Below are 57,671 nucleotides of genomic sequence, written 5' to 3' on the forward strand. Positions count from 1 at the left end.
GGCTCCCCGAAGTCCGGGGGCCCGGCGTCCGATCCGCCGACGACCGCCCCCTCCCAGACCCCGTCGGACAGCGGGGGCGGAGGCAACGTGGTGCCGTACGCCGAGGTCACCCCTGAGCCGGCGATCGGGATCCGGGAGACGGCCGACTTCGGGACGGGTCTGACGCTGCACATCACCTCGATGGAGGCGGTCCAGGGTGAGGCCCGCGGTCCGGGTGAGGTGGCCGGTCCGGCGGTCCAGTTCCGGCTGCAGGCGGAGAACGCCTCGCGGCAGCCCATCCCGCTGGACGGCATGACGATCACCGTCACCTACGGCGATGACAAGACGCCGGCGTCCGCTCTCTCGGAGCCGGACGGCGTCCCCTTCTCGGGCGAATTGGGCGCGGGCGAGTCAGCCGAGGCGTCCTACAACTTCGCCGTCCCGGTCGAGTCCCGTGACTCGGTGCAGGTGACGGCCAGCTACACCGGCGCGGCCCCGATGGTCGTCCTAGCCGGATCCGCGAGCTGAACCCCCCCGAGTCGAACATCGATGAGATCAGGACGGTATGTGATGAGTTGGAAGAAACTTGCCGCCGTACCGCTGGCGGTCACCCTGGCCGTCGCCGGGCTCGGCATCGCCAACGGTCCCGCCTCGGCGGACTGGTCACCGGAGGATCCCGCAGACCCAGGGAGCCCGGTCACCGTCACCGCCGATGCCCTGCCCACGGTGCAGATCGGCGACGGCGTGGTGTGGTCGCAGGCGGTGCGCGGCAACATCGTGTACGCGGGCGGTGAGTTCGCGACCGCCCAGGACCCCGGCGGTGCGGAGGAGACTCGGGCCAACATGCTCGCCTACGACATCACCACCGGGCTGATGACCGACTTCGCACCGACCTTCAACGGACCGGTCAACGCGGTGGCGGTCTCCCCGGACGGCACCCGCTTGTACGTCGGCGGCAACTTCACCCAGGTGAACGGCCAGGCCCATAACCGGCTGGCCGCCTTCGACCTGCCCAGCGGCGTCCTGGTCAACGCCAACATCCAGATCAGCGGGAACGTGCAGGCGCTCGCGGTCACCGACGACCTCGTGTACATCGGCGGTGGCTTCGGCAGCGTGGGGAACCAGACTCGGGGCAACCTGGCGGCGGTGAACGAGAACCTCGAGCTCCAACCCTGGGCGCCCATCGCCAACCTGGGCGGTGGCGGTGTCGAGTCGCTCGCGGTGAAGCCGGACGGCACCCGGATCGCGGTCGGCGGATCCTTCCTGAAGGCCATCGGTGAGCCGGACGTGGCCGAACCCGGGGACGGCCTCGCACTGTTCGACCAGAACGGCGTGGCGCAACCGCTGCCCGCCGGTGAGAACCTCTACAACGGCAACGGGGACGGCGACGCTGACGGCTCGATCGCTGCGCTCGCCGCGGACGACGACGGGTTCTACGGCGTCGGCTGGACCTACTCCAGCATCGATGCCGGCACCGTCGAGGGCACCTTCGCGGTGAACTGGGACGGCACTACCCAGTGGGTCGCGGACTGCCACGGCGACAGCTACTCCGTGTTCCCGAGCGACGAGCAGGTCTACGTGGCCGGCCACTCGCACTACTGCGAGAACATGGGCGGGGTGACGCAGGGTACCGGCGGCGTCGGGTCGTACCCCTACTACCGTGGTGTCGCCTACAGCAAGGCGACCACCGGGACGGCGACCTGGGAGCCGGACCAGGGCCGCTACTACAACTTCGAGGGTCTCCCGACCCCCTCGCTGCTCACCTGGTACCCCTCGATCAACGCCGGCACCTTCACCGGCCAGGACCAGGGCGCCTGGAGTGTCACCGGCACCGACGACTACGTCGTCATGGGCGGCGAGTTCAGCCGGGTCAACAACGCCGACCACCGAGGGCTGGTGCGCTTCGCCAGGAGTTCTCTGGCGGAGGCTGAACTCGATGAGGGGCTCGCGGAGGGGCCGAGCAAGTTCGCCGCGTCCTATCCGCTTCAGGTCCACTCGACCGAGCCCGGCATCGTCCGGGTGGGTTGGGCCACCAACGATGACATCGACAACGCCTACCTCCGGTACCGGCTGCAGCGTCGCGTCCCCGGCGGAAACAGTGAACTCCTCGACGAGTGGGACAGGCGCGCCGACTTCTGGAACCCGCTCGGCATGACCTACACCGACACCGACGTGGACGAGGGCGCCGCCTACGAGTACCGCATCCAAGCCAGGGACCCCGGCGGCCTGACCGCCAACTCCGCCTGGACGCCGGTGACCGTCGCCGCCTCGGGTGCGGTGAGTGCCTACACCGAAGCCGTGCACGGCGACGAGCCCACCCACTGGTGGCGCTTCGGCGAGGCCGCGGGCTCCGCCGATCCCGTGGCGGACTGGGTGAGCTCCGACTCGCTCACCGCCGGTGCGGGCGTGACCCGAGGTACCCAAGGTGCCATCGGTGATGACGCCGCCAACGTCGGCGCGACCTTCTCCGGCTCCGCGACGGGTGTGGCCACCACGACCGGCGAGGACAAGAGCCCGCCCGACCTGTTCACCCTCGAGGCATGGTTCCGCACCACCTCGACCACGGGTGGGCGGATCGTCGGCCGGGACAACGGTTCGACCCGGTCGGTCAGGGGTGACCGGGTGCTGTACATCGACGGCGCCGGCAAGGTCGGGTTCGGCGTCAAGCCGAACGCCACCATGGCGACCCTCAGCAGCCCGGGCGGCTTCAACGACGGCGCATGGCACCACGTGGCGGGCGTCCTCTCCGGGGACGGCATGAAGCTGTACGTCGATGGTGAGCTCGCTGGTCAGAACGGTGACGTCACCGTCGGGGAGCACCTGGCGGTGGGCTTCTGGAGGGTCGGCGGCAGCAGCACGACCACCGGGGTGGCGAGCGGGTTCACCGGCGACATCGACGAGGTGGCGCTGTACAAGCACGCGCTGTCCGGGGCCCAGATCACCGAGCACGCCGAGGCGGCCGGAGAGGTGGCGCCGAACCAGGCGCCGACCGCGGCGATCGCCGTGCCGACCGTGAAGGGGTTGGCGGCGACGTTCAACGGCGCCGGCTCGAAGGACCTCGACGGCAACGTGGCGAGGTACGTGTGGTCCTTCGGTGACGGGGAGACCCTGACGACCACGACTCCCACGGCGAGCCACACCTACCTCAACGGTGGCACCTACGAGGTCGGGCTGGTGGTCGTTGACAACGCCCAGCGGGCCAGCGCCCAGACCGTCCGGAGCGTGCAGGTCGTCGACCCGACGAACAAGGCGCCGAAGGCGGACTTCGCCGCCACCGTCGAGACCCGGCCGAGGCTCGACGCCTCGACCGCCTCGACCGACTCGGACGGCACGATCGTCAGCTGGTTGTGGGACTTCGGCAACGGAGAGGACAGTACGTCGAGCCGACCCCGCCCCGATTTCGCGCCGCTCACCAAGAACCGGGTCAAGCTCACGGTGACCGACAACGACGGTGCCACCGGGACCATCGTCCGTGATGTCACGGTGTCCGCCGACGGTGCCCTGGTCCTCTCCGCACCCGTCTTGCCGCCGCCGGCCAACCGGAAGCCGGTGGCAGCCTTCGGGCTGGCCCGCAGCGGCTTCAAGGTCACGCTGACCTCCCGGGCGAGTGACCCGGACGGCAAGGTGGCCTCGGTGCGGTGGTCCTTCGGTGACGGTGCCAGCGCCACCGGCAACAAGGTCACCCACAGCTACACCCGGGCCGGCACCTTCCAGGTGAGGATGACGGTCACCGACGACAAGGGAGCCACCGCGACCCGTACGCAGACGCTCAAGATCGCCAAGGTGGGCGTGCGGGCCGATCTGAAGGCGACACCCAAGCGGGTCCGCCGCGGCAAGCAGGTCACCCTGGTCGCCAACCTCCGGCCCTCCGCGTCGGTCGCCCTTCGCGGCACGGTCACGGTCAAGGACCGTGGCCGGGTCGTCCGGAAGATCCAGGTGCGCAGCCAGTCGGTCCGGCTCGTCGTACGACCCTCGTTGGGCACGCACCGCTACCAGGTCGTCTACAGCGGCTCTCCGACCACGATGTCCTCGGCCTCCAAGGTCGTGGTGGTCCGGGTCCGCCGCTGACCGACCCATGGGGTGTGGCCCTGCCCGGGGCAGGGCCACACCTCCACTTCGTGGGATGACCGCTCGGGTCGGCTCCCGATCGAATCACCGATTCGAATTCGTCGAACGCAGAGCGTCGATCCGGCGGTCCCGAGGACGGGGCGCCACACACCACCAGGGGTTCCAGATGAGGGCGATACTTCCAGTCAGGCGGAGCGGAAGAGTGGCCGGCAGGCGTCGTTCCAGGGTGGCGGTCCTGGCCGGGCTGGCGCTCGCGCTGGCGGCCCTCACCCCCGGGGTGGCCCGGGCGGACTCCCAGCCGGTCGACCCGAACAATCCGGAGACGCCGACCACGGTTGCGGCCGACGCCCTGCCGACGGTGCAGATCAACGGCGTGGTCTGGTCCCAGGCGATGGTCGGTGAGACCGTCTACGCCGGCGGCAGCTTCAGCACGGCACGTCCGGCCGGCGTGGCCTCGGGGGGGACCGGCAGCGTGACCCGCCAGAACCTGGTCGCCTACAACGTGCGCACCGGGGCGATGACCTCCTTCGCCCCCGCCTTCAACGGGCAGGTGCGGGCGGTCGCGGTCTCCCCGGACGGCTCCCGCCTCTACGTCGGCGGCGACTTCACCCAGGTCGGGACGACCACCCGGGCCAGGTTCGCCGTATTCAACACCGCGACGGGGGCGCTGCTCTCGAACTTCACTCCGCAGGTGAACGGGAGCGTCACCTCCATCGCAGCGACCCAGAACACGGTGTACGTCGGAGGCTCCTTCGGCAGCATCGGCAACCAGACGCGCACCGACCTGGCAGCGTTCAACGCCTCGTCGGGAGCTCTCCTGAGCTGGGCGCCGACCACCGGCGACGGCTTCGTCTGGGCGATCACGGCCAAGCCGGACGCGACCAGGGTCGCGGTGGGCGGCTCCTTCACCTCCGTGAACGGCTCCTCGAGCCCGGGCTACGGGCTGGCGATGGTGGACGGTACGACGGGGGCCAGCCTGCCGTTCGCGATGAACGGGCCGGTGCGGAACGGGACCGCCGACGGCGCCATCACCACCCTGGCCACCGACGGCCAGAAGGTGTACGGCGGCGGCTACACCTACGGCCGCACCGGCGGCACCTTCGAGGGGTTCTTCTCGGCGACCTGGGACGGTGGCATCGACTGGATCAACGACTGCCACGGCGACACCTACTCGGTGCACCCGCAGGGCGGCGTCCTCTACGCGGCCAGCCACACCCACTACTGCGAGAACGTCGGCGCCATCCCGCAGGGTGCCGGCAACGTGGGCGACTACCCCTACTACCGCGGCGTCGCGATGAGCACCAAGGCCACCCGGACCGCCACCTGGGAACCCGACCAGGGCCGCTACTACGACTACACCGGTCAGCCCGCCTCGGCGATGCTGACGTGGTACCCCTCGCTCAACACCGGCAGCTACACCGGCCAGTACCAGGGCCCGTGGAGCGTGACAGGCAACGCCGACTACGTCGCGATGGCAGGTGAGTTCACCCGGGTCAACGGGGTGGCCCAGCAGGGCCTGGTCCGGTTCGCGCGCACCGGCCTGGCCCCCAACGACCGGGGCCCCTCGCTGACCGGCACCGGATGGCCGCTCGAGGCCCGATCGAGCGCGGCGGGCTCGGTGCGGCTCACCTGGCCCTCCAACGACGACATGGACAACCACCAGTTGACCTACCGGGTCTACCGGGACAACCAGAACACCGCCGGCCTGGTCCACACCCGCACGGCTGGTGCGGAGTGGTGGGACGACTACGGCATGGGCTTCACCGACACCGGCGTCACCCCGGGCTCCCATCGGTACCGGGTCACCGCGACCGATGCCTTCGGCAACGTGGCCAGTTCGCCGTGGGTGACCCTCACGGTCGCCTCCGTCGGCACCGACAGCGCCTACGTGAAGGCCGTCGACGCCAGTGAGCCGACGTACTGGTGGCGGATGGGCGAGGAGGGGACGACGGAGGACTCCGCCGGGTCCCGCACCCTGACGACCACCACCGACGTCACCGCCGGTGCCACCGGAGCGATCCCCGCGGACCCGGAGAACCTCGCCATCACGATGCCGGGGGCCACCAGTGCCCGGGTCTACTCGACCCTCCAGGAGAGCATGCCGAACGTGTTCACCGTGGAGGCGTGGTTCCGTGCCACCCGAGGCGGCGGCAAGATCATCGGCTGGGGCAACCGCAACGACCGCAACTCCACGCGGGGCGATCGGACCATCTACCTGGACAACTCCGGCCGTGTCCTGTTCGGGGTGAAGCCGAACGCCACCCGCCAGGTGGTCACCAGTCCCGGGCAGTACGCCGACGGCCAGTGGCACCACGTCGCGGGGACGCTCTCGGCCCAGGGCATGCGGCTGTTCCTCGACGGTGACCAGGTCGCTCAGCGCACCGACGTGACCGTGCCCGAACACCTGGCGATCGGGTACTGGCGGATCGGCGGCGACAGCCTCTCCGGCTGGCCGTCGGCACCCTCCTCCACGGCTTTCGCCGGCGACCTGGACGAGGTGGCGGTCTACAAGCGGCAGCTGTCGCCGACCGAGATCGCTGCCCACCACGCGGCCGGCTCCGGCGCCCCGGCGCCCAACCTGCCGCCCGCGGCGTCGTTCAGCAGTTCGGTCTCCGACCTGAGCCTCACCCTCGACTCCACCTCCAGCGACCCCGACGGCACCCTCGTCTCACAGCAGTGGGACTTCGGCGACGGGACCACCGGGTCCGGTGGTTCGGTCTCGCACACCTACCAGGACCCGGGCACCTACCCGGTCACCCTGACCGTGACCGACGACGACGGGGCCACCGACGTCGAACGGCGCGATATCACCGTCACCGAACCGCCCGCCGGCCCCGTCGAGCTGGCGAGGGACACCTTCGGGCGAACCGTCACCGGCGGCTGGGGCAACGCAGAGGTGGGTGGTGCCTGGAACCGCAGCGGTACCGCAGCCAACTTCGCGGTGAACGGCGGGGTCGGCAGCATCCGGATGAGCCAGGGCGGCTCGGGCCCGGGGGTCAGCCTCGGCGGGATGAGCAGTGACGACGTCGACGCCCGGCTCCGGCTCGGCGCGGACACCGCGGCCACCGGCGGCGGCATCTACCTCACGGTGCAGCCCCGACTGCTCGCCAACGGCGACCGCTACTTCACCGACGTCCGCCTGCAGTCCACCGGTGCGGTCTCGGTGACCCTCGGCCGGGCGGTCGGTGGCGCCGAGAGCACGATCCAGAGCGCGACCGTTCCGGGTCTCACCGCCTCGGCCGGCACCATGCTCCGGGTCCGGGTCCAGGCCGTCGGCAGCTCGCCCACCACGGTGCGGGCCAAGGTGTGGGCCGACGGGCAGAGCGAGCCGAGCGCCTGGACGGTGTCGGCGACCGACTCGACCGCCGGACTCCAGCAGGCCGGGACCCTGGGGCTGCGGACCTACCTCTCCGGCTCGGCCACCGCCTTCCCGGTGCAGGGGCGCTTCGACGACCTGGTGGTGACGACGACCGACTGAGGTCCTCTCCACCCGGGGATCGAGTGGTGGGCCGGACCCTGGGTCAGGCTCACCACGCGCCGAGGTGCCGGGTACCGGCCGGGCGGTGGAGGGCCCGGGCCGGACCGCCGGCGAGGGGCACCGCCACCGCGCTCGTACGGCGGGTGATCGGGGGTCTGGCCCGAAGCCCGGGGGTGAGCGCTCGTACGCCGATCAGGTCCAGGTGCCTCCGCTCCCGGCCGGTCTCGGTCCGGAAGCGTCGCACGGTGCGGAACACGGCCGGGTCCCCGGCACCGCGGGACCAGACCACCGCCCACGCCGGGGCCGAGCGGCGCGGCCGCAGGTAGACGTTCCCGGAGGCCCGGATCCGCAACTGTTCGGCGCTGAACCGCCCCGAGTAGTCCTCGACGCACAGGACGCAGTTCCCGCCGTACCTCACTCCGCCCAGGATGTTGTTGTGCAGCGAGACCGACCGGCTCACCCACGACATGGTCGGGTCGGGCGAGGGCCGCCGGGGGTCGTGGCCGGGGGTGTCGAGGTCCTCCAGACGCCGGTCGTCCTGGACGATGTTCACCGCCCGGCCGTTGCGGACGATGGTGTTGTTCCACAGTCGCACCCGAGCGGTGTTGTTGACCTTGATCCCGTGCCCGCGGTTGCGGGCGATGACGGTGTCGGCCACCAGCGCTCGGGTGGAGAGTTCGAGCGCGAGTCCGTGCCGGGCGTTGCGGCGCATGATCGCGCCGACCACGGTGATCCGGTAGGACGACTCGTCGAACCACAGCCCGGTGCCGGCGTTGCCGGCGAAGCGCCCGCCGCGGACCAGCAGGTGGCGGGAGCGGCCGATCTTGACCCCGCCGGCCACCGGGGCGGTGTTGAAGCGCTCGGTGTTGTTGCGGCGCGCGAGGACGCCCAGCATCCGCAGTCGGTCCGCATAGGTCGCGCTCATCCCCAGCATCCCGTTCCCGACCAGCCGCACCCTGTGCACCGTCGCGCGCGGAGCGGTGACATGCAGTCCGGTGGTCGCGTTGTCCCGGATCCGCATCCTGCTCAGGACGACGCCTCGGGCCTCGACCACGACCGCGCCCATGTCCGGCACCGACGGTGCGAAGCGACGTACCCCCAGACCCCGCACCTGGGTGCCGGCCCCGAGCACCCGCAGCGCCCTGGGGAAGGTGCTCGCCCGGACCGTGCGCCCCCGCGGATCCGACCCCAGCTGCAGCCGGTTGCGCCGATCATCGACCAGGAACGTGCCGGGCCGCAGCTGCGCCAGTGAGCCCACCTGGCGTTGCTCACGCCCGGCGATCCACACCTGGTCCGGGTGCGCCGCCATCGGGTGGGCGGGGTTGACGAAGGTCCAACCTTGCTCGGTGCCGTCCGGCTCACCGCGGTGGTAGGTCGGGCTGGAGTCCAGCTCCACGAGCCACCGGGCCGAGGCGCCGTGCGCCGTGCGGTGCCAGCCGCGCACCACCCGGCTCCCGTCCAGCCACGCCCGCGCCCGGGGGGCCGTTCGGATCTGCAGCCGCTTCCCGCGGGGCACGGTCACGCTCTCGTGGTAGGTCCCGGTGTGCACCACGATCCGGTCCCCGGACCGGGCCCGGCGTACGGCGGTGCCGAGCCGACGCCACGGTGCTCCCGAACGGCCGGAGGCGGAGTCCGCGCCCCGGCCGGAGACATGCCAGGTCGTCGCCGGGCGCGGCGCGGTCCCGCCCTCCCTGGTGGCTGCGGCGGCAGGTCCTGGCCCCTCGGTCTCACCCGCCGCCTCTCCGCTCAGGACGGCCGCGAGCAATGCCCCCGAGACCAGGCCGACCAGTGGTCGGCCGACAGGCGGCATGAACGCCTCCTTCGCATCGCCGACCTCCACCTTCGGACCGTGCCTCGTGCGATGTCCATGCCTTCGGCGGCGGCCCACCCCCATCTGGTGTAAGCCCCTGTCGGTGGATCCCCGGTGGACGTCGATGGGTGGCCTCGGGTGGCCTCGGCCTGGTCGGCGGTGGGATACGCGCTCGGTCACTCACCCGGGTTCGGAGGAACGGGAGGGGAGCAGGCGACGCAGGGTGAGGTCGTGCCGGTCGCGGTAGGCGAGGGCCCGCTTGGCGACGCGGCGGGCGGCGGCGTTCTGGTCCGCGGCGACCTGGGCGACCCAGCCGCGCGGGGTGACTGCTCGGCGCGCCGAGTACATCGGTGTCAGGACGGCGCCGAAGTCGCTCTTGTAGGTGTCGTGACCGATGGTGAGGTCGTGTTCGCGGCGGCCCTGCATGATCGAGACGCCGACCAGGTCCTCGACCAGCAGGAGGCCCAGCGAGTAGTTGCGGTAGCGCTCGTAGTCGTAGCCGATCAGCAGGAACAGGTCCCGATCCGCATCGGTGAGGTCGAAGGAGACGCCGATGATCTCGTCGTCGACGGTGAGGACCCAGGTGCGTCCGGGCCCGTCCCCGACCGCGCCGCGGCGCGCCACCGACCGGTAGAACGCGTCGTAGCTCGGGTCCTGCATCAGGTCGACCGCGCGTCGTTCGGCGAACCGGGCGCGGCGGAACTCCCGCATCCGGTCGAAGGCCTCGTCGATCTCGGCCGGGTCGGTCACCTCGCGCACATCCACCACCCGCTTGTTGCTCCCGAGCCGCTTCCGCTTGCGCGCCAGGTGGCGGAGGAGACCGGGGTCCAGGTCAGCGCGCCAGTCCTCGACGGAGTCGCCGAGCGGGATCGCATGGGCGTCGTACTGGTGGCGGACCACCCGGCGCGCGCCCAGCAGGGCGGCGACGTCGCCGGCGTCCCCCCGGATCTTGTCGAAGCGCACCAGGTCGGCGCGGCCCAGCGCGCCCCGGATCCGCTGGAGGAGGGCAGGATCGCGCAGCAGGGCCGGCGCGAGCTCGGCGTCCAGGACCGGGGCGGCGTAGTCGCTGACCCCGAGGTCGGCGGGCTCGAGACGTCGGGCGAAGCGGCCACGCCGCACCATCGGCAGGACGCCGACCAGCCGCCCGTCGGTGGCCGTGCGCACCGTGACCACGACCGGCCGGGCCCCCACGGCGGGCGCCAGGTCCGCGTAGAGATGGTGCAGCCACACCGGGTGCTGGAACAGCGTCGCGGTCGAGCGGGCATGCAGGTCGGCGTAGCCGGGATCGAGGAAGTCGAAGCCGTCCTCGCGGGCGACCCGCACGGTCGGCGGCGCGCCGGTGGTGGGCAGCACGGACACGGATGCCGTCACGATCGACCCCGATCGGTGGAGGGACGCCGGAACCGGGGGGAGCGCGCCGACCCGTCGATGCACTCCAGTCGGCCGGCCCGGTTGAGGGTGTGCAGCCGGCTCCCGGGCCAGAGCGGGCCGGGACCCAGACGCGCCAGGACCCGCTGGTCGAAGCCGGTGTCGTCGAGCCGGGTCACCTCGGCGATCGCCAGTCCGCCGCCGTAGCCGGCCGAACCGTCCTGGACCGGCCTGAGCAGCCGGCCATCGCGGCGTACCGGCCGACCGGCCGGCCGGGCCGAGGTGATGTCGAGCAGCACCGGGTTGCCCGGATGCGGGCGCCACGGCCCGGTGAGTCGATCCGCGGACCACAGGTGCAGGGCATCGGACCACGAGCCCCCGTGACGGACGGTGGCGAACATCCACCAGCGTCCCTGGTCGTGCACCACACTCACGTCACTCGCGGTGAGGTCGCGCAACAGGATCGTCTCCCGCTGCCAGCGGTCCGGGAAGTCGAGCGCCCGGTAGAGCTCCACCGTGCCGGCCCCCGAGGTCTCGGGGATCATCCACCACTCGCCCTCGGCGCGCAGGACGAACGGGTAGGACAGATGGGTGTTGTGCCGGAGCACCGGGCGGGGGCGGCCGAGAGGTCCGTGGTCGCCGAACTCGACCGCGGAGATCACCCCTCGGCCCAGCCGATGGTCGAAGTCCTCGACGAAGAGCACGTGCTGGTCCCCGACGGCGACCGGGAACGGATCGGCATAGAAGTGCACGCCGTCATCGGGCAGCGTCGACCAGCCGGTCTCGGGGTGGTCGAGCAGATCGAGCACGTCGGGGCTCTGCTCGCTCCCGAGCAGCCGCCAGCCGACCCGCCAGTGCGGTGCCCGGTAGGCCATCCGGTAGGCGCGGTGCAGGCCCGCGAAGGCCACCGTGCGGCTCACCGACGGGCTCGGGGCCGCGGGCCGGGGCGAGGGCTCCGCCGCCGGCGGGATCGGCAGCCGGCCCGCGACCGCCTGCTCCACCAGCAGCAGGCTGCCCGCCAGCACGTCCTCCAGCGCGGCGGTCAGGACGCCGGGACGCTCGCTGCCGGGTCGGCCGGTGGCGAGCCGTTCCTCACCGCGGGTCAGCCGGGTCAGCGGGAAGCGTCCCTCAGCCAGCGCGGCCAGGGCGCCCGTCGTACCCGGGTGGCCGTCGAAGGTGAGCTGCCAGAGGTCGGACCCCTCGCCGGACTCGCCCGGCTCCTTGGAGTCGCTGCCCTCCGGTGCGATCACCAGGGTCGGGCGGTCCGTCCCGCCCAGCCACGGGGCCAGGTCGCCGTCAGAGGCCGCGGCGGCCAGACGGGGCCGGACGCCGTGCATCAGCCGTTCCGCGCCGAGCACGCGTTGATAGCTCGCCTCGACGCCGGTACGACGCGGCGCGGCGAGCGCGATCGAGACGCTCACCCCCGGCAGCGCGCTGAGCCGTTCGGCCAGGTCCAGGTGCCAGCGCCGGGCGGATCCCGCGGGCAGCCGCAGCTGGACGTGTCGGCTCCTGACATGCATGGAACCGAAGCTACGGACCGGTGCCCGGTGTCCTGGCCGACTCGCGGACCCATCCCGAGAACTCGGTACGTCATCCCGCATTTCGGGGCGGTGCGGGCTGGTGGGGGTTGGCTGGCCCCGGACGGTCCCGGGGCGTGGACCCTCCGTGTTCTGACGTAGGGGGCTTGTCGTGACGTTTGCGGAGTATTTCCAGATCCTGCACAAGCGCTGGCTGGTCTGGGCGAGCGGACTCGTGCTCGGACTGGCGGCCGCGGTCGGGATCTCGCTGGCGATGCCGGTGCAGTACACCGCCGAGGCGACCTCCTTCGTGACCGTCGCCGAACGCGTCGACGAGGGTCAGGGCGAGATCTTCCAGGGGTCCCAGTTCGCCGTCCAGCGGGTCAAATCGTATGCGCCGCTGGCCACCAGCCACCGGGTGCTCGACCCCGTCACCGAGGAACTCGGCCTGGACCTCGACCACGCCGACTTCGCCGACGCCGTCGAGGTCAGCAGTCCGCCCGAGACGGTGCTGCTGAAGGTCCAGGTGACCGATCCCGATCCGGAGCAGGCCGCCCGGATGGCCGACGCGGTCAGCGAACGGCTGGGTGAGGTGATCGAGGAGCTCGAGACTGCCGCCGGCTCGACGGTGCCCAATGTCGGCGTCTCGCTCGCCCAGCCGGCCGAGGTCCCCACCTCCCCGTCCTCCCCGCGGGTGCTGTTGAACCTCCTCCTGGGAGGCGCGCTCGGGCTCGCGCTCGGTCTGGTGGCGGCGGTGCTGCGACACCACCTCGACCGCCGGGTGAAGACCCCCGAGGACCTCCGCGACCTGACCGGGATCTCGCCGCTGGGCGTCACGCTGCGCGAGCCTTCGGCGTACCGCCGTCCGCTGGTCGCCCTGGACTACCGGTCGGTGAGCGCGGAGCGCTACCGCACCATCCGGACGGCGCTGAAGTTCGCCACCGTCGACCGGCGCCTGGAGCACTTCGTGGTCAGCTCCGCGATGGCCGGCGACGGCAAGACCTCGGTCTCGAGCAACCTGGCGATCAGCTGGGCCCAGGCCGGTGCCTCGGTCTGCCTGGTGGAGGCCGACCTCCGCCGGCCCGGCGCTGCCCGGTTCTTCGGCGTCGAGGGCAGCCTCGGCCTCTCCGATGTGCTGGTCGGGGAGGCGGACCTGGACGAGGTCCTGGTGAGCTGGAACCGCGACATGCTCACCGTGCTCCCGGCCGGGTCGCTGCCTCCGGACCCGGCCGCGCTGCTCGGCTCGGAGGCGATGCACGCCCTGGTCGAGTCGCTGCGTGAGCGGTACGACGTGGTCATCTACGACTCGCCGCCGGTGCTGTCGGTGACCGACGCGGTGGTGCTCGGCGAACAGGTCGACGGCGTGGTGCTGGTGGTGCCCGCCGGCTCGGCCCGCCGCGAGCAGACCTCGGCCGCCCTGGAGGCCTTCCGCCAGGCCCGGCTCACCCTGCTCGGCACGGTGCTGTCCGGCGAACGCCGGCGCGGCGGGACAAGCAAGTCTGCCTACGGCGCCGAGCCGTCGGTGCACCGGGCCGAACTCGCGCCCCTCGGCACTGACCGCAAGGCGACCGAGGCGATCCCGTCGGCCACTGCCCCCTCTGCCGCTGAACCGGTCGCCGAGTCGGTGGATGGGCCGGTAGGTGAGCCGGTGCGGGAGTCGACGGGAGAGCATGCGGGCGACCCGGTCGAGGAGTCGACCGGTGACGGGTCAGGGCCGGACCAGGGCGGCGACCCGGCGCTCGGGTCGGCCTCTCACTCCGGCTCGAGGTCGTAGAGGCCCCGCGCCACCGCGTCCACCGCGGGGACCAGCAGCCGACGCGACAGTCGGTGCGTCACCCCCCGCTCCACGTGGGCGTCCGGGACGTCGTGCTCATGGATCCGCACCGCGCGCCACCCGTGGGACGGCGGGTGGAAGACCTCGGTCTCGGGCAGGTCGGTCAGCCCCCGCGTCGCGTGCAGGTCGGCGATCAGGGTCGAACGCCGCCCGCCCTCCCGGCTCATCTGCCGGGCCCGTCGCTGCACCAGGGCCGCGGCCTCGCGCAGCGTGAACGTGCGCTCGTTCGCCGCCGGCGCCAGGCGTACGACGGCGGCCCGGGCGCGGCGGTCCAGGCCCAGGACCAGGTCGGCCGAGCCGATCAGGTCGAGGTCGAGACGGCGCGATCGGTGCTGGTCGAGCAGGTCGGTGTCGAACCCGCGGGAGCGGGCCCAGGCCCGGGTGTCCGGGCACGCCGGCCGTTCGGCGGCGGCCTCGTGCCCGCAGGTGAACGTCCGGACCCCGGTGACGCCCAGTTCGGTGAGCCGGGCCGAGAGCAGGGTCTGGGCGGCGGGTGAGCGGCACTCGTTGGCCGAGCAGACCAGCAGCAGGCTCAGTGGCAGGCTCAGGGGCAGCGTCATCGCGTCCTCCGTTCCGTGGGTGGTCGGCCGGACAGGGCGAAGCAGCAGAACGCGATGAACGTCACCGAGGTGTCGAACAGACCGCTCTCCATCACGCTGATCAGGGTGAGCATGCCCACCGAGGCCACCAGCAGGCCGCGCAGCGGCGGCGGCTCGGTGAGCAGCCGGGTGAGAGTCGTGAGGACGATGAGCGCGAGCACCGCGGTGCCCAGGAACCCTGCCTGGACGATCGCGGAGACCCAGGTGCTGTCCAGGATCTGCTCGTGCCGGTACATCGCGGAGACCGGGATGACCTTCTGCGCGAGCCCGGCTCCGAGCAGGCGCTCGGTGAGGTCGTCCGGATACTCCAGCGCGGCCCGCCAGGCGACGGTACGCGAGTTGAGGGTGACCAGGTCCGAGGCGCTGTCACCGCGGGTGAGGTAGCCGCTGAGCAGCGGTGTGAAGGAGAAGACCGCCAGCAGCGTCGGGACCGACACGACCGTGAGCGCCACGACCGGACCCGGCAGGCGGGGGGCCATCACCACCAGGATCAGCAGGGCCACCAGGACCGCGGCCAGGCCGGTACGGGTGCCGGTGAGCCACAGCAGGCCGAGCAGTGGTGCGATGGCGAGCAGCTCCACCGGCCGTACGACGTGCGCGGTCCACCGCCAGCACAGGCAGATCAGCGGAAGGCTGACCAGGAGCGCGATGGTGTTGGCGTTGAGCGGCGGGATGCCGCCGTACAACCGTCCCTCGGTGGCCAGCGACCCGACCCCGGTGACGCTGCCGACCAGGGCCAGGGCGAGCATCGCCGACAGCAGGGCACTGAGCACCTCCGCCCTCGGGTAGTGCCGGAAGAGGAGCACCAGGATGAGGGTGAGCAGACCCAGCCGGCCGGCGAGCACCGCCGAGGAGAACGCGTCCCCGTTGAGCAGCGCCCCGGTCGTGGCGAGGGCCGCGTAGAGGATCAGCCAGGGCACCGGGCCGGCCCGGAACCTTGCCCAGGGCAGACCACGCACGGGGGCGGTGAGGACCAGGAGGAGGGCGAGCAGGGTCAGCGCGGCCTTGGCCGCGACCACCGTGTCGAACCCGCCGGAGTAGAACTCGCCACGCCGCCAGGCCACGCTCGAGACCAGGAGGAGCAGGCAGATCGTGAAGAGCCGGAGCGGGGTACGCCGCAGCGGCGTGATGGTGAGCGACTCGGGAAGCTCATCCGCCTGCTCCGGGCTCGGTCTGCTCGCCGCGTGACGGGACGCGGCGGTGCTCGAGACCGTCATGGCAGGCTCCTCGCGGCCGACCTCGCCGGACTGCGGGTCGGGCCGGTGTGGCGTCCGACCGGGCGGTCGGCCAGCAGGAACTGCCGGCACACCAGACCGCCGAGGAACGACCCCAGGCCGAGCAGCCACGGCGTGATGGCCGGATCGGCGCCCAGCACGAGGACGGCGAGCGCGACCGCGCCGAGGGAAAGGGCCGAATCGACCACCCGCAGGATCAGCACCTGGGCCGCCTCTCCGCGGACGGCGGCCAGGCTGCCGTAGGGCAGGACGGCCGCGCAGGAGGCGGCGTACGCCGTCCACCCGAGCACGGCGAGGGGGGCGATCTCGAACCGGCCGCCGCTGATCAGCCCGCCCAGCAGGGGCGTCAGCGCCCAGGCGGCGGCTCCGATCGTGACCGCCCCGATGAGCAGCCCCGCGGCGGCGCGGTCGGCGCGCGCCCGCATCTCGGCGACCGGACGGTGCTGGTCGCTGGCGTAGGTGGCGAAGAGGAAGGAGCCGAGGCCCTGGATCAGGATCATCGCCGGGGCGACGAACACCCTCGCCGCCTCGAGTTCGCCGACGGCGGCGGTGCCGGCCGCGACCAGGACCAGCCAGCGTGCCGTGCTCAGCGAGGTCGGCCGGACGAACTGCTGCATCGCGCGCCAGCCCCCGAACCCGAGTACGGCACGCACCGCGCCGGTGCGAGGGCGGGCCCGGGTGCGCTCGGCCGGCGGGAGCAGCCGCCAGGCCACCAGGGCCGCCACGGCCTGACCGGCGGCGAGGGCGGCCAGCAGATGGGCGAGCTTCGGCTCGGTGAGGAGCCAGCTCACCGCGACCACGCCCACCGCCGCGGCCAGACCGGCGAGGTCGACCGCGACCAGCTGCCAGAACCGGTGCACGGCCATCAGCAGGCGCCGGGTCAGGTCGGCCAGGATGAAGGCGACGGTCGCCGCCGCGAACCAGGCCACCGCCCCTGCGGAGAGCTGGTCCCACCACAGCCCGAGCAGGAGGGCGAGCACGGCCGCAGCCCCGGTCATGACCCCGGCGAGCAGCACCAGCGCCGAGCGGATCCGGGGTTCGTGCCGGTCCAGCACGGTCAGGGAGTCGCCCACCAGGCCGGTCGAGACCGCGGTGAAGACCACGATGGCGCTGAACAGCAGGGCGTAGGTGCCGAGCCCTTCGGCGCCCAGCGCGCGGGCCGCCGCGACCTGGAGCAGCAGACTGCCCGCGGCCAGCGTGACCTGGCCGGCCAGGGCCCCCATCGCGGGGCCGGTCAGCCGCTGCGCCACCGCCGCGAGGCCGGGTGTGCGGCTCACGTGGTCAGGCCCGCTCGGCGCCGTCCGGTGAACCTGCCCCTCTGCGACTCGCCGGCGTCCAGACGCTTGAGCAGGTGTTCATAGCCGGCGGCCACCTCGTCCCACTGGTAGCGCCGCGCGGCGCGGGCGCGGAGCCGGGCCCCGAGGGTGACCTGGCGCTGCGGGTCCGCCTCGGCGGCCGCGAGCAGGCCGGGAAGTTCGCCGGGGTCGGTGAAGAAGTCCCCGTGCCGGCCCAGCACCTCACGGTTGAACACGACGTCGTAGGCGACCACCGCGGTGCCCGCTCCCATCGCGCGGAGCAGGGACGGATTGGTGCCGCCGACCGAGTGCCCGTGCAGGTAGGTGAGTGCGTTCGCGTAGAGCTGGTCGAGCTGCTCCTGGTCCCAGACGGCGCCGAGCATCCTGATCCGCGGGTCGCCCCCGGCGATGGCGCGAACCCGCTCGGTGTAGGCGTCGTTGTACGGCGCCGAGCCCACCACCACCAGCGGCCGGACGGCGGCGGAGCGGCGGTAGCCGGCGACGATGTCGGCCACATGGTTCTCCGGCTCGAAGCGGGCGACGACCAGGTGGTAGTCGTGGGCGGCCAGGCCGAGTTCCCCGATCCGCTCCGCGGCCGGGTCCGGCAGGATCGGCGCACCGTAGGCCAACATCTCCGTGGTCGCCCCGAACTCGGTGCGGTAGTACTCCGCGATGCCCTCCGCGTCGGCGATCAGGGCGTCGGCCCACCGCACCGCCAGGCTCTCGGCCGCCCGGTAGTAGTGCCGGCCGAGGCCGCCCCACTTCGCCCGCAGCCACTCGATGCCGTCCACGTGCAGGGCGGTGGGGATGCCGCGCATCCGCAGGGCGGGCAGGAACGGCACGTTGGCGGCGTTGAACACCACCGCCACGTCGTGCCCCCGACCACGGAGCAGATGGGCGACCGAGACCCCGGTGTGGCTCAGCGTCTCCACGGCCCGGCCGTGGACCGCGGGCAGGTGGACCAGGTCCATGCCCTTGTACGTCGACGGCCGTTCCTCCTCGCCGCGGCAGAACACCGTGACCTGGTGGCCGCGTTCGACCAGACGGGACCCGATCTCCTCCACAGCAGTCTCGAAGCCGCCGTAATGGGCCGGGACGCCACGCGTCCCCAGCATCGCGATGCGCACGATTCAGGCCTCCTGGCCGCCGGGAAGGGCACCCGGAGCCGACGGGCGGCCGTCGCCTCCGGTGTCGGGTGAGGGCCCCGAGGCCCGGTCGATGGCCGACAGTTCGCCGAACCACTTGCGAAGTGCGAGGACGAGGACCGCGGCGTTGACGGCGAAGAGCAGGCCGTAGCCCCCGAAGAACAGCGCCGGGAAGCCCAGCAGGACGAAGACCCAGCAGAAGATCCCGTAGTCGGTGGGGAGCAGCACCCAGGTGCGGAGCGGGTGCTCGTGGTGGTGCTCGCGCTGACCGGTCGCCGGTCGGGCGGCGGGGTGCGCGGTCCGGAGCAGGGGCATCACGATCAGCCCGAAGAAGCAGAGCACGTCCACGATCGCGAAGCCGATCGGCACCAGCAGGGCAGCCTCCGCGTCCACCGGGGGGTGCCGGAACCAAGCGATCAGGACGGCGAGATGGAAGGAGACCGTCTTGGCACAGTCCACGGTGTGGTCCAGCCACTCACCGGCGACCGAGGAGCTGCCGCGCAGCCGGGCCAGCTGCCCGTCGACGGAGTCCATCACGTAGCCGGCCGCCAACAACATGGAGACCGCCACGCCGACCCAGACCGCGGGAGAGGCGGCCGCGAGCAGGATCAGGCCGGCCGCGGTCAGCGTGGCACTGATCGCGGTGGCGACATTGGGGGTCATCCCGACCAGGGCGGCGGCCGCCGCGACCCGCCGGGCCAGCGGGCGGTTCACCCACCGGGAGTAGGCGGCGGTGCCGCGGCGCGGCTTCTGCGCGCTCGCCAGGGCGCGCAGGTTGAGTCGATAGCGGATGCGCGGGCCGACCCGGACATGTGCTGCCCCACGCAGCCATTCCTGTGTTTCAGCCTCTGTCATGGACCGACGCTAAGAACGGTGCGCCCCACTTTACCGCCGGTCCCGGACCGACTCCCACAAATTGGGGATCGTCCCGCGAGGACCCTCTCCAGCCTTCCGAGCGTTCCTAGGGTCGCTCGACATGAGCCGGATCGTGGGGTACGCGCCCGGGGTGTACGACCTGTTCCACGTCGGCCACCTCAACATCCTCAAGCACGCCCGGAAGCAGTGCGACCACCTGATCGCCGGGGTGGTCTCCGACGAGCACTGCCTCGCGGTCAAGGGACACCTGCCGGTGATCCCGCTCGCCGAGCGGATGGAGATCGTCCGGCACGTCGACCTGGTCGACGAGGTGTACGCCGAGGTGACCGCCGAGAAGACCGACGCCTGGCGGGAGCTGCGGTTCGACCGCATCTTCAAGGGCGATGACTGGCACCACACCCCGAAGGGGGACCAGTTGGAGCGGGACCTCGGGGCCTTCGGCGTCGAGGTCGTCTACCTGCCCTACACCGTGCACACCTCCAGCACCCAGCTGCGCCGGGCACTGAGCGAGATCACCGCAGCTCGTCGATGACCTCGCCGACGCGCTGTCGGTAGCGGTCCACACCGAAGTCGGCCAGCCCCCGCTCACGGCCGGTCCGGGCCAGCCGCTCGGCGAGCTCCCCGTCATCCATCAGCCGGGCCACCGCCCCGGCCAGCGCGGCCGGGTCCAGGGTCGGCACCAACAGCCCGGTGTGTCCGTCGCGCACCGTCTCCAGGTGGCCTTGGACGGCGGTCGCGATCACCGGCCGGCAGGCCAGCTGACCCTCGACCACCACGTTGCCGAACGACTCGCCGAGCGAGGTCGCCACCACGGCGTCCGCACGCTCCAGCGCCGGCCAGACCGGCGCCGTGTAGCCGGCGAACCGGATCGTTCCGCGGAGGTCCGGCCGCTCGGCGCGGGCGCGCAGCCGCGCGTCGTACTCCTCCTGGCCGGGCCCGGGGGTGCCGCACAGTTCGAGCTCGACCTCGCGTCCCTGCGCCCGCAGGAGGGCGGTCGCCGCCACGGCGACGTGCGGGGCCTTGCGAGCCGAGATCCGGCCCACCACGACCAGCCGGTACGGCGCTCCGGGACGGCGTACCGGCGGCGCGACCGGCCCCGGCGGTGGCTCCACGCCGTTGTGGATCAGCCGGGTCCGTCCGGCCAGGGCAGGAGCGACCTCGAGCAGGGTTTCGCGGGTGGTGCGGCTGTTGACCACCACCGTGTCGGCCAGCCGGAGCGGAGCGGCCAGCGCGCGGCGTACCCACCGGGCGTCCTGGGCCTCGGCCTCGTGCACGTGGCACAGCGAGGGGACCCCCATGGATCGGGCGGCGGCCAGCCAGCCGGGGACGGTCACCGTGTTGGCGCACACCACCCCTGCACCGGTCTCCCGGATGAGCCGGCGGGCCAATCGCAGGCCGGTGACGCTCCGGCCGCCCAGCCGCAGCAGCCCGGCCGGCGTGGCGTCGCCGCGGCGCAGGACCGGGGTGGGCAGGAGACGGACACTGACCCCCAGGGCCTCCAACCGCCCTCGCAGCGGGCCGTCCTCCGGTGCGACGACGACGACCGGGAGGCCGCGTTCGCGCAGACCGGCCACGGTCTGGAGCAGTTGGAGATCCGAGCCGTACACATCGCAGGACGGCGCGCCGATGAGCACCGGCGCCGTCGCCGGCGCGGGCTCTGCGGTCGGTTCGGGGCGCGGCGCGGCGAGGGACATGGCGGCGAGGCTAGAGCGACCCGGCCCGCCTCCCCGGTGTCCTCCGGGCCGCATACCCAACGCGGGGGAGGGCGGCGTGGTAGAGATGACCGCGTGCGCCCTGTGATCCACCTCACCCCCTCCTCTTCGATCCGGACCCTCGCCGTCGCGGCGGGCGCCCTGGTCCTGACCGCGTGCGGCGGATCCGGTCCGCACCCCGGACTCGGCGTCTCCGTGGCAGGCGAGGAGGTGGGTGATGAACAGATCGGTGAGCTCACCACGGACTACTGCACCGCCCTCGAGGAGCTCAACGGCGACCAGATGGGTCAGATCGCCCTGCGCGACCTGCGGATCGCCGTCGTCCGGGGGGTCGCCCTCGACCTGGCCGTCGACCGGTTCCTGACCGAGTACGCCGACGACCCGGCCGTCGACGTGGAGGCGGCGGAGGCTGCCTACGCCGCCGGGGTGGACGAGCTCCGCACCACACTCGCCCCGGTCGGCGAGGAGGAGGTGCGTGACTCGGTCCTGCGGGTGGAGGGTGCGACCCTGCGACGCCAGGGGCTCGACACCGCCGGCGCCGGCGACCTGTTCACCCAGTGGTTCGCGGAACAGGACGTCCTCGTCGCCCCGGCCTACGGCGTGACCTTCGAGGACGGGGAGCTGGCCCCGGAGAGCTCGATCTCCGAACCGGTCAGCGAGCAGGCCGAACTAGGAGAGGCGTCCCTCGGTGGCGGCCAGCAGGCCTTCGATTACGCCGCCGGACTCCCTGCCGACCAGACCTGCGGCACCGCCCCCGACTCGCCCTGAGTCCCAGCGCCGAGTCCCATCGCCGAGTCCCAGCGCTGGGCGCCCCGGCCCGGGGATCGTGGGTCGCCTCCTCGGTGGGACCGTGAGTGGACGGGGACCGGCGGCGGACCGGGCGGCGGGCCGGGGTAGACCGCGGCAGACCGGGGTACGGGGCGGGACGTAGGGTCGGAGCATGACGATGGAGGCCTTCGGCGAGGAGTCCGACGACGAGCGCCGGTGGGAGGAGTCCGTCGAGGACCTCGTGCCGGGCTGGCTCAGCGAGGAGGAGCTGGCCGGGGCACGGGCCCGGGTGCCGATGCTGTACGTCGAGGCGCTGCCCGTCCGCGTCGACGCGAACGGTCGGGTGAGCCAGGTCGGACTGCTGCTCCGCGGCTCGCCCACGACCGGGCGGATGACCCGGTCGCTGGTGTCGGGCCGGGTGCTGCACGGCGAGGAGCTGCGCGATGCTCTGATGCGGCACCTGGAGAAGGACCTCGGCGCGACCGCGTTCCCCGTCGTACCCACCTCGATGGTGCCCGCCGCGGTGGCGGAGTACTTCCCCTGGCCCACGGGCCGCTTCCAGGACTGGCGGCAGCACGCCGTCGCGCTCGCCTTCGTGGTGCCGGTCTCCGGTGAGTGCCAGCCCCGGCAGGACGCCCTCGAGCTCAGCTGGCTGACCCCCGAGGAGGCGGTCTCCGAGGAGATCACCGCCGAGCTCGAGGGCGGCCGGGCCTCCCTGCTGCGCCAACTCCTCCACCATGCCGACGCCATCTGAGTCGGCTGCACCTGAGTCGGCTGCACCTGAGTCGGCTCAGTCAGCTGAATCGGATGGCTCGGCCGGGCCCCGGAGGCGTGCCACGGGGGAGGGGCTGGTCGAGTTCCTGGGCCTGATGCGGGTGATGCGCGAGCGCTGCGCCTGGAAGGCCTCCCAGGACCATCGCTCCCTGGCCCGGTTCCTGCGCGAGGAGAGCGCGGAGGTGTTGGAGGCGATCGAGGAGGGCGACCCGGACCATCTGGCCGAGGAACTCGGGGACCTGCTCCTCCAGATCTACTTCCACGCCGCGATCGCGGAGGAGGCGGGCGAGTTCAGCATGGACGACGTGATCGCCGGCCTCGCCGCCAAGATGAAGCGCCGCAACCCGCACGTCTTCGGCCCCGACGCCGACCCCACGCGGACCTACACGGTCGAGGAGATCGAAGAGCTCTGGCAGGCCGCCAAGCGGCGGGAGCGCGCCGCCGAGCGCTGACCCGGGCTGATCCGGGGCTGCTCCCGGGCTGCGCTGATCAGGCGTGGGAGTCTGCCCCAGGCAGGCGTTCGCGCGTCACAAACCAGGGTGCTGTGCGTGGGCTGTGCGGCCGTATGGGATCATCGCGCGGGGTTCGGCCGCGTCAGCAGCCTGCGCGCTGAGTCGGTCGGACTGGCGGTTGCGCGCGTGACCCCGATCAATGCCTCTTCCATTGTCTCGGGTCACCAAGAAAGCAGAACGCATGAAGCGCATCATCCGGCGTATCGGCGCAGCCCTCGCCGCCGGCGCCCTCTCCGTCACCGCCCTCTCGATCGCTACGGCGGCGCCGGCCCAGGCCGCCTCCTGCGCGACCTCGGTCAAGCTGGACGTGTACAAGGGCTCCACCGAGTTCGGTGGCTACAACTCCGTCTCGGCGCAGCTGTCCTATGGTGCCTGCGACTACCCCTCCGCAGGTACGACCACGATCCAGCGCTCGACCGACGGCGGCCGGACCTGGACCAAGGTCGCGACGTCCTCCGGCCGCACCTACGCGTACTTCTCCGGCACCGGCCGGTTCAACACCACCGCGCGTTACCGCGGCGTCTACACCGGCGGCACCTACGCCGGCTACAGCGGCACCACCACCTGGACCCCGAGCGTCTCCACGGTCCGCGCCATCGGCACCTACCGCAAGGTCAGCTTCAAGGACAAGAGCACCCGGCGCGCCAGCAGGGGCCAGTTCGTCATCCGTCCCGCGGCCGCGATCCGGGGCATGCGCGCCACCTTCCAGCGCAAGGTCGGCGGGAAGTGGAAGGGCTACAAGAAGGTCCGGGTCTCCGGCACCGCCAAGATCACGGTGACCTTCAAGAACTCCCGCAAGGGCATCAAGTACCGCATGGTCCTGCCGGCCGGCCGCGGGATGGTGTCCTCGACGTACGGCCCGATCACCGCACGTCGCTACTGATCGCACCGATCGTTGGCTGAACCCTGTTGAACACACAGCTGGTGGGCTCCCGCGAGGGAGCCCACCAGCTGTCATTTCGTGACCCGTAGGACCGGACGAGGACGTTGCCGGCCGCGTGACCGCGCCGGGGTCGTGAGGGTCAGCGCAGCACGCGGCGCGCCGCACCCAACCTGAGGAAGACGGTCTCGCCGGTGGCGTCGTCCAGGCCGTCGTTGTCGGTGACGGCGTAGAGCTCCCCGTCGCGGGCGATGGCGAGACCTTCCAGCTTCTCCTGGGTCCAGCCCCGGGTGGCACGCAGGTCGGGCAGGACGTCGTGGGCGAGCCTCTTGCGCAGCGTCTTCCCGACGAGCGGGATGTCCACCGTGTAGATCCGCTTCACCGCGGCGTCGGGGCCGGACTGCTTGTCCCGCTCGATCACGGCGAGGGTGTTCCGGTCCACGGCGGTGACCTCGGACAGGCCGATCCAGTCGCCCTCGACCGAGGTGCTCTCCAGCGGGTAGTGGAACCAGCGCCAGGTGCCGGTGAGGGGGGTGTACCGGCCGATCCGGGCGGTCTGTTCGCCGGCGAGCGGACGCTGCAGCGCGACGTACACCTGTTCGTGCCAGCCGCGGCCGACGGTGGTGACGCCCTCCAGACCCTGGGAGCCGAGGCCGGCGGCGACGTCCCGAGGCAGCTTCACCGTCTCCAGGATCTCCCCGTCGGAGGCCAGTCGGAGCAGTTGGTTCTCCGGGCCGGTGGCGCCCTCCGAGGCGGCCCAGAAGCCGCCGTTCTCCCGGGCGGCCAGTCCCTCGATGTCCAACGCGGGGGTCTCACCGGAGGCGGTGTGCACCTCGCGCACCTCGGTGATCCTCGCCGGTGTGCGACGGACGTCGACGCGGTAGATCCGGCCGGTCGCGAGAGCCGCGTCGCTGGCGGCCCAGAGCGTGTCGGCATCGCGGGGGTCGCCCGAGAGCGCGCCCAGTGCGGTCCAGCCGATCGGCTTCCCGGACTCGTCCTCGGAGACGATCGAGGGGAACTCGACCGACCCGTCGGCCGTGCGGTCCTCGTGACCCTGGCCGTGACCCTGACCCCGGCGGTCGTCCTCGCCGTCACCGAGTCGGTAGACCCCGACGGTGGCCCGGAAGCCGTCCTCGGCGGAGTCCTCCTCCGTGGAGACCGCGAGCAGGTTCCGCGCGGGGATCGGCAGCAGCCCCTCGGGGCCGATCGCGGTGGGCAGCACCTGGGTGAGCTCCGGTTCGCGCGGATCGCTCATGTCGTAGACGGCGACGAAGTTGCTGCGTTCGGAGCCGACGAAGGCGTACGGGACGCCGTCGAAGGTGTCGAAGGCGAGGCCCTCCGGCTCGGTCCCCTTCGCGTCCGAGCGGCCCTCGTTGGCGAGGCCGTGGCGGACGGCGAGCTCCTCGAAGCTGGCGCCGGCGTCCCACACCACCTCGCCGTCCGTGGCCTCGAAGACGGTCCAGCCGCGGGTGCCGCCCTTCCAGTCGCCTTCGTTGGCGGTGGCGACCAGGCCGTCGCCGACCCACTGGATCGCGTCGGGCTCGCGCGGCGCGGTGATGGTCCCGCTCAGGTCGATGACGCCGTCCTCGGTGGTGTCCACGCCCTCGACGGTGGCGGACCCAGCGCTCCACACCGATTCCAGGGAGGCGGTGGCGAGGTCGATGATCGCGACGCCGTTGTTCTCCTGGAGGGTCAGGGCGAGCTGGTTGTCGTCGTTGATGTCGACGTACTCCGGCTCGGCGTCCTGCGGCGTGTCGAGTACGCCGAGCGCCTCGGCCGGCAGGTCGACCCGGTCCGTGCTCCATCCGGTCGGGTCGCCGCCGAGGGAGAGCACCTGCACGAACCCGGCCGGCGCCTGGGGGAGGTCGCCCTCCTCCCCGTCGCCGGTGTCCGGCATCGCCTCCTCGTCGCGCTGGTTCTCCATCGCGATCGCGGCGTACCGGCCGTCCGGGCTGACCGCGATCGAGTCCGGCTGACCGCCGAGGTCGATCGAGGCGACCAGGTCGTGCGGCGCGGCGAGGGTCACCACGTCCAGCCGGCCCGCGGGGTGGGGGAAGTCGCCGTCGGTGTCGTCCACGACCACCAGTGCGTAGTCGCCGACCACGGCGACCGAGGTCGGCTGGCCGCCACGGCCGCCGGCGACGTCGTGGGAGCCCAGTCCTACCGGCGCGGAGGGGTCGGAGAGGTCCAGGAACCCGATCCGTCCCCCCGCGGCGTCGGTGTAGGCCAGGGTGCGACCGTCCTCGGAGACGTCGGAGATCTCGGCCAGCGTCTCCTCGGCGGGGTCGACCCCCGTCGGCACGTTCTGGAAGACCGGGTAGGTCACCAGCCGCTCGAAGGTGTCCTCCGCCGACGAGCTGTGCCCGGCAGAGCGGTCGGACCGGTCGGGCCGGTCGGCGGCGGCCGGCGATGTCAGGGGGGCGAGCGCGAGGGCGATCAGGGACAGGGCCGCGGTGACCGCGGCCGTGGTGCGCAGACGCATGCAGAGGTCCTAGGGGGTCGGGGGGACGAACGTGTGAACCCAAGTGCCTGTGCGCGACGTACGGGTGAAGTCCTGGCGAGGCCCGGGTGAACGGTCGTGGTCCCGGACGGCCGGGTGATCCTCCCCACCCGACCGTGCTGAGAACGACCGGACTCCTCGGTCGAGGGGTCCATTAGGGTGAGTCCCGGCCCGACCCCCGACTCCCCAGGAGCATTGAAGTGGCAGCGATCGAAGCAGTAGGCGCCCGCGAGATCCTCGACTCCCGCGGCAACCCGACCGTCGAGGTCGAGGTCGTCCTGGAGGACGGCACCTTCTCCCGTGCCGCGGTGCCCAGCGGTGCGTCCACCGGGGCCTTCGAAGCGGCCGAGCTGCGCGACGGCGACCAGCGCTACGGCGGCAAGGGCGTGATGAAGGCCGTCCAGGGCGTCGTGGAGACGCTCGCCCCCGCCATCGAGGGTCTCGACGCCGACGACCAGCGCCTCATCGACAGCATCATGCTCGAGGCGGACGGCACCCCCAACAAGGCCAACATCGGCGCCAACGCCATCCTCGGCCTCTCCCTGGCCGTCGCCCGCGCCGCGGCCGACAGCGCCGGCCTCCCGCTCTATCGGTACGTCGGAGGACCCAACGCGCACCTCCTCCCGGTGCCGATGATGAACATCCTCAACGGCGGTGCCCACGCGGACACCAACGTCGACATCCAGGAGTTCATGATCGCGCCGATCGGGCTCCCCACGTTCGCCGAGGCGCTCCGCGCCGGTGCCGAGGTCTACCACTCGCTGAAGTCGGTGCTGAAGAAGCAGGGCCTGGCCACCGGCGTGGGTGACGAGGGCGGCTTCGCGCCCGACCTCCCCTCCAACCGGGCCGCGCTCGACCTGATCGCCGAGGCGATCGGTGCAACCGGCCTGACCCTGGGCCGCGACGTCGCGCTCGCGCTCGACGTGGCCGCCTCGGAGTTCTGCACCGAGGGCGTCTACACCTTCGAGGGCTCGACCAGGTCGGCGGAGCAGATGGCGGCCTACTACGCCGAGCTCGTCGCGGCCTACCCGATCGTCTCGATCGAGGACCCCCTCGACGAGGAGGACTGGGACGGATGGAAGGCGATCACCGACACCCTGGGCTCGAAGACCCAGCTGGTGGGCGACGACCTGTTCGTCACCAACGTCGAGCGCCTCCAGCGCGGCATCACCGGTGGCCAGGGCAACGCGCTGCTGGTCAAGGTCAACCAGATCGGCTCGCTCAGCGAGGCCCTCGACTCGGTCGACCTGGCCCACCGCAACGGCTTCCGCTGCATGATGAGCCACCGCTCGGGCGAGACCGAGGACACCACCATCGCCGACCTCGCCGTGGCGACCAACTGCGGCCAGATCAAGACCGGGGCCCCGGCGCGCTCCGAGCGGGTCGCCAAGTACAACCAGCTGCTGCGGATCGAGGACGAGCTCGGCGAGGCCGCCCGTTACGCCGGCGCCGCAGCCTTCCCGCGCTACCAGGGCTGATCCAGGGCTGATTCACCACGCCCCGCGCGGGCCCGGTCGACCTCGTCGGCCGGGCCCGTGCGGCCATCCCGGCCGGGGTGCGACTTTCGCCGGTGAACCGGGGAAACGTCCGCCCAGCAGCCACCAGATAGTGCGAGTCACTGCCCGATCACGGCGGGTGGGTCGGGGAGAATCGGCGCCGTGGGTGAGCAGCGGCGCAACACCAGGGGCACGACGCGGGGACCCTCGGCCCGGCCGACCCGCCGCCCCGGCGTACGACCCGGACAGGTGCGCGCCGGCCGGCGGCCGGGGTCGGAGGAGTCCGATCCGGCCGCCGCGACGACCGCCGTACGCCGGCGGCGTCCCCGGTTCACCGGGCGGGCCGCGGTCCTGCTGCTCGTGCTGGCGGTCCTGGCTCTGAGCTACACCTCCTCGCTCCGTTCCTACCTGGACCAGCGCGAGCACATCACCGAGGCCAAGGCCGAGATCGCCGAGCGCGAGCAGGCCATCGACGACCTCGAGCGGGAGAAGGCACGCTGGGACGACCCGGCCTACGTCGAGCAGCAGGCCCGGGAGAGGTTCGGGTTCGTGATGCCGGGGGAGACGCCGTACGTCGTCCTCGACGAGAACGGCGACCGGCTTCAACCCGGGGCCGAGCTGGCCGATCCCGACGACGTCGGTGACCAGACCCCGCGGGCCTGGTGGGAGGATGCATGGGAGTCGGTCGAGGTGGCCGGCGACCCACCGCGTGAGAGCAAGACCGCCAACGAGATCGACGGGGAGAAGGAGACATCCCGAAGGTGACCGGCATCGACGCCGCCGACGAGGCCGCGATCGCAGCACAGCTCGGCCGGGTGCCGCGCGGCATCCACGAGATCGGGCACCGCTGCCCGTGCTCGCTGCCCGACGTGGTGACCACCGATCCGCGGCTGCCCAATGGCACGCCCTTCCCGACGACCTTCTACCTCACCTGTCCGCGGGCGGCCTCGCGGATCGGCACGCTCGAGGGCGGCGGCGTGATGAAGCAGATGCAGGAGCGGCTCGGCGAGGATCCCGACCTGGCGGCCGCCTACCGGCGGGCGCACGAGAGCTATCTGGAGTTCCGCGGCCGGCTGGCGGAGGAGAAGGGCCTCTCCGTCCCGGAGATCGAAGGGATCAGCGCCGGGGGGATGCCCGACCGGGTCAAGTGCCTCCACGTGCTCGCCGGCCAGGCGCTCGCGATGGGCCGCGGGGTCAACCCGCTGGGTGACGAGGTGCTCGACGAACTCGGCGACTACTGGGCCGCCGGACCGTGTGTCGAGCCCACCTCGCCCGGAGCCGACGACGAAGCCACACCCGAGTGACCGCTCCTGTCGCCGCGATCGACTGCGGCACCAACACGATCAAGCTCCTGATCGGTGACCTGCCCGACGTCGCGGTCCGCGAGATGCGGATGGTGCGCCTGGGTCAGGGGGTGGATCGCACCGGTGTCCTGGCCGCGGACGCCCTCGCCCGCACCTTCGCCGCCATCGACGAGTACGCCGGCCTGATCCGCGCCCACGGCGTCGAGCAGGTGCGCTTCGTGGCGACCTCGGCCACGCGCGATGCCGCGAACACGGAGGAGTTCGTCGCCGGCGTTCGTTCCCGGCTCGGGATCGAGCCGGAGGTGGTCAGCGGCACCGAGGAGGCGGCGCTCGCCTTCGACGGCGCGGTGCGCAACCTGCGCGAGCGACCCGCCGGTCCGGTCCTCGTGCTCGACATCGGGGGCGGGTCGACCGAGCTGATCCTCGGCACCCGACTCGGACAGCCGCCCGCGGTGGCCCGGTCGATGGACATCGGCTCGGTGCGACTCCACGAACGCCACCTGCGTTCGGACCCACCGGAGATGGGTGAGGTCGCCGCGCTGGTGCGCTCGGTCGACGCCGCCCTGGAGGAGTCGGCGGTGGATCTCGACTCGGCGCGGACCCTCGTCGGTGTCGCGGGCACGATCACGACCCTGGCGGCCGGCGTCCTCGACCTCGATGAGTACTCCCGAGATGCGATCGACCAGGCGGTGTTGGCCGTCGAGGACATCCACGCGCTGGTCGACCGGCTGCTCGGGATGACCGTCAACGAGCGGGTCGAGCTGCCCTGGCTGCACCCCGGCCGGGCCGACGTGATCGGCGCCGGCGGCCTGATCCTGAGCCGGATCCTGCGCCGCGCGGCGGTGGACCGGATCATCGTCTCCGAATCCGACATCCTCGACGGCATCGCCTGGTCGATGGTGGAGTGACCGAGCCGGTCCCTCGACACGCCCCCGTATCCCAACCGGCAGAGGAAGCCGTCTTAAAAACGGCACAGTGTGGGTTCGAGCCCCACCGGGGGCACCACCGGCGCCGGTGAGCCAGCGCTGGTAGCAGCCCGCCGGTGAGGCCGGCCTGGCTGCCCGGGGTGGTCCGGTGCGGAGCCCGTGCCCCGAAGGAGGCAGGGGGCAGCCGCTGTCTCATCGACTTCTCGGCCCGCTCGGGAACGTGTGCCGCTGCGGGCGCGTTGGACACCATGAGACCACTACAGTGGAGTCACCAGCCGGCCCGAAGATCGAGACGGCCGCAGGCCTCCGAGGAGAGACCAGCACTCATGCAGAGCAACAACCCGGTGTGGAGCCGGTCGGAAGGGTTCAGCCAGCAGACCAGCCGGGCGGGCCACGCCCAGCAGGGCTACACCGACCCGAGCTCTTGGAACATCAGCCAGGGCGGTCAGCCGACCGACCCCACCCACGGTTACGCGCCGCCGGCACCCCCGCGGCCGACCGAGCGGATGACCATCGACTCGGTGGTCCAGAGCACCGGCATCTCACTGGCGGTCGTGATCGTGGCCGCGTTCGCCACCTGGGTGCTCACCCCCAACCTGAACAACCCGTTCGTCGACCTGAGCCCGTTCTACGCGGCGATCACCATCGGCTCGCTGGGTGCCTTCGGCCTCTCGATGGTCAACTCCTTCAAGCGGGTGTGCAGCCCCGCGCTGGTGATCGCCTTCGCCGCTCTCGAGGGCGTCGCCCTCGGCGGGATCAGCAAGATCATCGACGCCCAGGTGGGCGGCGGCGTGGTCATGCAGGCGGTGCTCGGCACCTTCGCCGCCTTCGCCGGCACCCTGGCGGCGTACAAGTTCATGAACATCCGGGTCGGCGCCCGGGGCCGCAAGTTCGTGATCTCTGCGATGTTCGGTCTGGTCGGGTTGAGCGTCCTCGAGCTCGTGCTCGGCATGTTCGGCATCTCCACCGGCATCTACAACGACGGCGCGATCGGCATCCTGTTCGCCCTGGCCGGCCTGGCACTCGGTGTCTTCATGCTGCTGATGGACTTCGACAACGTCGAGCAGGGCATCGCCTACGGCCTGGACAAGCGCGAGTCGTGGCGTGCGGCCTTCGGCATCACCGTCAGCCTGGTCTGGATCTACACCAACCTGCTGCGGCTGCTGGCCTTCTTCAGCGACAACTGACGCATCCACGCACGACAGGGCCCCGGAGACCTCTCCGGGGCCCTGTCGTCGTACCGGCCACCCTGGTGTGCGATCGGGTCGGGGTCGCTCAGCCGGTCACGGGCGCGTCGTCGGGATCCTGGTCGGGGAGTGCGCGCGGTGCTTCGGGCCGGCCCTCCGGCTGGCGGCGGCGGTGACGCAGGGTCACCCACAGTCCCCGGACGCCGAAGGTCTTCCCACCGACCTGGGTGCCGCCGATCTCGGTGCCGGGTGACTCGACCGCCCGGAGTGCGGCGGCGGTGATCGGCAGGACGCCCTCGCCGCGCGCGCTCTCGACCTGCTCCTCGGGGATGACCCCCAGGGCGGCGAGCACCGAGGGGATCAGCACCTGGGCGAGCGCGTGGTAGCCGGTGGCGCTCGGATGGAACTGGTCGGGCCCGAAGAGCAGGGCCGGAGCCATGCTGAACTCACGGCCCAGCACCGAGGCCAGCGAGACGCTGCGCCCGCCGGTCTCGACCACGGTGATCGTCTGGGCGGCCGCGATCCGTCGCGACCAGGACCGGGCGAGCTGCTTGAGCGGGGTCATCAGCGGCTTGATCGTGCCCAGGTCGGGGCAGGTGCCGACGATCACCTCGACGCCCTGCTCGCGCAGGCGGCGCACGGCGTCCCCGAGGTAGCCGACCGACGCGGAGGGGCGTACGCCGTGGGTGACGTCGTTGACGCCGACCAGGATGATCGCGACGTCGGGATCCTGGGTCAGCGCCCGGTCCACCTGGCCGGCGAGGTCGGAACTCTGCGCGCCCACGACGGCGTAGGACCGCAGGTCGACCGGCCGCTCGGCCCGCTCGGCCACGGTGGAGGCGAGCACCGCCCCCGGGGTCTCCTCGACCTGTTCGACGCCGTACCCGGCCGCGCTGGAGTCGCCCAGCCAGGCGATCGAGATCGGGGACCCTGAGCGGGCCCGGCCGTACCAGCCGGTGGCCTCGTGCACCTCGAGGACCGCCTCGCCGATCCGGCGGCGGGCGAGCTTGGCCTCGGTGGTCAGGACGCCGAAAAGCGCCGCCCCCATCACGGTCAGGCCCCCACCGCCGTAGACGGCGGCGGAGGCCAGTTTGCGGGCCGCGCCTTCCTTGCTCATCGGCTCCACCTTACGGTCGGCCCCGGAAACCCCATCGGTCGGCGGGGCGAAGGTAGGTTGAGCGTGTGGAGTACGTGACCTCGCTCTTGGACCTGATCGGCGACACCCCGCTGCTGCGGCTCTCCCGCTCACTCGACCGTGCCGACGACGCCGAGGACGGCCCGCTGGTGCTCGCCAAGGTCGAGTACCTCAACCCGGGCGGCTCGGTGAAGGATCGCATCGCCACCCGGATGATCGAGGCAGCCGAGGCCTCCGGCGCGCTGCAGCCCGGCGGCACCATCGTGGAGCCGACCTCCGGCAACACCGGTGTCGGGCTGGCGATGGTGGCCCAGCGCAGGGGCTACCGCTGCGTCTTCGTGTGCCCCGACAAGGTCAGCGAGGACAAGCGCAACGTGCTGCGCGCCTACGGCGCGGAGGTGGTCGTGTGCCCCACCGCCGTCCCGCCCGAGCACCCCGACTCCTACTACAACGTCTCCGATCGGCTGGCCTCGCAGCCCGGCGCGTGGAAGCCCGACCAGTACTCCAACCCTCACAACCCCCGCTCCCACTACGAGACCACCGGGCCCGAGATCTGGCGGCAGACCGAGGGGCGGATCACCCACTTCGTGGCCGGTGTCGGCACCGGTGGCACCATCTCGGGCATCGGCCGCTATCTCAAGGAGCAGAACCCCGAGGTCCGGGTCATCGGCGCCGATCCGGCGGGGTCGGTCTACTCCGGCGGCACCGGTCGCCCCTACCTGGTCGAGGGGGTCGGGGAGGACTTCTGGCCTGAGACCTACGACCGCGACATCGCCGACCGGATCATCGAGGTCGCCGACCGCGACTCCTTCGCCTTCACCCGCCGGCTGGCGCGCGAGGAGGCGCTCCTGGTGGGCGGATCCAGTGGCATGGCCGCCTTCGCCGCCAAGCAACTGGCCGCCGAGCTCGCGGCGGAGGGCCGCACCGACGCGGTGATCGTGGTCCTGCTGCCCGACTCCGGGCGGGGCTATCTCACCAAGGTGTTCAACGACGAGTGGCTCGGCCGCTACGGCTTCGCCACCTCCGACCAGCCGCCGGCCCGCAGCGTCGGCGACGTGCTGCGCGGCAAGGACGGTCGACTGCCCGACCTGGTCCACACCCACCCCGGGGAGACGATCTCCGAGGCGGTCCAGATCCTGCGCGAGTACGGCGTCAGCCAGATGCCCGTCGTCCGCGCCGAACCGCCGATCGTGGCGGCCGAGGTGGCCGGTTCCGTCTCCGAACGCACCCTGCTCGACGCCCTCTTCACCGGCCATGCCTTGCTGACCGACCAGGTCGAGAAGCACATGTCGCCCCCGCTCCCCACCATCGGGGCCAGCGAGGACGCCCGGGACGCCGTCCGACTCCTGGAGACCTCCGATGCAGTCCTGGTCCACGAGGACGGCCGGCCGGTCGGCGTCCTCACCCGCCAGGACCTCCTCGGCCTGGTCTCCACCTGACCCCGTCCCCGCCCGTCTCCCCGTCCCGGCACGTTGAGTGGGCCCTCCCGGCACGTTGAGTGGGCCTTCCCGGCACGTTGAGTGGGCCTTCCCGGCACGTTGAGTGGGCCTTCCCGGCACGTTGAGTGGGCCCTTCCGGCACGTCGAGCGGGGCCTCCCAGCACGTCGAGTGGGCCCTTCCGGCACGTCGAGCGGGGCCTTCCGGCACGTCGAGTGGGCCCTCCTGGCACGTCGAGCGGGGCCTTCCGGCACGTCGAGCCGCACGGATTCGAAGTCGCCGTCCGCGGGGCCCTACTCGACCGTCCACGGGGCCCTATTCGACCGTCCACGGGGCCCAACTCAACAGTCGGTGAGGAAGAACGCCTGCTCACGTCGACGAGGTCGGGACGGGCGGGTGTGGGAAGAGGGTGGTGGATCCGGGCGATCCTCTCCGCAGTGGCGCCTCCGGTGAGTAGGGTCGCCCCACGGGGCCAGGGTGGCCCCGTACTCACCGGGAAGGACCGCGCCCATGGACACCATCCTCGTCGGCGTCGACGGCTCGCATGCCGACCGCACCAGCCTGCGGTACGCCACCGAGGTCGCCCTCCGCACGGGGGCAGACATCCGGATCGCGCACGTCGCCACCACCTACAGCGCCCTGGTGCCGGTGGTCGACGTGGACTTCGAGGACTACGGCCGCGAGGTGCTCGACGGTGCGATGGCGGTGGCCAGGGAATCGATCGAGGCCACCAGGCTGTCCGGAATCCTGTTGCGCGGCCAGCGACAGCCGGCCCTGTTGGAGGCGGCCAAGGACGTCAATCTGGTCGTCCTGGGTGCTTCCCATCGCGGTCGGATGGAGCGGTTGGTGACCGGATCCACCACGACCGCTCTCGCTGCGGGCGCGCACTGCCCGGTGGTGGTGGTCCCCGACACCTGGGAGGGCAACCATCACGGCGCCGTCGGGGTCGGCGTCAAGACCCTGGAGGGTGCGGTGCCGCTGCTCGCCCAGGCGGCCGCCATCGCCGAGTCGCGTCGGGCCGTGCTGGAGGTGCTCCACGCGTGGCACCTGCCGGTCTCGGCGTACGACGTGATGTCGGTGCCCGGGGCGATCGACACCTCCGCGTGGGAGAGCGACATGCGGGACGCCCTGGCGGGGGAGGTGCGGCAGGCCCTGGTCGAGCACCCCACGGTCGAGGTGCGACAGACGGTGGTCGAGGCCAACCCCGCCACGATGCTGGCCGACCTGGGCGGTCGGATCGACCTGCTCGTGGTGGCGCGGCGCGCCAAGCGGTTCCCCCGCGGCCATCTGGGCGGCACCGCCCGCGCGCTGTTGCGGGAGGCCACCTGTCCGGTGTTCGTCGTACCGCCGCCGGCGGGAGACGAGGAGTGCCCGACCATCTGAGGTTCCGATGGTGGTCCGACCTCCTCGACCACGTGTCACACGGCTGTGTTCTCATCGCACTGATCACTTGCGTCACATGAGTCACACGCGACATGCCTGCCATCGCTTGCCGTAGCTCCCGAATCCGGCCATGGTCGTGATGTGGACGTCTTGGAGCTCGCGCGGTGGCAGTTCGGGATCGTCACCGTCTACCACTTCCTGTTCGTGCCCCTGACCATCGGGCTCACGATGCTGGTCGCCCTGATGGAGGCGATCTGGCTCAAGACCAAGAACCCCGACTGGTATCGCCTCACCCGGTTCTTCGGCAAGCTGATGCTGATCAACTTCGCCATCGGTGTCGCCACCGGCCTGGTGCAGGAGTTCCAGTTCGGGATGAACTGGTCGGACTACTCCCGCTTCGTGGGAGACATCTTCGGCGCTCCGCTGGCGGTCGAGGCACTGCTCGCCTTCTTCCTGGAGTCGACCTTCCTGGGCCTGTGGATCTTCGGCTGGGACAAACTGCCGCGCGGACTGCACAACGCCTGCATGTGGATCGTGCACGTGGGCACCCTGGCCTCCTCGTGGTTCATCCTGGCGGCCAACTCGTGGATGCAGAACCCCGTCGGCTACGAGTTCAACCCCGACACCGGACGGGCCGAGCTGACCGACTTCGCGGCGGTGATGTTCAACGAGGTGCAGCTCGGCACCTTCCCGCACGTCATCGGAGCGGCCTACATGACCGCCGGGGCGTTCCTGGTCGGCATCGCCGCCTGGCTCTATCACAAGAAGCGGGAGCAGCCCGACGAACAGCGGATGTACAAGCGCAGCATCCGCCTCGGCGCCTGGGTGATGCTCCTCTTCGGTGCCAGCGTCGCGGTGAGTGGCGATGTCCAGGGCAAGATCATGACCGACGTCCAGCCGATGAAGATGGCGGCCGCCGAGGCCCTCTACGAGACCTCCGACACCTGTGCGCCCTTCTCGGTGCTCACCATCGGCACCCGCGACGGCACGGAGGAGAAGTGGGCCCTGGAGATCCCCTGCCTGCTCTCGTTCCTGGCCACCGGCCACTTCGACCAGAAGGTCGAGGGCATCAACGACCTGCGTGAGCAGTACGTCGAGACCTACGGCCAGGACCCCGGTGCGTCGTACTACTCCGCCGGCGACTACGTGCCCAACATCCCGGTGACCTACTGGACCTTCCGCTGGATGATGGGGCTCGGCGTCGCGGCCGCCTTCGGCGGTGCCCTGATCCTGTGGCTGACCCGGAAGGGGCGTACGCCGGGAGGCAGATGGTTCCCCGTGCTCGCGATCTCGATCCCGGTGATGGCGGTCCTGGCCAACTCGATGGGCTGGATCTTCACCGAGATGGGCCGCCAGCCCTGGGTGGTCTTCGGCCTGCTGACCACCGAGAACGGCGTCTCGCCGGGCGTGGGCGCCGGTGAGGTGTGGCTCTCGATGGGCAGCTTCACCGCGCTGTACGCCGTCCTGGCGGTGGTCGAGATCGGCCTGCTGGCCCGGGTGGTGAAGAAGGGCGCCGACCCGTTCGTCGAACCGCCCGAGCCCTCGCTGTCCGGAGGCGGGAAGGACGACGACCAGGACAGCGATCAGCCCCTCACCTTCGCCTACTGAGGCGGACAGGCGACGAAGGACAACTCATGGAACTCACCACCATCTGGTTCTGCCTCATCGCGATCCTGTGGGTCGGCTACTTCGTGCTGGAGGGCTTCGACTTCGGGGTGGGGATGCTGCTGCCCGTCCTGGCCAAGAACAACCGCGAGCGCCGGGTGCTGATCAACACCATCGGACCGGTGTGGGACGGCAACGAGGTCTGGCTGCTGACCGCCGGCGGTGCGACCTTCGCCGCCTTCCCGGAGTGGTACGCCACCTTGTTCTCCGGGTTCTACGTGCCCCTGCTGCTGATCCTGCTCGCCCTGATCGTGCGCGGGGTGGCCTTCGAATACCGGCACCAGCGCCCGGGGGCGACCTGGGCCGGTTGGTGGGACCGAGCCGTGATCGTCGGCTCCTACGTGCCGGCTTTCCTGTGGGGCGTGGCGTTCGCCAACATCGTGCACGGCGTGCCGATCGACGCCGACAAGGAGTTCACCGGCACCGTGTTCACCCTGCTCAACCCGTACGCCCTGCTCGGCGGCCTGGTCACCCTGAGCCTGTTCTGGACCCACGGCGCGATGTTCCTGGCGCTGAAGACCGACGGCGAGATCCGGGCCCGGGCGCGGGCGATGGCGGTGCGCTCCGGGGTGGTCGCCGCGGTGCTGGCGGTGGTGTTCCTGGTGCTGACCCAGGTGGACACCGGTGACGCCTGGTCACTGGCGATGTTCGTGATCGCCGCCGTGGCCCTGGTCGCCGGGATCGCCGCAGCCGCCACCGCTCGGGAGGGCTGGGCCTTCGTGGGCACCTTCATCACCATCGCCCTGGCCGTCGGGGGACTGTTCGTGGCGCTGTTCCCGGACGTGATGCCCTCCACCACCGACGCGGCGTACTCGCTGACGGTGACCAACGCCGCGGCCACCGACTACACCCTGAAGATCATGACCATCGTGGCCTGCATCTTCACCCCGATCGTGATCTGCTACCAGGCCTGGACCTACTGGGTCTTCCGCAAGCGGATCGCGGTCCATCACATCCCCGAGGAGGAGCTCGAGGGAGCGCACTGATCCTCCGTGAGCGTGCGACCCAGCGACCCCCGGATCCGACAGCAACTCGCCCCGGCGACCCGGCCCCTCACCGGGGTGGCGGTGACCGGCGTACTGACCTCGCTCCTGATGATCGGGCAGGCCTGGGCGGTGACCGAACTGGTGGTCGCCGCCCTGGATGGCGCCGCGGTGGTCGGCTGGGCGGCCCTGGTCGCGGCCGTGTTCACCGCCCGCGGTCTGGTCGGCTGGCTCGGTGATTGCCTGGCGGCGTCCGCGGCGGCGACCGTGGGTGCCGGCGTACGGCGGCGGGTGCTGGGTGCGATCCTCTCCGGGGCCGGGCGCCGGCGTCCCAGCGGTGAGCTGGCGACACTGGCCACGCGGGGCGCCGCCGCGGCCGAGCCGTACCTCACCCGCTACCTGCCGGCGCTGGTGCTGGCCGGCGTACTGCCCTGTCTCACCCTGATCGCGATCGCGGTGGTCGATCCGCTGAGCGCGCTGATCGTGCTCCTGACCCTGCCGCTGATCCCGGTGTTCGGCATCCTGGTCGGCCTCGCGACCCGCGACCAGGCCACCTCGCAGTGGCGCACGATGGCCTCGCTCTCGAGCCACTTCGTGGACGTGATGCGCGGCCTGCCCACCCTGGTGGCCTTCCGCCGGGCGGGGCACCAGTCGGGCGTCATCCGCGAGGTCACCGACCGCTACCGACGGCGGACCCTGGCCACGCTCAAGATCGCGTTCGCCTCCTCGGGGGTGCTCGAACTGGTCGCGACCATCTCGGTCGCGCTGGTCGCGGTGACGGTCGGTCTGCGGCTGGCGCACGGCTCGATCCCGCTGGAACAGGCGCTGGTCGTGCTCCTGCTGGCACCCGAGGCCTACTGGCCGCTGCGTCGGGTCGGCGCGGAGTTCCATGCCGCCGCCGAGGGGGTCGCAACCTTCGAGGCCGCCGCGGGACTGGACCCCGCTGGCCACGTCGATCCCGGGGATGGCCGGGCCTGCCGGCTCGCGCCCGGTGAGGCGCCGGCCCGACTGGTCGAGGTGTCCCTGACCTATCCCGGTCGCCGGGTGCCCGCGTTGAGGCCGCTCACCGTCGAGATCCCGGCACGAGGCGTCACCGCCGTCGCCGGTCCCTCCGGGTGCGGCAAGTCGACCCTGCTCGCCGTCCTCGCCGGCGAACTCGAGCCCTCCCAGGGGTACGCCGACCTCCCGTCGCCCGACCAGGTGGCCCACCTGCCGCAGCGCCCGGTCTTCGTGGCCGGCACCCTCGCCGACAACCTCCGGCTGGCCGCTCCCGACGCGAGCGAGGCTCGGCTGTGGGAGGCGCTGGAACAGGTCGTGCTGGCGGACCGGGTGCGCGCGCTCCCGGCCGGGCTCGACACCTCGCTGGGTGAGGACGGCGGCACCCTCTCCGGGGGTGAGCGGGCCCGGCTCGCCCTCGCCCGGATCGTGCTCTCCGACCGGCCCTGGATCCTGCTCGACGAACCCACCGCCCATCTCGATGAGCTCACCGAACGCGTCGTCTCGCACACCGTCGCCCGCCTGGGCCACACCCGCGCCGTCGTCCTCGTCGCCCACCGCCCCGCACTGCTCGACCTCGCCGATGGGGTGGTGGAGTTGGTGGGGGCGGGGGAGACGCCCGCACCACCGGTCGACCGTGGACGCGTGCACCTCCCGGGCGGTACCCCCCGGGAGTGCACCGACAGCCCCGGTGATGGGGCTCCGCAGCCCGAGGGGACGGCGTCGGCGGACACCGCGACCATCCGAGCAGGCGCACTCGCGCAGCAGGAGGACACACCGCCGCCGCTCGGGCGGCGCCGGCTCTGGCAGGCCACCGCACTGGCGGCGGGGGCGACCCTGTGCGGGGTGGCGCTGACGGCCACCTCGGGCTGGCTGATCGTGCAGGCCTCGGCGATGCCACCGGTGCTGACCCTGCTGGTGGCCATCGTGGGGGTGCGGGCGTTCGGGCTGGGCCGGCCGGTGCTGCGGTACGCCGAGCGGCTGCGTTCCCACGACGCCGCCCTGCGTCTGCTGGGGGAGCGCCGGGTCGAGGTGTACGACGCCGTCGTGCCGCTCACCCCGGGCGGACTGCGGCGCGACGGGCGTCGGCGGGGCGACGTCCTGGCCGCGATCGTCGAGGACGTGGACAGCGTGCTGGACCGGGAGCTCCGGGTGCTCCTCCCGGTGCGCTCCTTCGTCGTGGTCGCGGCGGTGGTGACGCTGATCGCCGGCGTGATCGCGCCGGTCGCGGCTCCGGTGGTGCTGGCGACCGCGGCCGTCGCGGGCGGGGCGGGGTACGCCCTGGCCAGGCGGGGTGCGGCCCGCGCCGAGGAGATCGCGGTGGCCGCGCGGGCCCGGCTCTCCGAGGCGGTGCTGGAGACTGTCCAGACCGCGCCGGAGCTGGTCCGCTGGCAGGCCACCGGTCAGGCCCTGGCCGGGGTGCGGGAGATCGAGGAGACCCTCGGCCGCGCGACGCGGCGCAGCGCGTGGTGGTCGGGTGCTGCCCAGGCGGTGGTGCTGGTGGTCTGCGGCGTGGCGATGGGGCTGATGGCCGTGCTGACGGCCCCGCTGGTCGGCTCGGGAGAGCTGAGCGGCCCGATGATGGCGCTGCTGGTGCTGGTGCCGCTCGCTCTGGCCGAGCCGGCCGCCGAACTCGCCACCGCGGGGGCGCTCGACGTACGCACCCGTGCCGCGCTGGCCAGGCTCGACGCCCTCACCGAGCGTGAGCCGCTGGTCCGTGATCCCGAGGTGGCCCGGCCCGCGCCCGACGGCACCGGTCTGCTGCTCGACGGGGTGCGGGCGGGGTGGGGGAAGCGGCCCGCGTTCGAGCACCTCAGCCTGCAGGTCGCGCCGGGTGAGCGGGTGGGGGTGGTCGGCCGCTCCGGTTCTGGCAAGAGCACGCTGGCGGCCCTGCTGCTCCGCTTCCTCGATCCGACGCTGGGCAGTGTCGCGATCGGCGGTACGCCGCTGCCCGACCTCGCCCTGGACGACGTACGCCGGCGAGTGGGGCTGGTCGACGACGACCCCCACGTGTTCGCCTCCACGCTCGCCGAGAACGTTCGGTTCGCCCGTCCCGGCGCCTCCGACGACGCGGTCGAGGACGCGCTGCGTCGGGCCCACCTCGGCGGCTGGGTCGATGACCTGCCCGAGGGGCTCGGCACCCGCCTGGGGGACGGCGGTGCGGCGGTGTCCGGCGGTGAGCGCGCCCGGCTCGGTGTTGCCCGATCGCTGCTCGCCGACCAGCCGGTGCTCGTGCTCGACGAACCCACCGCCCACCTCGACACCGCCACCGCCCGCGCCCTCGCGGAGGAGGTCCTGGCCGAGGGCGGGTGGGCCGAGGAACCGTCGGCGGAGGATCGCGCGCGGGGGCGGCGCAGCGTCGTCTGGATCACGCACGAGCCGGTCGGTCTCGACCTCGTCGACCGGGTCGTCGACCTCGACGTGCGCGCGCGGTAACAGGACCGTCCGACACGCCGAGGCGGGGGACGGTGGTGCGGATCGCGCACCGATGTGGTCAGGTAGAACACGGTTCGAGTCCTCTGCGGCGCGACCCGGGGCCGGCAAGGGAGCCGACCTGAATCCCGTCCCTGAACGACGATGCAGGCAGAGGTGACCTCGGGCAGGTGTGGCAGTTCATCCAGGATCGATGGCAATCCATCGCCTTCGACAGCTACCAACATGCCAGCCTGGTCATCCAGTGCGTGCTCCTGGCCACGATCATCGCGGTGGCCCTGGCGGCGGTGATCGCCCGGACCAAGGGGCTCGAGCCCATCGCCGGGGCGCTGTCCGCGATCGGACTGACCATCCCGTCCTTCGCCCTGATCGGGATCCTGATCCCCGTCACCCAGCTCGGTACGACGACGGCGGTCGTGGTGGTCACCTTCTACGCCTTCCTGCCGGTGCTGCGCAACGCCGTGGTCGGCCTGGCCGGCGTGGACCGCACCCTGGTCGAGTCCGCCCGGGGGATGGGGATGGGCTCCCTGGCCATCCTGATGCGTGTCCAGCTGCCGCTGGCCTGGCCGGTGATCCATGCCGGCATCCGGATCTCGACCCAGATGTCGATGGGCGTCGCGGCGATCTCGGCGTACGTCCTGGGTCCGGGGCTGGGCAAGTACACCTTCGACGCGCTCGCGACCGAGGGCAGCGCCAACTCCATGTACAACGCCCTGATCGGGGTCTTCGGGGTCGTCATCATCGCGCTCATCGTCGACGCGCTGCTGCTGCTCCTCGGCCGCCTGACCATCTCGAAGGGAATCCGCATCGCATGACCTCCCCCGACACCCAGCCCGAGCCCGGCGCCGAGAGCGTGGGGACGATCAGCGGCGCCGAACTCACCCTCGACAAGGTCACCAAGCGCTACTCGGGGCAGAAGGCCGCGGCCGTCGACGAACTGAGCCTGACCATCCCGGCGGGCGAGATCGTGATGTTCGTCGGCCCGTCCGGATGCGGTAAGACGACCTCGCTGAAGATGATCAACCGGCTGGTCGAGCCGACCTCCGGCACGATCTCGATCGACGGCCAGGACATCCGCCGGCAGAACGTCAACAGCCTGCGCCGCCAGATCGGCTACGTCATCCAGGGCGGCAGCCTGTTCCCGCACCAGAGCGTCGCACAGAACATCGCGACCGTCCCGAAGCTGCTGGGCTGGGACAAGGCCCGCATCTCCGCGCGCGTCGAAGAACTGTTGGACCTGGTGGGACTCGACCCGCGGCGGTACGCCGACCGCTACCCGCGCGAGCTCTCCGGGGGCCAACAGCAGCGGGTCGGGGTCGCCCGCGGCCTGGCGGCCGACCCGCCGGTGATCCTGATGGACGAGCCGTTCGGCGCGGTCGACCCGATCACCCGGCAGCGACTCCAGGACGAACTGCTCTCCATCCAGCGCGAGCTGCGCAAGACCATCGTCTGTGTCACCCACGACATCGATGAGGCGATCAAGCTGGGCGACCGGATCCTGATCCTCCAGGAGGGTGCCCAGATCGCGCAGTACGACACCCCGGAGAACATCCTCGCCGCCCCGGCCAACGAATTCGTCGAGGACTTCGTGGGCGCCGGTTCCACGCTCAAGCAGCTCTCCTTGACCCGGGTGCGCGACGTCGACCTCTCCCAGGGCGTCACGGCCCGGGCCGGGGATCCGGCCGATCCCGTGCTGGCCGAGGCCCGGGCCCAGCGCGCCACCGGCGTCGTGGTGCTGGACCGACGCAACCGTCCCATCGACTGGATCCGGCTGCGGCAGTTGAAGCCGGGCTCGACCGTGCCCTCGCGGGTGGATGAGGACCTCACCACCCTCGACGAGGACGCCACCCTCAACGACGCCCTCGACACGATGCTGACCTCCTCCTTCGGCAGCGCCGTGGTCACCGGTGAACGCGATCGCTACCTCGGGTTGATCGACTTCGACACCGTCGTCTCCCACATGCGGGCAGTGGAGGAATCCGCCCAGGAGGCGGTGGACGCCGCCGAGTCCGGTTCGGCGGGTCCGGGGGAGGCGGAGGCGTGAGCATCGCTGAGCCCGCCCTCGAGCCCGACGCCGCCCCGGCGGCCCAGGACTCCTCCTCGACCTCGCGACTGGATCGCGAGCAGTGGCTCATGCTCGTCCTGCCGCCACTGCTCATCGTGGCCGGCAGCATCGGGTTCCTCTGGTGGCGGTCCACGGCGGAGTTGGACTCGGTGGAGGCCAACGCGCTGCGGTGGTCCGAGATCGGTCGGCAGACCGTCGAGCACATCGAGCTGACCTTCGTCTCGGCCGCCATCGTGGTCCTGCTCGCCGTACCCCTGGGCGTGCTGCTGACCCGGCAGCGGTTCCGGCCGCTCACCCCGTTCGCGATCGGTCTGGCCAACGCCGGCCAGGCGGCGCCCTCCGTGGGTCTGATCGTGCTCCTGTTCCTGTGGCTCAACGGCACCGGGCTCTCCGGCTTCTGGATCTCGATCATCGCGCTGTCGATCTACGGCATCCTGCCGGTGCTGCGCAACACCATCACCGGCGTCGAGGGTGTCGACCAGACCCTGATCGAGGCGGGGCGCGGGGTCGGGATGACCTCGTTCGGCACCCTGCTCCACATCGAGATGAGGCTGGCCGTGCCGGTCATCATGTCGGGCCTGCGCACGGCGCTGGTGCTGATCGCCGGCACGGCAGCGCTGGCCACCTTCGTCAACGGCGGCGGCCTCGGTCAGACCCTGTACGCCGGCATCTCGCTGTTCCGGATCTCGCTGATGGTCTCGGGTGCGCTGCTGGTGGCGATGCTGGCCCTGTTCATCGAGTGGTTGGGTCGGCTGCTCGAGCTCGCCGCCCGGCCCAAGGGGCTGTGATGGTGTCCGCGCGCATCCGCCGTCGGGCGGCGACCGGTGTGGCCGCCCTGCTCGCCCTGGCCGTCTCCGGGTGCGGACTCGGTACCGCCGGGGGGCGGGTGCTCTCCGGTGACCTGGCCGGCCCGGTGGAGGGCATCTCCCTGGACGGCGCCGAGATCTCGGTCGGGTCGAAGAACTTCAGCGAGTCGGTCATCCTCGGCAAGATCGCCACCACCATGTTCGCCTCGGCCGGGGCCGAGGTCGCCGACCTGACCAACATCCCCGGCTCGGCGGCGGCCCGACAGGCTCAGCTGGACGGTCAGATCGACACCAGCTGGGAGTACACCGGCACCGCCTGGATCACCTACTTCGGTGAGGACACCGTGATCACCGACCCGCAGGAGTCGTGGGAGGCGGTCAGTGCCCGGGACCAGGAGGACAACGACATCACCTGGCTGCCGCCGGCTCCGATGAACAACACCTACGGCTTCGCGGTCACTCGTGAGTTCGCGGAGCGGACCGGGATCACCAAGCTCTCCGAGATCCAGGACCTGCCCGTCGATCAGCGGACCTTCTGCATCGAGTCGGAGTTCGCCAACCGGCCGGACGGGCTGCCCGGCATGCTGAAGGCCTACGACATCCCCGAGGGACCGAACGGCGTGCCGCGCGACAACCTGCAGACCTACCAGACCGGAGCCATCTACACCGCCACCGCGGAGGGCGAGTGCAACTTCGGCGAGGTGTTCACCACCGACGGCCGGATCAAGGCCCTCGATCTGCAGGTGCTCGAGGACGACCGGGCCTACTTCCCCAACTACAGCGTCTCGCTCACGATCCGCGACGACCTGCTCGACGACTACCCCCAGATCGCGGACCTGATCAACCCGATCAGCGCGAAGCTCACCGACGAGGTCCTGATCGAACTCAACTCGCAGGTCGACGTCGAGGGCCGCGAACCGGTCGAGGTCGCCTACGACTGGCTCGTCGAGCAGGGGTTCATCACCGAGTGAGGCATGGGTGGCCTCCTCGCGATGGTGCCGCGTACGTCGGGTTCGGCAGGGTCGCCGGTCAGGTCAGGTCGCCGTCGAGGTAGAACCACCGGCCCGCCCGCCGGGCGAACCGGCTGCGCTCGTGCAGCGCCCCCGCCTCACCGCCAGAGGTGAACCGGGCGGTGAACTCGACCCAGTCCTCGCCGTACCCGTGCACCTCCAGGCCGGTCCACTCCGGCTGGGGAGCGCTCCTCAGCTCCTCCAGGTCCGGTCGTGTCCGGGGGTGCCAGCTGGCGTGGACGAAGTCCAGCCGGCCGAGGGCATAGGCCGAGTAGCGGGCACGCATCAGCTCCACCGGGCTCCCGGCGAGCCGGGCCCCGCGGTGAAGGCGACCGCAGCAGCGGTCCTCGCGCTCGCCCGAACCGCACGGGCACGCAGTCGCTAGCACCCCAGGAGCGTATCCACCCGCCGGCAGGGCCAGGGGGTTGCGCGCCGCAGTAGCGTGATCCACGTGACAGCCACCAGCGCGCCCACGATCACGACCGTCGGACAGTTGCGAGCTGCGGGCCACGTGCTCAAGCCGCTGCGCACCGAGATCCGAGACAACCTGCTCGCCATGCTCCGCGCCGGCGAGGATCCCTGGCCGGGACTCCACGGCCTGGACAACACCGTGATCCCGCAGCTGGAGCGGGCGCTGATCGCCGGCCACGACGTCGTACTCCTCGGTGAGCGGGGTCAGGGCAAGACCCGACTGCTGCGCACCATGGTGGGGTTGCTCGACGAGTGGAGCCCGGTGATCGAGGGTTCGGAGCTGGGCGAGCACCCCCTCGACCCGATCACGCACGCCTCCCGACGCCGGGCCGCCGAACTGGGTGAGGATCTGCCGGTGGCGTGGCGGCACCGCGAGGAGCGGTACGCCGAGAAGCTGGCCACCCCTGACACCAGCGTCGCCGACCTGATCGGCGACGTCGACCCGATCAAGGTGGCGGAGGGGCGGTCGCTGGGTGACCCGGAGACGATCCACTTCGGGCTGATCCCGCGCAGCCACCGCGGCATCGTGGCGATCAACGAGCTGCCCGACCTGGCCGAGCGGATCCAGGTGGCGATGCTGAACGTGATGGAGGAGCGCGACATCCAGATCCGTGGATACGTCCTGCGTCTCCCGCTGGACGTGCTCGTGGTCGCGACCGCCAACCCCGAGGACTACACCAATCGCGGGCGGATCATCACCCCGCTCAAGGACCGCTTCGGTGCCGAGATCCGCACCCACTACCCGGTCGAACTGGAGGCGGAGGTCGCGGTGGTGCGCCAGGAGGCCGATCTGGTCGCCGACGTACCCCACCACCTGGTGGAGATCCTGGCCCGGTTCACCCGCAACCTGCGGGAGTCCTCCGCGGTCGATCAGCGCTCGGGTGTCTCCGCACGGTTCTCCATCGCCGGCGCCGAGACCGTCGCCGCGGCGGCCCTCCACCGGGCGACCGCCCAGGGCGAGCCGGACGCGGTCGCCCGGATGGTCGACCTGGAGACGGCGGTCGAGGTGCTCGGGGGCAAGGTCGAGTTCGAGAGCGGCGAGGAGGGCCGCGAGAGCGAGATCCTCACCCACCTGCTCCGCACCGCGGTCGCCGAGACCGTCCGCGCGCACCTGCGCGGCATCGACTTCGCCCTCCTGGTCGAGGCGATCGAAGGCGGGATGCTGGTGACCACCGGCGAGCGGATGAGAGCCCAGGACTTCCTGGCCGGGCTCCCGGTGCTCGGCGAGAGCGATCTCTACGACCAGGTCTGCACCGCCCTGTACGACGGCACCGAACTCAACGACGGGCAGCGGGCGAGCGCGCTCGAGTTCGCTCTCGAGGGCCTCTACCTGGCTCGCAAGATCAGCAAGGACGTCGACAGCGGCGAGACGGTCTACGGCTGAGGCCGAGGGCCGGGAAGGGGGTCGATCGTGAGACGCCACGAGAGTCGCTACAGCAAGTACGCCGGGGGTGACCCGCTCGCTCCACCGGTGGACCTGGCCGAAGCGCTGGACGCGATCGGCGAGGACGTCATGGCCGGCTACAGCCCCGAACGCGCGATGCGCGAGTTCCTGCGGCGGGGCGGCACCGACCAGCGCGGCCTCGACGACCTGGCCCGGATGGTGGCGGAGAAGCGGCGGGAGCTGCTCTCGCGGCACAACCTGGACGGCACCATGCAGCAGGTCCGCGAACTGCTCGACAAGGCGGTGCTCGAGGAGCGCAAGCAGCTGGCCCGCGACGTCGAGATGGACGAGGACGACCGCAGCTTCCGGGAGATGCAGCTGGACAACCTGCCGCCCAACACCGCGCAGGCGGTCACCGAGCTGGGGTCCTACGACTGGAGCAGCAGCCAGGCGCGAGAGGCCTACGAGCAGATCAAGGATCTCCTCGGTCGCGAGCTGCTCGACCAGCGCTTCGCGGGGATGAAGCAGGCCCTGGAGAGCGCCACCGACGAGGACCGCGCGGCGGTCCAGGAGATGCTCGGCGACCTCAACGACCTGCTCGAGAAGCATTCCCGCGGCGAGGACACCCCGGCCGACTTCGACGAGTTCATGGCCAAGCACGGCGACTTCTTCCCCGAGAACCCTCAGAACGTCGAGGAGCTGCTCGACTCCCTGGCCGCCCGGGCGGCGGCCGCCCAGCGGATGCTCAACTCGATGAGTGCCGAGCAGCGCCAGGAGCTGATGGAGCTCTCCGCGCAGGCCTTCGGCTCACCGCAGTTGATGGAGTCCCTGGCGCGCCTGGACGCCAATCTGCAGGGTCTGCGCCCCGGCGAGGACTGGGAGGGCTCGGAGAGCTTCGGTGGCGGCGAGGGGCTCGGCCTGGGCGACGGCACCGGCGTCCTCCAGGAGATCTCCGAACTCGACCGGCTCTCCGAGCAGCTCTCCCAGTCCTATCCCGGCAGCCGCCTCGACGACCTGGACCTGGACGCGCTGGCACGTCAGCTCGGCGAGGACGCCGCGGTCGACGCCCGGACCCTCCAGCGGATCGAGCAGGCGCTGAAGGACACCCGGACGCTCGAACGCGGCTCCGACGGCGACCTGCGGCTCACGCCGAAGGCGATGCGCCAGCTCGGCAAGGCGCTGCTGCGCGACGTGGCCGAACGCCTCTCCGGGCGCGCCGGGGAGCGTGACGTGCAGCGAGCAGGCGCCGCGGGCGACCTCTCCGGCGCCAGCCGGCCCTGGGCCTTCGGCGACACCGAGCCATGGGACATCCCGCGCACCGTCACCAACGCCGTGCTGCGCGAGGTCGGGGAGCGCGGCGCCGGAGGCCGCTCGTCCACGACCGGGCGCGCCGGCGTACGGCTGACCATCGACGACCTGGAGGTGCAAGAGACCGAGGCCCGCACCCAGGCCGCCGTGGCGCTGCTGGTGGACACGTCGTTCTCGATGGCGATGGATGGCCGCTGGGTGCCGATGAAGCGCACCGCTCTGGCGCTGCACACGCTGATCCGCTCGCGCTTCCGGGGGGACGCCCTCGAGCTGATCGGCTTCGGCAGAGCCGCCCGGAAGATGGAGATCGAGGAGCTCACCGCCCTGGACGCGATGTGGGACAAGGGCACCAACCTCCACCACGCGCTGCTGTTGGCCAACCGGTTCTTCCGCAAGCACCCCAATGCCCAACCGGTGCTGCTGGTGGTCACCGACGGCGAACCGACCTCCCACCTGGAGCCGGGCGGGGAGGTCTACTTCTCCTACCCGCCGCACCCGCTGACGGTCGCGTACGCCGTCCGCGAGCTCGACAACGCCCGTCGGCTCGGTGCCCAGACCACCTTCTTCCGGCTGGGCGAGGATCCCGGCCTGGCCCGGTTCGTCGACTCGATGGCCCGCCGCGCCGACGGTCGCGTGGTGGCGCCCGAGCTGGACGACCTCGGTGCGGCCGTGGTCGGGTCCTACCTCGGCTCGCGCAACGACTTCGCTGGCGGCTACGCCGGGGGATTCGGGTTCGGCTCGCGGGGTTGGTGGGCCGGCTGACCGGTCCTCGGAGAGCTGTGGTCCGCGGGCGCAGGACCACCCGGTCCCACCGGCCGGACTCCGCGGCGAGGTAGGGCCGCCGTAGGGTTCTCGAGTGCCCGAACCGACCGTCGTCCTGCTGCTCGCGCTGGCCGCGCTCTCGGCGGGGTACGTCGACGCGGTGGTGGGCGGGGGCGGGCTGATCCAGCTGCCGGCGCTGCTGCTGGGGCTGCCGGGCGCGGCGCCGGTGCAGATCCTGGCGACCAACAAGCTGTCCTCGGTCTTCGGTACGGCGGTCGCCTCGGCGACGTACGTCCGTCGGGTGAGACCCGACCCGAAGACGTTCGTGCCGCTCATGGTCGCGGCCTTCCTCGGATCGGCCGGGGGAGCGCTGGTCGCCTCGCACCTCCCGGCCAGCGCGTTCGAACCGATCGTGCTCGTCGCGCTGGTGCTGGTGGGCTCGTGGGTGATCTTCCGGCCCTCGCTGGGGGAGGTCACCGAACTGCGCTTCGCCGGGCGCCACCACCTGGCCGCGGCGATCGGGCTGGGGCTGGTGGTGGGCTTCTACGACGGCGCCCTCGGCCCGGGCACCGGCAGCTTCTTCGTGATCTGGCTGGTGGGTCTGCTCGGGTACAGCTTCCTCCAGGCCTCGGCGAAGGCCCGGCTGGCGAACCTGGCCACGAACCTGGCCGCGCTGTGCGTGTTCATCCCCCAGGGCGCGGTGCTGTGGCGGATCGGGCTGATCATGGCAGCGTTCAACCTGATCGGCGGGTGGCTCGGCGCGCGCACGGCGGTGGCCCGGGGCACCGCCTTCGTGCGGGTCTTCTTCATCGTGGTCGTGGGTGCATTCGTCGTGCGGATCGGCGGGAGCGTCCTGGGAGTCTGGTGAGTCCGCCGGAGGAGGGGTTCAGCGCTCGGAAGGTGGGGACGTCACCGGAGCCGGACCGGGGTCCGGGCGGACGGCGGCAGAGGCCACCGCGAGCGGGGCGGAGGCGAGCAGGGCGATCGGGACCAGGATGCTCACCAGTCGGTGGGTGCGCGTGCGGTCCTCGGGGTAGGACATCGTGGTGCCTGTCATGTCTCCACGGTGGGCGCCGAGGGCGTCGTGACGGCGACCGCCTGGCAAATCCGGGACGAACGATGGGAGGGCTGGGATGAGGTACCTGACCATCGCCCGCGACGGTGAGGTCGAGATCGAGGTCAAGCGGTCCAGGTTCCGGTGCACCCTGGAGCGGGTGGCGGAGGAGTACCAGGCCCGAGCGCTGGTCGAGCGCCTGCGCAAGGAGCACTGGGATGCCCGGCACCACTGCTCGGCGTTCGTCCTCGGCCCGCCTCCCGGGCCGGTCGAGAGGTCCAGCGACGACGGTGAACCGGCCGGCACCGCGGGCGCGCCGATGCTCGAGGTGCTCCGTGGCCACCCCGGGCCAGAGCCGGGACTGCGCGGCGTCTCCGACGTGGTCGCGGTCGTGACCCGCTGGTTCGGCGGCACCAAACTCGGGGCGGGCGGCCTGGTGCGGGCCTACTCCGAGGCCGTCCGGACCGCCCTGGAGTCGGTCGGCACACTGCCTCGGGAGCTGGTCCGCGACTACACCCTTATCACGGCCCACGACACCGCCGGCCGACTCGAGACCGATCTGCGCACCGCGGGGGTGGTGGTCCTGGGCACCGAGTACGCGGCGGACGTCGTACTCCGCATCGGTGCTCCGCCCGAGGAGGAGACGCGATTGGCCGCACTGGTCGCCGAGCTGTCGGCGGGGTCCGCGAGCTTGGTGGCCGGCGAGGATCGCTGGGTCGACCGGTAGCTGGGCAGGAGAGAACCTGCGACACGCCGAACCCAGCAGGCGTCTGACACGGCGTGTCGGACCTGCGGCGGTCGACTTTGCAAGACTGACCGGGTGAATGACGACACGCAGACTCCTGTCAGCCTCCCCGACGGCTGGACCGCTCGGGCACCGGAACTGGACGATCTGCCACGGCTCCTGGAACTCCGGGGCGGCGACAAGCAGCCCTTCACCGGGTCTGGCTCGATCGCCGAGGCGGGGGTCGAGGCCGAGATCGCCGGGCTGAAGTCGTGGACCCGTCGTCAGTTGGTCGCGATCGACCCCGACGGTGAGATCCGCGCCTGGGTCAGCGCCCACGATCGGGCGGCGGGACGCGTGCTGATCTACCTGTACGTCGACCGCGCGACGCCCGAGCGCGCGGCCGTGGCGGCCGGGCTCTACGCGTGGGTCGCCGAGCAGGGCCGGCTGTTCGCCGGCTTCCGCGGCCTGGACGGCACCCAGTTGGACGCCAGCCCCTTCGCCGACGACTCGGTGCAGCAGGCCTGGCTTGCCGACGCCGGTTTCCGGCGGGTCCGTACCTGGCTCCAGATGACCCGTCCGGTGACGCCGGAGGAGGCCAAGCCCGAGGTCCTGCCGCAGCCCCGGGCGGGCGTGACCATCCGACAGGTGGCCACGCACGACAACGGCATGCCGGTGGCGACCGACCTGCAGACCGTGCACGTGATGCTGGAGGAGTCCTTCCAGGACCACTTCAACTCCTACCGGGAGAGCTTCGCCGAGTTCGTCCAGCGGCTGCGCGAGGACCCCGGGCATCGCTGGGACCACTGGTGGCTGGCCTATGTCGACGACCCCGAGGACCCCACCGCCGAGCCGCTCCCGGCCGGGGCCCTGGTCGCCTCGGTGCTGCCGCCCGATCAGGACGGGGTCGAGGGCAGCTTCGTCGAGTACATCGGCGTCCACCGTCGCGCCCGCGGTCGCGGGGTCGCGAAGGCGCTGCTGTTCGCCGTGATCGCCGACGCGGCCGAGCGCGGCCGCAACCGGGTGGGTCTGGAGGTCGACGCCGACAGCCCGACCGGTGCCGACGGCCTCTACACCTCGCTGGGCTGGGTGACCGACTACGCCACCGAGAGCTGGCACCGCGACGTCACCCTCTGAGCCGCTCGATCAGGCCGAGCGCATCTGATACCCGGCGAGAGGACGCGACCTCGGCCAACCCGGCCGGCTCTGTCGGTCGACCCACCGGGTCCGCTCAGTCCAGCGTGCCGTGCGCGTGACTGTGTGGGACGACGAGCGGGGTGTGGGTGAGCGGGTCGTCGATGACGATGGCCGCGAGCCCGAACACCTCGTCCACCATCGCGGCGGTCATCACCTCGGCCGGCGGGCCCTCGGCCACCACGGCGCCGTCCTTCATGACGATCAGGTGCGTGGCGAACCGGGCGGCGTGGTTCAGGTCGTGCAGCACCGCCACCATGGTGCGTCCCTCGCGGTGGAGCCGGGCGAAGAGGTCGAGCAGCTCGATCTGGTGTGCGATGTCGAGGTAGGTCGTCGGCTCGTCGAGCAGCAGCGTCGGTGTCTCCTGCGCCAGCGCCATCGCGACCCACACCCGCTGGCGCTGGCCGCCGGAGAGTTCGTCGACCGGCCGCTCGGCGTACTGCGTGACCGCGGTGGCGGCCATGGCGCGGAGGACGGCCTCCTCATCGCGCTGACGGTTCTGCCGCAGCAGGGTCTGGTACGGGTAGCGGCCCCGCTCGACCAGTTCCCGCACCGTGATGCCGTCCGGCGCGCTGGAGGACTGCGGCAGCAGGCCGATGCGGCGGGCGGCGTCCTTGGCCCGGAACTCGTGGATGGAGCGACCCTCCAGCACGATCTGCCCGGTGCTGGGGGAGAGCAGTCGGGAGAAGGCGCGCAACAGGGTGGACTTGCCGCAGCCATTGGGGCCGATGATCACGGTGAAGGAGCCGTCGGGCACCTCCACGTCGAGGTCGCGGCTGATCACCCGGCGGTCGTAGCCCAGGGTCGCTCGGCGGGCGGCCAGGCCGGGATGGTCGTGCCCCGGCTCGGGGCCGCGGTCGGGCGCTGTCACTGGGTCTCCTGAATCTCGGAAGGGGTCATCGGCGCTGTCCTGCTCCCCGCAGCAGCAGGACCACCAGATAGCTGCCGCCCAGCACCACGGTGACGATGCCGACGGGAAGTGCGGTGGGCAGTGCGTGCTGGGCGATCAGGTCGGCGCTGAGCAGCACCAGAGCCCCCATCAGGGCAGACTGCACCAGTGGCAGCCCGGCACCGCCGACCAGGCGCTTGGCCAGGTGCGGCGAGGCCAGCGAGACGAAGGCGATCGGCCCGGCCACCGCGGTGGGGAGCGCGGTCAGGGCCACCCCGAGGACGAGCACCCCGAGCCGGGCGGGCTCGAGCCGGAGGCCGTGGCCCGCCGCGGCGTCGTCGCCCAGTTCGAGCTGCCGGAGCGGGGAGACGACCAGCCGAACCGCCGCGCCGGCAACGACGAGGAGGATCAGCGAGGGCAGAAGTTGGTCCCAGTCGACCAGGTTGAGTGACCCGGCCGCCCAGGCGGAGGCGCTCATCGCGACCTCCTCCTGGGCGCGCAGCAACATCCAGACGTTGAGGGCCTGGAGCATCGCGGTGACCGCGATGCCGGTGACGATCAGCCGCAGGCCCTGCACTCCGCGGCGGTAGGCGAGCGCGTAGACGACGAGGGCGGTGAGGAGTCCCCCGGCCAGCGCCCAGACCGTCTGCGGGACCGCGAGCGCGGGCAGCAGGGTCATCCCGATCAGGACGCCGGTGAAGGAGCCGCTGGAGAAGCCGATGATGTCCGGGGAACCGAGCGGGTTCTGGGTCAGCGACTGGAACAGCGCCCCCGAGACGCCGAGGGCCGCGCCGAAGGCGAGCGCGGCCAACACCCGGGGGAGCCGCCACTCCAGGACGACGGTGGAGGCGAAGCCGTCCTGACCGCTGAAGGCGCTGACCACCTCCACCGGGGTGAGCGGGTAGTCACCCAGGCCGAGGGCGAGCACGGCCAGGGCCAGCAGCGCGACACCGGTCGCCACGGGTACGACCACCCGGCGGCGTCGGTTGGCGCGCGGCGGCAGGTGGGGCAGGGCGGGAGCGGGAGAGGTGGTCGGCGTACTCACAGCGCGCTCACCATCCGTCGGCGCACCAGCCAGATCAGGGCGGGGCCGCCCAGGAACGCGGTGACGATCCCGACCGGCACCTCGCCGGGCCACATGATCACCCGTCCGATGATGTCGGAGACCAGCAGGAGGATCGGTGCCAGCAGGAAGGAGAGGGTCATGATCCAGCGCTGGTCGGGGCCGGTGAGCCAGCGGGCGGCGTGCGGGATCATCAGGCCCACGAAGGCGATCGGGCCGGCGATGGCGGTGGCGCCGCCGGCCAGCAGGGTGATGACGAGGATGGCGCCGCCTCGGGTCCAGGCGACCGAAGCACCCAGGGAGGCGGCGCGGTCCTCGCCGAGGGCGAGTGCATTGAGCGACCCCCCGAGGAGCAGGGCGACCAGCACACCGAGCGCGAGGAAGGGGAGCGCCGGCACGATCACGTCCCAGCCCCGGTCCCGCAAGGAGCCGGCCTCCCAGGCCTGGAGTGCGGTGAAGCGCTCGGGATCGGAGAGGCGGATCGCGGAGATCATGCCGGCGAGGACGGCGCTGAAGGCGACCCCGGCCAGCAGCAGCTGCTCCGGGCGAGGACTGCGGACCCCCAGCGAGCCGACGACGAACACGGCGCAGGTGGTGAGGAAGGCGCCCACCAGGGCGAACCACACGTAGCCGGACGGCTCCGTGACCCCGAGGAACGCCACGGAGATCGCCACCGCGAAGCCGGCCCCCGAGTTCACCCCGAGCACGCCCGGCTCGGCGAGGGGGTTGCGGGTCAGGGCCTGGATCACGGCCCCGGCCACGCCGAGGGCGGCGCCGACGACCAGGCCGGCGACGGTGCGGGGGAGTCGCAGGTCGACCACTGCGGCCCGGTCCGGTCCCGACACCTCGCCCCCGGTGAGGGCCGCCCACACGTCGGAGGGGGGCACCGGCCGCGAACCGATGGCGAGGCTGGCGATCACGACCGCCGCCAGCAACAGGACGGCGAGGACGGCAGCGACCCGTCGGCGGGTACGCCGACCACCGGGCGAGCCAGCCGCGCCCTCGGCGGCCGGGGGCCGGCCTCGGGAGGCCGGAGCTGACGTCGTTGGTGCCACGACTCTCCTCGATCAGACGGTTAGGCTAGCCTAATCCACAGGGGCGGGCGGTCGTCGTCGAGCCCTCCCTTGCATGTTCCCCGAGATCACCGGCATCCGCCGCATCGAAGAAGGTCGTTCCCCGTGAAGAAGCTCGTCGCCGTCCTGCCCGTATCCGTCCTCGCCCTGAGTGTCCTGAGCGCCTGCGGGGATGGTGACAGCGACGATGACGGCGCCACCACAGCGGGCGGGGGCAGCGGTGCCTTCCCGGTGCAGGTCGAGACCAAGTTCGGCGAGGTGACGGTCGAGGAGGAGCCGAAGCGCGTGGTGGCACTCGGCTGGGGTGACGCGGAGGTCGCGCTCGAGCTGGGTGTCGAACCGGTCGGCGCCTCGGACTGGCTCGGGTGGGGTGGCGAAGGAGTGGGCCCCTGGTCCCAGGGCTACACCGAGCCCCCCGAGATCATCGAGACCCTGGAGCCCAGCTACGAGCAGATCGCCGCCCTCGAGCCCGATCTGATCCTTGACGTCCGCAGCTCCGGGGAGCAGGAGCGCTACGACCGGCTCTCCTCGATCGCGCCGACGATCGGCGTACCCGAGGACGGCGAGAACTACCTCGTCGACTCGGATGACCAGGTCGAGATGATCTCCGAGGCGCTCGGCAAGAGCTCGGAGGGCGATGCGCTGCTGGCCGACGCCGACGCCGCCTTCGAGAAGGCCGCGGACGCCCATCCCGAGTGGGACGATCAGACCGTCACCGTGTCCTCCCGGACCAGCGAGGGTTGGGGTGCGTACACCGAGGGCAACAGCCGGGTCGACTTCATGGAGGAGCTCGGCTTCGAGCTCTCCCCGAAGGTGGCGGCGATGGAGCCCAACTCCGGTGGGTTCTCCGCGGACGTGTCTGACGAGCAGCTGGACCTGCTCGACGCCGACCTGCTGCTCGGCACCCCGATCTTCATCGAGGCCAGCGAGATCACCGACGATCCGCAGTGGAAGGCGATCCCCGCGGTGAAGGACGGCCGCTCGATCCTGCTCGACGGCGCACTCTCCCAGGCATTCGCCGAGGGCACCCCCGCCGCCCAGGAGTATGCCATCGACCAGCTGGTGCCCATGATCGAGGACACCGGCGTCGGTCAGTGACCGCTGCGGTGACCGCCGCCTGAGCCACCCCGCGCCGGCCGAGCTCCCCGGACAACCCCGGAGTGGTTCGGCCGGCGTACGGAGGCGGGATCAGGTCGCGAAACCGGGGAGGCAGTCCGCCATGATGCTGCGCACCGGCACCTCGGCGCCGAGCTGGCTCAGCACCCCGAGACCGGCGATCCAGGTGCGGTGGATCAGGAGGTAGGACGGCGGCAGGTTGAGTCGCAGGGCGGCGGTGTAGCCCGGGGAGCGGGGGTCGTTGATCCGGTTGAACTCCTGCCGCATCCACCCGCGGCTGAACACGAAGGTCTCCTCCTCGGCCGGCACCACGAAGGGGCGGAGGAACTCCAGCAGTTGGGCCGCGTCGATCCGCACCTTGTCCCGGACGAAGCCCTCCTCGCGCAGCCCGGTCTCCAAGGCGGCGGTGTCGCCCTCGATCGCGAGCCGGATCAGTCGGCCCATGGCCGAGGGGAACGCGTGCCCGGGGAGCCGGGCGACCGCGCCGTAGTCGAGCACACCGAGGCGTCCCGGGGTGCCGTCCTCGTGCGGCAGTAGCCGGTAGTTGCCCGGGTGGGGGTCGGCATGCAGCATGCCGGTGCGGCCCGGACCGGAGAACAGGAACCGGGCGAACAGGGCGCCGTAGTGGTCGCGCTCCTCCTGGGTGCCCTGGTCGATCACCTGGGCCAGGGAGGCCGGGCTGTCCATCCAGGTCGTGATCAAGGTGGTGGGGCCCACGGCGACGACCGAGGGCACCACGATGTCCGGGTCGTCCCGGAAACCCACCTCGAAGGCGCGCTGGGCGGCGGCCTCGAGGTCGTAGTCGAGCTCCTCCATCACCCTGGTGCGCAACTCGTCCACCAGCGCACGGACGTCCATCCCCGGCACGAGGGGCCCCATCGTGCGTGCCACCCGGGAGAGCTGCTTGAGATCGCTGGCCAGGGCGTCGCCGGCGTGGGGGTACTGCACCTTCACGGCGACCTCACGCGGCTCCTCGCCGGGCGCGTCCACCCAGCGGCCGCGGTGCACCTGGCCGATGGACGCCGCGGCGGTGGGAGCACCGTCGAGACGGATCAGCCGCTCGGGCCAGTCCGGTCCGAGATCGGCGGTGAGGATGTCGCGCACGGTCTGGGTCGGCATCGGGGGAGCGGAGTCCTGGAGCCGGGTGAGCTGCGCGCGGTACGGCGCGGCGTACTGCTCCGGGATGGCGGCCTCGAGCACCGAGAGCATCTGCCCGAACTTCATCGCTCCACCCTTGAGCTCGCCCAGGGTGCGGAAGAGCTGCTCGGCGGTGCGCTGCTGGATCTCGGTGACGACCAGCTCGGCGGGCTGCCCGCCCAGCCGCTTGCCGAGTCCGAGGGCCTGGCGTCCGGCGTAGGTCAGCGGCAGCGAGGCCAGTCGAGCGGTGCGGGCCGCGGCTCGCCGGGGTAGCTCACCCATCCCGCCGTCGCTCATGTCCACCAGTGTGGCTGACCGCG

46 protein-coding genes and 1 tRNA gene (1 of these 47 running past the window's edge) are annotated in these 57,671 nt (G+C 71.9%); 30 read left to right on the forward strand and 17 right to left on the reverse strand.

The features are described 5' to 3' along the window. From G515_RS22535 to G515_RS19825, 3 genes are all read left to right on the forward strand, one after another. Positions 1 to 507, forward strand: partial view of a hypothetical protein gene (locus G515_RS22535; RefSeq protein WP_157571022.1) — the 3' portion only. The gene continues 222 nt to the left of window position 1, outside the view; the window shows 507 of its 729 coding nt (coding positions 223-729); its start codon lies beyond the left edge, outside the window; it ends in the stop codon at positions 505 to 507. Positions 508 to 549: 42 nt separating this feature from the next. Next, positions 550 to 4,047 (forward strand): PKD domain-containing protein, encoded by a 3,498-nt coding sequence (locus tag G515_RS19820; protein ID WP_036554423.1) that lies wholly within the window; start codon positions 550 to 552, stop codon positions 4,045 to 4,047. A gap of 202 nt (positions 4,048 to 4,249) precedes the next feature. Beyond that, entirely contained in the window at positions 4,250 to 7,525 is a 3,276-nt protein-coding gene (locus G515_RS19825) for a LamG-like jellyroll fold domain-containing protein (protein WP_036554425.1), read from the forward strand. A gap of 49 nt (positions 7,526 to 7,574) precedes the next feature. Here G515_RS19825 and G515_RS19830 read toward each other — a convergent pair whose 3' ends face one another. The 3 genes from G515_RS19830 to G515_RS0106380 all read right to left on the reverse strand — a co-directional run bounded on the left by G515_RS19830 (position 7,575) and on the right by G515_RS0106380 (position 12,223). Next, positions 7,575 to 9,335, reverse strand: a complete 1,761-nt coding sequence (locus tag G515_RS19830) for a right-handed parallel beta-helix repeat-containing protein (RefSeq protein WP_169570459.1) — start codon at positions 9,333 to 9,335, stop codon at positions 7,575 to 7,577. Between the two features lie 180 nt (positions 9,336 to 9,515). Further along, on the reverse strand, positions 9,516 to 10,706 hold the full coding sequence (locus G515_RS0106375; protein WP_157571024.1) for a GNAT family N-acetyltransferase: 1,191 nt from the start codon (positions 10,704 to 10,706) through the stop codon (positions 9,516 to 9,518). Further along, on the reverse strand, positions 10,703 to 12,223 hold the full coding sequence (locus G515_RS0106380) for a glucosamine inositolphosphorylceramide transferase family protein (RefSeq protein WP_028659492.1): 1,521 nt from the start codon (positions 12,221 to 12,223) through the stop codon (positions 10,703 to 10,705). Before G515_RS0106380 ends, G515_RS0106375 begins: the two co-directional genes overlap by 4 nt. A gap of 169 nt (positions 12,224 to 12,392) precedes the next feature. Between G515_RS0106380 and G515_RS19835 the strand changes: the two genes are divergently transcribed. After that, the gene (locus tag G515_RS19835; protein ID WP_051217936.1) at positions 12,393 to 13,994 is read left to right on the forward strand and encodes a tyrosine-protein kinase domain-containing protein; all 1,602 of its coding nucleotides are present in this window, start codon (positions 12,393 to 12,395) and stop codon (positions 13,992 to 13,994) included. On the opposite strand, the gene G515_RS22540 is transcribed toward G515_RS19835, so the two are convergent. The 5 genes from G515_RS22540 to G515_RS19855 are packed head-to-tail and all read right to left on the reverse strand — an operon-like array spanning position 13,973 to position 19,183. Beyond that, positions 13,973 to 14,614 carry an arsenate reductase/protein-tyrosine-phosphatase family protein gene (locus tag G515_RS22540; RefSeq protein ID WP_051217937.1) on the reverse strand — a complete coding sequence of 214 codons (642 nt, stop codon included), beginning with the start codon at positions 14,612 to 14,614 and terminating at the stop codon, positions 13,973 to 13,975. The genes G515_RS19835 and G515_RS22540 overlap by 22 nt on opposite strands. Beyond that, on the reverse strand, positions 14,611 to 15,870 hold the full coding sequence (locus G515_RS0106395; protein WP_028659493.1) for a hypothetical protein: 1,260 nt from the start codon (positions 15,868 to 15,870) through the stop codon (positions 14,611 to 14,613). Before G515_RS0106395 ends, G515_RS22540 begins: the two co-directional genes overlap by 4 nt. Continuing rightward, on the reverse strand, positions 15,867 to 17,165 hold the full coding sequence (locus G515_RS19845) for a polysaccharide biosynthesis protein (protein WP_051217938.1): 1,299 nt from the start codon (positions 17,163 to 17,165) through the stop codon (positions 15,867 to 15,869). The genes G515_RS0106395 and G515_RS19845 overlap by 4 nt, the downstream gene beginning before the upstream one ends. Beyond that, positions 17,162 to 18,310: a DUF1972 domain-containing protein gene (locus tag G515_RS19850; RefSeq protein WP_051217939.1), complete on the reverse strand. Its 1,149-nt coding sequence runs from the start codon at positions 18,308 to 18,310 to the stop codon at positions 17,162 to 17,164. Before G515_RS19850 ends, G515_RS19845 begins: the two co-directional genes overlap by 4 nt. 3 nt (positions 18,311 to 18,313) lie before the next feature. Next, positions 18,314 to 19,183: a CDP-alcohol phosphatidyltransferase family protein gene (locus G515_RS19855; RefSeq protein ID WP_084653173.1), complete on the reverse strand. Its 870-nt coding sequence runs from the start codon at positions 19,181 to 19,183 to the stop codon at positions 18,314 to 18,316. A 121-nt stretch (positions 19,184 to 19,304) separates the two neighbouring features. Here G515_RS19855 and G515_RS0106415 point away from each other — a divergent pair, with 121 nt between their 5' ends. Further along, entirely contained in the window at positions 19,305 to 19,736 is a 432-nt protein-coding gene (locus G515_RS0106415; protein WP_028659494.1) for an FAD synthase family protein, read from the forward strand. Here the strand turns inward: G515_RS0106415 and G515_RS0106420 are convergent. Further along, a complete protein-coding gene (locus G515_RS0106420) occupies positions 19,717 to 20,898 on the reverse strand; it encodes a glycosyltransferase family 4 protein (RefSeq protein WP_051217940.1) in 1,182 nt (393 codons plus the stop codon). The two genes, G515_RS0106415 and G515_RS0106420, sit on opposite strands and share 20 nt — an antisense overlap. 93 nt (positions 20,899 to 20,991) lie before the next feature. Here G515_RS0106420 and G515_RS0106425 point away from each other — a divergent pair, with 93 nt between their 5' ends. From G515_RS0106425 to G515_RS0106440, 4 genes are all read left to right on the forward strand, one after another. After that, positions 20,992 to 21,684: a hypothetical protein gene (locus G515_RS0106425; RefSeq protein ID WP_157571026.1), complete on the forward strand. Its 693-nt coding sequence runs from the start codon at positions 20,992 to 20,994 to the stop codon at positions 21,682 to 21,684. A gap of 172 nt (positions 21,685 to 21,856) precedes the next feature. Beyond that, positions 21,857 to 22,438 carry a DUF4916 domain-containing protein gene (locus G515_RS0106430; protein WP_084653177.1) on the forward strand — a complete coding sequence of 194 codons (582 nt, stop codon included), beginning with the start codon at positions 21,857 to 21,859 and terminating at the stop codon, positions 22,436 to 22,438. A 124-nt stretch (positions 22,439 to 22,562) separates the two neighbouring features. Next, a complete protein-coding gene (locus G515_RS19860) occupies positions 22,563 to 22,910 on the forward strand; it encodes a MazG nucleotide pyrophosphohydrolase domain-containing protein (protein WP_211220960.1) in 348 nt (115 codons plus the stop codon). 241 nt (positions 22,911 to 23,151) lie between these two features. Continuing rightward, on the forward strand, positions 23,152 to 23,853 hold the full coding sequence (locus G515_RS0106440) for a hypothetical protein (RefSeq protein WP_028659498.1): 702 nt from the start codon (positions 23,152 to 23,154) through the stop codon (positions 23,851 to 23,853). 139 nt (positions 23,854 to 23,992) lie between these two features. On the opposite strand, the gene G515_RS0106445 is transcribed toward G515_RS0106440, so the two are convergent. Continuing rightward, positions 23,993 to 26,332, reverse strand: coding sequence for an esterase-like activity of phytase family protein (locus G515_RS0106445; protein WP_028659499.1), 2,340 nt, complete (start codon positions 26,330 to 26,332; stop codon positions 23,993 to 23,995). A 218-nt stretch (positions 26,333 to 26,550) separates the two neighbouring features. Between G515_RS0106445 and eno the strand changes: the two genes are divergently transcribed. From eno to G515_RS0106475, 6 genes are all read left to right on the forward strand, one after another. After that, on the forward strand, positions 26,551 to 27,828 hold the full coding sequence (gene eno / locus G515_RS0106450; RefSeq protein WP_028659500.1) for a phosphopyruvate hydratase: 1,278 nt from the start codon (positions 26,551 to 26,553) through the stop codon (positions 27,826 to 27,828). Between the two features lie 180 nt (positions 27,829 to 28,008). Then, on the forward strand, positions 28,009 to 28,611 hold the full coding sequence (locus G515_RS19865) for an FtsB family cell division protein (RefSeq protein WP_245565251.1): 603 nt from the start codon (positions 28,009 to 28,011) through the stop codon (positions 28,609 to 28,611). After that, complete coding sequence (locus tag G515_RS19870; RefSeq protein WP_051217942.1) at positions 28,608 to 29,150, forward strand: DUF501 domain-containing protein; 543 nt, start codon at positions 28,608 to 28,610, stop codon at positions 29,148 to 29,150. Before G515_RS19865 ends, G515_RS19870 begins: the two co-directional genes overlap by 4 nt. Next, positions 29,147 to 30,058: a Ppx/GppA phosphatase family protein gene (locus tag G515_RS0106465; RefSeq protein WP_028659501.1), complete on the forward strand. Its 912-nt coding sequence runs from the start codon at positions 29,147 to 29,149 to the stop codon at positions 30,056 to 30,058. The genes G515_RS19870 and G515_RS0106465 overlap by 4 nt, the downstream gene beginning before the upstream one ends. Positions 30,059 to 30,078: 20 nt before the next feature. Beyond that, positions 30,079 to 30,155: transfer RNA gene (locus tag G515_RS0106470), tRNA-Leu, on the forward strand. Between the two features lie 247 nt (positions 30,156 to 30,402). Further along, positions 30,403 to 31,263, forward strand: coding sequence for a Bax inhibitor-1/YccA family protein (locus G515_RS0106475; protein WP_028659502.1), 861 nt, complete (start codon positions 30,403 to 30,405; stop codon positions 31,261 to 31,263). 88 nt (positions 31,264 to 31,351) lie between these two features. Here G515_RS0106475 and G515_RS0106480 read toward each other — a convergent pair whose 3' ends face one another. Then, positions 31,352 to 32,380 carry an SGNH/GDSL hydrolase family protein gene (locus G515_RS0106480; protein WP_028659503.1) on the reverse strand — a complete coding sequence of 343 codons (1,029 nt, stop codon included), beginning with the start codon at positions 32,378 to 32,380 and terminating at the stop codon, positions 31,352 to 31,354. Positions 32,381 to 32,445: 65 nt separating this feature from the next. Between G515_RS0106480 and G515_RS0106485 the strand changes: the two genes are divergently transcribed. The 9 genes from G515_RS0106485 (at position 32,446) to G515_RS0106525 (ending at position 45,137) form a co-directional block, all read left to right on the forward strand. Further along, positions 32,446 to 33,837, forward strand: a complete 1,392-nt coding sequence (locus G515_RS0106485; protein ID WP_028659504.1) for a cystathionine beta-synthase — start codon at positions 32,446 to 32,448, stop codon at positions 33,835 to 33,837. A 508-nt stretch (positions 33,838 to 34,345) separates the two neighbouring features. Then, on the forward strand, positions 34,346 to 35,218 hold the full coding sequence (locus tag G515_RS0106490) for a universal stress protein (RefSeq protein ID WP_028659505.1): 873 nt from the start codon (positions 34,346 to 34,348) through the stop codon (positions 35,216 to 35,218). Between the two features lie 141 nt (positions 35,219 to 35,359). After that, a complete protein-coding gene (locus G515_RS0106495; RefSeq protein WP_028659506.1) occupies positions 35,360 to 36,826 on the forward strand; it encodes a cytochrome ubiquinol oxidase subunit I in 1,467 nt (488 codons plus the stop codon). Positions 36,827 to 36,852: 26 nt separating this feature from the next. Next, entirely contained in the window at positions 36,853 to 37,869 is a 1,017-nt protein-coding gene (gene cydB / locus G515_RS0106500) for a cytochrome d ubiquinol oxidase subunit II (protein ID WP_028659507.1), read from the forward strand. 6 nt (positions 37,870 to 37,875) lie between these two features. After that, on the forward strand, positions 37,876 to 41,298 hold the full coding sequence (cydD, locus tag G515_RS19875) for a thiol reductant ABC exporter subunit CydD (RefSeq protein ID WP_245565252.1): 3,423 nt from the start codon (positions 37,876 to 37,878) through the stop codon (positions 41,296 to 41,298). Positions 41,299 to 41,465: 167 nt separating this feature from the next. Further along, the gene (locus G515_RS0106510) at positions 41,466 to 42,110 is read left to right on the forward strand and encodes an ABC transporter permease (protein ID WP_028659508.1); all 645 of its coding nucleotides are present in this window, start codon (positions 41,466 to 41,468) and stop codon (positions 42,108 to 42,110) included. Beyond that, positions 42,107 to 43,339, forward strand: a complete 1,233-nt coding sequence (locus tag G515_RS0106515; RefSeq protein WP_051217943.1) for an ABC transporter ATP-binding protein — start codon at positions 42,107 to 42,109, stop codon at positions 43,337 to 43,339. Before G515_RS0106510 ends, G515_RS0106515 begins: the two co-directional genes overlap by 4 nt. Further along, a complete protein-coding gene (locus tag G515_RS0106520; protein ID WP_245565254.1) occupies positions 43,336 to 44,148 on the forward strand; it encodes an ABC transporter permease in 813 nt (270 codons plus the stop codon). The genes G515_RS0106515 and G515_RS0106520 overlap by 4 nt, the downstream gene beginning before the upstream one ends. After that, positions 44,148 to 45,137, forward strand: coding sequence for a glycine betaine ABC transporter substrate-binding protein (locus G515_RS0106525; RefSeq protein WP_211220961.1), 990 nt, complete (start codon positions 44,148 to 44,150; stop codon positions 45,135 to 45,137). The genes G515_RS0106520 and G515_RS0106525 overlap by 1 nt, the downstream gene beginning before the upstream one ends. 58 nt (positions 45,138 to 45,195) lie before the next feature. Here G515_RS0106525 and G515_RS0106530 read toward each other — a convergent pair whose 3' ends face one another. Continuing rightward, complete coding sequence (locus tag G515_RS0106530) at positions 45,196 to 45,564, reverse strand: YchJ family protein (protein WP_028659512.1); 369 nt, start codon at positions 45,562 to 45,564, stop codon at positions 45,196 to 45,198. 63 nt (positions 45,565 to 45,627) lie between these two features. Between G515_RS0106530 and G515_RS0106535 the strand changes: the two genes are divergently transcribed. The 3 genes from G515_RS0106535 to G515_RS0106545 all read left to right on the forward strand — a co-directional run bounded on the left by G515_RS0106535 (position 45,628) and on the right by G515_RS0106545 (position 49,969). Beyond that, on the forward strand, positions 45,628 to 47,031 hold the full coding sequence (locus G515_RS0106535) for a magnesium chelatase ATPase subunit I (RefSeq protein ID WP_036554431.1): 1,404 nt from the start codon (positions 45,628 to 45,630) through the stop codon (positions 47,029 to 47,031). A gap of 27 nt (positions 47,032 to 47,058) precedes the next feature. Then, positions 47,059 to 49,101: a vWA domain-containing protein gene (locus tag G515_RS19880; protein WP_084653184.1), complete on the forward strand. Its 2,043-nt coding sequence runs from the start codon at positions 47,059 to 47,061 to the stop codon at positions 49,099 to 49,101. A gap of 94 nt (positions 49,102 to 49,195) precedes the next feature. Next, entirely contained in the window at positions 49,196 to 49,969 is a 774-nt protein-coding gene (locus G515_RS0106545; protein WP_028659514.1) for a TSUP family transporter, read from the forward strand. An 18-nt stretch (positions 49,970 to 49,987) separates the two neighbouring features. Here the strand turns inward: G515_RS0106545 and G515_RS23275 are convergent, their stop codons facing one another. Further along, positions 49,988 to 50,158 carry a hypothetical protein gene (locus G515_RS23275; protein WP_157571027.1) on the reverse strand — a complete coding sequence of 57 codons (171 nt, stop codon included), beginning with the start codon at positions 50,156 to 50,158 and terminating at the stop codon, positions 49,988 to 49,990. Positions 50,159 to 50,234: 76 nt separating this feature from the next. Between G515_RS23275 and G515_RS0106555 the strand changes: the two genes are divergently transcribed. Both G515_RS0106555 and G515_RS0106560 read left to right on the forward strand, forming a co-directional pair. Further along, positions 50,235 to 50,882 carry an IMPACT family protein gene (locus tag G515_RS0106555; protein ID WP_028659515.1) on the forward strand — a complete coding sequence of 216 codons (648 nt, stop codon included), beginning with the start codon at positions 50,235 to 50,237 and terminating at the stop codon, positions 50,880 to 50,882. 93 nt (positions 50,883 to 50,975) lie between these two features. Then, a complete protein-coding gene (locus G515_RS0106560; RefSeq protein ID WP_028659516.1) occupies positions 50,976 to 52,016 on the forward strand; it encodes a GNAT family N-acetyltransferase in 1,041 nt (346 codons plus the stop codon). Positions 52,017 to 52,110: 94 nt separating this feature from the next. Here G515_RS0106560 and G515_RS19885 read toward each other — a convergent pair whose 3' ends face one another. Genes G515_RS19885 through G515_RS0106575 form a run of 3 tightly spaced genes read right to left on the reverse strand, consistent with a single transcriptional unit; the run spans position 52,111 to position 55,080 of the window. Next, positions 52,111 to 52,944: an ABC transporter ATP-binding protein gene (locus tag G515_RS19885; protein ID WP_084653185.1), complete on the reverse strand. Its 834-nt coding sequence runs from the start codon at positions 52,942 to 52,944 to the stop codon at positions 52,111 to 52,113. Positions 52,945 to 52,969: 25 nt separating this feature from the next. Then, complete coding sequence (locus tag G515_RS0106570; protein ID WP_084653186.1) at positions 52,970 to 54,007, reverse strand: FecCD family ABC transporter permease; 1,038 nt, start codon at positions 54,005 to 54,007, stop codon at positions 52,970 to 52,972. Next, positions 54,004 to 55,080 (reverse strand): FecCD family ABC transporter permease, encoded by a 1,077-nt coding sequence (locus G515_RS0106575; protein WP_028659518.1) that lies wholly within the window; start codon positions 55,078 to 55,080, stop codon positions 54,004 to 54,006. The genes G515_RS0106570 and G515_RS0106575 overlap by 4 nt, the downstream gene beginning before the upstream one ends. A 123-nt stretch (positions 55,081 to 55,203) precedes the next feature. On the opposite strand from G515_RS0106575, the gene G515_RS0106580 reads away from it, so the two are divergent. Then, positions 55,204 to 56,196 (forward strand): ABC transporter substrate-binding protein, encoded by a 993-nt coding sequence (locus G515_RS0106580; RefSeq protein WP_028659519.1) that lies wholly within the window; start codon positions 55,204 to 55,206, stop codon positions 56,194 to 56,196. Positions 56,197 to 56,286: 90 nt separating this feature from the next. On the opposite strand, the gene G515_RS0106585 is transcribed toward G515_RS0106580, so the two are convergent. Next, the gene (locus G515_RS0106585; protein ID WP_245565261.1) at positions 56,287 to 57,648 is read right to left on the reverse strand and encodes an ABC1 kinase family protein; all 1,362 of its coding nucleotides are present in this window, start codon (positions 57,646 to 57,648) and stop codon (positions 56,287 to 56,289) included. Positions 57,649 to 57,671 lie beyond the last annotated feature (23 nt).

It is taken from the genome of Nocardioides insulae DSM 17944, assembly GCF_000422825.1.
GTDB lineage: Bacteria > Actinomycetota > Actinomycetes > Propionibacteriales > Nocardioidaceae > Nocardioides > Nocardioides insulae.

Bases quoted from the DNA above. Each gene is read 5' to 3' on its own strand.
- G515_RS19820 (WP_036554423.1), top strand. From the start codon at position 550: ATGAGTTGGAAGAAACTTGCCGCCGTACCGCTGGCGGTCACCCTGGCC.
- G515_RS19830 (WP_169570459.1), bottom strand. From the start codon at position 9,335: ATGCCGCCTGTCGGCCGACCACTGGTCGGCCTGGTCTCGGGGGCATTG.
- G515_RS0106380 (WP_028659492.1), bottom strand. From the start codon at position 12,223: ATGCATGTCAGGAGCCGACACGTCCAGCTGCGGCTGCCCGCGGGATCC.
- G515_RS22540 (WP_051217937.1), bottom strand. From the start codon at position 14,614: ATGACGCTGCCCCTGAGCCTGCCACTGAGCCTGCTGCTGGTCTGCTCG.
- G515_RS0106395 (WP_028659493.1), bottom strand. From the start codon at position 15,870: ATGACGGTCTCGAGCACCGCCGCGTCCCGTCACGCGGCGAGCAGACCG.
- G515_RS19855 (WP_084653173.1), bottom strand. From the start codon at position 19,183: ATGACAGAGGCTGAAACACAGGAATGGCTGCGTGGGGCAGCACATGTC.
- G515_RS0106415 (WP_028659494.1), top strand. From the start codon at position 19,305: ATGAGCCGGATCGTGGGGTACGCGCCCGGGGTGTACGACCTGTTCCAC.
- G515_RS0106420 (WP_051217940.1), bottom strand. From the start codon at position 20,898: ATGTCCCTCGCCGCGCCGCGCCCCGAACCGACCGCAGAGCCCGCGCCG.
- G515_RS0106430 (WP_084653177.1), top strand. From the start codon at position 21,857: ATGACGATGGAGGCCTTCGGCGAGGAGTCCGACGACGAGCGCCGGTGG.
- G515_RS19860 (WP_211220960.1), top strand. From the start codon at position 22,563: ATGCGCGAGCGCTGCGCCTGGAAGGCCTCCCAGGACCATCGCTCCCTG.
- G515_RS0106440 (WP_028659498.1), top strand. From the start codon at position 23,152: ATGAAGCGCATCATCCGGCGTATCGGCGCAGCCCTCGCCGCCGGCGCC.
- G515_RS0106445 (WP_028659499.1), bottom strand. From the start codon at position 26,332: ATGCGTCTGCGCACCACGGCCGCGGTCACCGCGGCCCTGTCCCTGATC.
- G515_RS0106475 (WP_028659502.1), top strand. From the start codon at position 30,403: ATGCAGAGCAACAACCCGGTGTGGAGCCGGTCGGAAGGGTTCAGCCAG.
- G515_RS0106480 (WP_028659503.1), bottom strand. From the start codon at position 32,380: ATGAGCAAGGAAGGCGCGGCCCGCAAACTGGCCTCCGCCGCCGTCTAC.
- G515_RS0106490 (WP_028659505.1), top strand. From the start codon at position 34,346: ATGGACACCATCCTCGTCGGCGTCGACGGCTCGCATGCCGACCGCACC.
- cydB (WP_028659507.1), top strand. From the start codon at position 36,853: ATGGAACTCACCACCATCTGGTTCTGCCTCATCGCGATCCTGTGGGTC.
- G515_RS0106515 (WP_051217943.1), top strand. From the start codon at position 42,107: ATGACCTCCCCCGACACCCAGCCCGAGCCCGGCGCCGAGAGCGTGGGG.
- G515_RS0106525 (WP_211220961.1), top strand. From the start codon at position 44,148: ATGGTGTCCGCGCGCATCCGCCGTCGGGCGGCGACCGGTGTGGCCGCC.
- G515_RS23275 (WP_157571027.1), bottom strand. From the start codon at position 50,158: ATGACAGGCACCACGATGTCCTACCCCGAGGACCGCACGCGCACCCAC.
- G515_RS0106555 (WP_028659515.1), top strand. From the start codon at position 50,235: ATGAGGTACCTGACCATCGCCCGCGACGGTGAGGTCGAGATCGAGGTC.
- G515_RS0106585 (WP_245565261.1), bottom strand. From the start codon at position 57,648: ATGAGCGACGGCGGGATGGGTGAGCTACCCCGGCGAGCCGCGGCCCGC.